49 protein-coding genes, 2 tRNA genes and 3 pseudogenes (1 of these 54 cut by a window edge) are annotated in these 55,591 nt (G+C 70.7%); 36 read left to right on the forward strand and 18 right to left on the reverse strand.

Annotated features, from left to right (window positions below; all coding sequences use genetic code 11):
• Positions 1-476: 476 nt before the first annotated feature.
• Positions 477-2,212 (reverse strand): annotated as a pseudogene (locus tag ACIHCQ_RS40345) (thiamine pyrophosphate-binding protein); the annotation flags it as partial.
• Positions 2,209-3,177, reverse strand: a complete 969-nt coding sequence (gene speB, locus ACIHCQ_RS40350) for an agmatinase (RefSeq protein ID WP_399673897.1) — start codon at positions 3,175-3,177, stop codon at positions 2,209-2,211. The pseudogene ACIHCQ_RS40345 and the gene speB, both read right to left, overlap by 4 nt.
• A gap of 273 nt (positions 3,178-3,450) precedes the next feature.
• On the opposite strand from speB, the pseudogene ACIHCQ_RS40355 reads away from it, so the two are divergent.
• Positions 3,451-3,603 (forward strand): annotated as a pseudogene (locus ACIHCQ_RS40355) (DUF397 domain-containing protein); the annotation flags it as partial.
• Positions 3,604-3,659: 56 nt separating this feature from the next.
• On the opposite strand, the gene ACIHCQ_RS40360 reads toward ACIHCQ_RS40355, so the two are convergent.
• On the reverse strand, positions 3,660-4,616 hold the full coding sequence (locus tag ACIHCQ_RS40360) for a lytic polysaccharide monooxygenase (protein ID WP_399673899.1): 957 nt from the start codon (positions 4,614-4,616) through the stop codon (positions 3,660-3,662).
• Between the two features lie 521 nt (positions 4,617-5,137).
• On the opposite strand from ACIHCQ_RS40360, the gene ACIHCQ_RS40365 reads away from it, so the two are divergent.
• Both ACIHCQ_RS40365 and tesB read left to right on the forward strand, forming a co-directional pair.
• The gene (locus tag ACIHCQ_RS40365) at positions 5,138-6,295 is read left to right on the forward strand and encodes an acyl-CoA dehydrogenase family protein (RefSeq protein ID WP_399673901.1); all 1,158 of its coding nucleotides are present in this window, start codon (positions 5,138-5,140) and stop codon (positions 6,293-6,295) included.
• 30 nt (positions 6,296-6,325) lie between these two features.
• Positions 6,326-7,201 (forward strand): acyl-CoA thioesterase II, encoded by an 876-nt coding sequence (gene tesB, locus ACIHCQ_RS40370; RefSeq protein ID WP_399673903.1) that lies wholly within the window; start codon positions 6,326-6,328, stop codon positions 7,199-7,201.
• Positions 7,202-7,234: 33 nt separating this feature from the next.
• Here the strand turns inward: tesB and ACIHCQ_RS40375 are convergent, their stop codons facing one another.
• On the reverse strand, positions 7,235-8,023 hold the full coding sequence (locus ACIHCQ_RS40375; protein WP_399673905.1) for a phosphatase: 789 nt from the start codon (positions 8,021-8,023) through the stop codon (positions 7,235-7,237).
• A gap of 125 nt (positions 8,024-8,148) precedes the next feature.
• The gene (locus ACIHCQ_RS40380; RefSeq protein WP_399673907.1) at positions 8,149-8,799 is read right to left on the reverse strand and encodes a TetR/AcrR family transcriptional regulator; all 651 of its coding nucleotides are present in this window, start codon (positions 8,797-8,799) and stop codon (positions 8,149-8,151) included.
• A 99-nt stretch (positions 8,800-8,898) separates the two neighbouring features.
• Between ACIHCQ_RS40380 and ACIHCQ_RS40385 the strand changes: the two genes are divergently transcribed.
• The 9 genes from ACIHCQ_RS40385 (at position 8,899) to glmS (ending at position 19,912) form a co-directional block, all read left to right on the forward strand.
• Entirely contained in the window at positions 8,899-10,515 is a 1,617-nt protein-coding gene (locus ACIHCQ_RS40385; RefSeq protein WP_399673909.1) for a carboxyl transferase domain-containing protein, read from the forward strand.
• 26 nt (positions 10,516-10,541) lie between these two features.
• Positions 10,542-12,491, forward strand: a complete 1,950-nt coding sequence (locus tag ACIHCQ_RS40390; RefSeq protein ID WP_399674008.1) for an acetyl/propionyl/methylcrotonyl-CoA carboxylase subunit alpha — start codon at positions 10,542-10,544, stop codon at positions 12,489-12,491.
• Positions 12,488-13,459: a hydroxymethylglutaryl-CoA lyase gene (locus tag ACIHCQ_RS40395; protein WP_399673911.1), complete on the forward strand. Its 972-nt coding sequence runs from the start codon at positions 12,488-12,490 to the stop codon at positions 13,457-13,459. The genes ACIHCQ_RS40390 and ACIHCQ_RS40395 overlap by 4 nt, the downstream gene beginning before the upstream one ends.
• 6 nt (positions 13,460-13,465) lie before the next feature.
• A complete protein-coding gene (locus ACIHCQ_RS40400) occupies positions 13,466-14,626 on the forward strand; it encodes an acyl-CoA dehydrogenase family protein (protein ID WP_399673913.1) in 1,161 nt (386 codons plus the stop codon).
• 113 nt (positions 14,627-14,739) lie between these two features.
• Complete coding sequence (locus ACIHCQ_RS40405) at positions 14,740-15,771, forward strand: ABC transporter substrate-binding protein (protein WP_399673915.1); 1,032 nt, start codon at positions 14,740-14,742, stop codon at positions 15,769-15,771.
• A gap of 2 nt (positions 15,772-15,773) precedes the next feature.
• Entirely contained in the window at positions 15,774-16,619 is an 846-nt protein-coding gene (locus ACIHCQ_RS40410) for a siderophore-interacting protein (protein WP_399673917.1), read from the forward strand.
• A 181-nt stretch (positions 16,620-16,800) separates the two neighbouring features.
• Positions 16,801-17,682, forward strand: coding sequence for a DUF4429 domain-containing protein (locus ACIHCQ_RS40415; RefSeq protein ID WP_399673919.1), 882 nt, complete (start codon positions 16,801-16,803; stop codon positions 17,680-17,682).
• Between the two features lie 36 nt (positions 17,683-17,718).
• A complete protein-coding gene (locus ACIHCQ_RS40420) occupies positions 17,719-18,039 on the forward strand; it encodes a hypothetical protein (RefSeq protein ID WP_399673921.1) in 321 nt (106 codons plus the stop codon).
• 55 nt (positions 18,040-18,094) lie between these two features.
• On the forward strand, positions 18,095-19,912 hold the full coding sequence (gene glmS, locus ACIHCQ_RS40425; protein WP_399673923.1) for a glutamine--fructose-6-phosphate transaminase (isomerizing): 1,818 nt from the start codon (positions 18,095-18,097) through the stop codon (positions 19,910-19,912).
• Between the two features lie 112 nt (positions 19,913-20,024).
• Here glmS and ACIHCQ_RS40430 read toward each other — a convergent pair whose 3' ends face one another.
• On the reverse strand, positions 20,025-20,549 hold the full coding sequence (locus ACIHCQ_RS40430; protein WP_399674010.1) for a universal stress protein: 525 nt from the start codon (positions 20,547-20,549) through the stop codon (positions 20,025-20,027).
• A 351-nt stretch (positions 20,550-20,900) separates the two neighbouring features.
• Between ACIHCQ_RS40430 and ACIHCQ_RS40435 the strand changes: the two genes are divergently transcribed.
• From ACIHCQ_RS40435 to ACIHCQ_RS40450, 4 genes are all read left to right on the forward strand, one after another.
• Positions 20,901-21,239: a hypothetical protein gene (locus ACIHCQ_RS40435; RefSeq protein WP_399673925.1), complete on the forward strand. Its 339-nt coding sequence runs from the start codon at positions 20,901-20,903 to the stop codon at positions 21,237-21,239.
• A 388-nt stretch (positions 21,240-21,627) separates the two neighbouring features.
• Positions 21,628-22,833 carry a helix-turn-helix domain-containing protein gene (locus ACIHCQ_RS40440; RefSeq protein ID WP_399673927.1) on the forward strand — a complete coding sequence of 402 codons (1,206 nt, stop codon included), beginning with the start codon at positions 21,628-21,630 and terminating at the stop codon, positions 22,831-22,833.
• 54 nt (positions 22,834-22,887) lie between these two features.
• Positions 22,888-23,490: an oligoribonuclease gene (gene orn, locus ACIHCQ_RS40445; protein WP_399673929.1), complete on the forward strand. Its 603-nt coding sequence runs from the start codon at positions 22,888-22,890 to the stop codon at positions 23,488-23,490.
• Between the two features lie 107 nt (positions 23,491-23,597).
• A tRNA-His gene (locus ACIHCQ_RS40450) sits at positions 23,598-23,670 on the forward strand.
• Between the two features lie 160 nt (positions 23,671-23,830).
• On the opposite strand, the gene ACIHCQ_RS40455 is transcribed toward ACIHCQ_RS40450, so the two are convergent.
• Complete coding sequence (locus ACIHCQ_RS40455; protein WP_399673931.1) at positions 23,831-24,880, reverse strand: LacI family DNA-binding transcriptional regulator; 1,050 nt, start codon at positions 24,878-24,880, stop codon at positions 23,831-23,833.
• 243 nt (positions 24,881-25,123) lie between these two features.
• Between ACIHCQ_RS40455 and ACIHCQ_RS40460 the strand changes: the two genes are divergently transcribed.
• The 6 genes from ACIHCQ_RS40460 (at position 25,124) to ACIHCQ_RS40485 (ending at position 30,412) form a co-directional block, all read left to right on the forward strand.
• Positions 25,124-26,440, forward strand: a complete 1,317-nt coding sequence (locus ACIHCQ_RS40460) for an ABC transporter substrate-binding protein (RefSeq protein ID WP_399673933.1) — start codon at positions 25,124-25,126, stop codon at positions 26,438-26,440.
• Positions 26,441-26,445: 5 nt separating this feature from the next.
• A complete protein-coding gene (locus tag ACIHCQ_RS40465; RefSeq protein ID WP_399673935.1) occupies positions 26,446-27,456 on the forward strand; it encodes a carbohydrate ABC transporter permease in 1,011 nt (336 codons plus the stop codon).
• A 9-nt stretch (positions 27,457-27,465) separates the two neighbouring features.
• Positions 27,466-28,410, forward strand: a complete 945-nt coding sequence (locus ACIHCQ_RS40470; RefSeq protein WP_399673937.1) for a carbohydrate ABC transporter permease — start codon at positions 27,466-27,468, stop codon at positions 28,408-28,410.
• A 49-nt stretch (positions 28,411-28,459) separates the two neighbouring features.
• Positions 28,460-29,869: a GH1 family beta-glucosidase gene (locus tag ACIHCQ_RS40475; RefSeq protein ID WP_399673939.1), complete on the forward strand. Its 1,410-nt coding sequence runs from the start codon at positions 28,460-28,462 to the stop codon at positions 29,867-29,869.
• Positions 29,870-29,981: 112 nt separating this feature from the next.
• On the forward strand, positions 29,982-30,197 hold the full coding sequence (locus ACIHCQ_RS40480) for a Scr1 family TA system antitoxin-like transcriptional regulator (protein WP_399674012.1): 216 nt from the start codon (positions 29,982-29,984) through the stop codon (positions 30,195-30,197).
• Positions 30,198-30,211: 14 nt separating this feature from the next.
• Entirely contained in the window at positions 30,212-30,412 is a 201-nt protein-coding gene (locus tag ACIHCQ_RS40485) for a DUF397 domain-containing protein (RefSeq protein ID WP_399673941.1), read from the forward strand.
• Here ACIHCQ_RS40485 and ACIHCQ_RS40490 read toward each other — a convergent pair.
• From ACIHCQ_RS40490 to ACIHCQ_RS40500, 3 genes are all read right to left on the reverse strand, one after another.
• Complete coding sequence (locus ACIHCQ_RS40490) at positions 30,378-30,995, reverse strand: hypothetical protein (protein ID WP_399673943.1); 618 nt, start codon at positions 30,993-30,995, stop codon at positions 30,378-30,380. The two genes, ACIHCQ_RS40485 and ACIHCQ_RS40490, sit on opposite strands and share 35 nt — an antisense overlap.
• 75 nt (positions 30,996-31,070) lie before the next feature.
• On the reverse strand, positions 31,071-32,480 hold the full coding sequence (locus tag ACIHCQ_RS40495) for a sensor histidine kinase (protein WP_399673945.1): 1,410 nt from the start codon (positions 32,478-32,480) through the stop codon (positions 31,071-31,073).
• Entirely contained in the window at positions 32,477-33,190 is a 714-nt protein-coding gene (locus tag ACIHCQ_RS40500) for a response regulator transcription factor (RefSeq protein ID WP_399673947.1), read from the reverse strand. Before ACIHCQ_RS40500 ends, ACIHCQ_RS40495 begins: the two co-directional genes overlap by 4 nt.
• Positions 33,191-33,266: 76 nt before the next feature.
• Between ACIHCQ_RS40500 and ACIHCQ_RS40505 the strand changes: the two genes are divergently transcribed.
• A complete protein-coding gene (locus tag ACIHCQ_RS40505) occupies positions 33,267-33,803 on the forward strand; it encodes a hypothetical protein (protein ID WP_399673949.1) in 537 nt (178 codons plus the stop codon).
• On the opposite strand, the gene ACIHCQ_RS40510 is transcribed toward ACIHCQ_RS40505, so the two are convergent.
• A complete protein-coding gene (locus tag ACIHCQ_RS40510) occupies positions 33,800-34,690 on the reverse strand; it encodes a spermidine synthase (protein ID WP_399673951.1) in 891 nt (296 codons plus the stop codon). The genes ACIHCQ_RS40505 and ACIHCQ_RS40510 overlap by 4 nt on opposite strands.
• Before the next feature lie 85 nt (positions 34,691-34,775).
• Positions 34,776-35,219: a hypothetical protein gene (locus ACIHCQ_RS40515; RefSeq protein ID WP_399673953.1), complete on the reverse strand. Its 444-nt coding sequence runs from the start codon at positions 35,217-35,219 to the stop codon at positions 34,776-34,778.
• Positions 35,220-35,520: 301 nt separating this feature from the next.
• Between ACIHCQ_RS40515 and ACIHCQ_RS40520 the strand changes: the two genes are divergently transcribed.
• Positions 35,521-36,906, forward strand: coding sequence for a tetratricopeptide repeat protein (locus ACIHCQ_RS40520; protein WP_399673955.1), 1,386 nt, complete (start codon positions 35,521-35,523; stop codon positions 36,904-36,906).
• A gap of 268 nt (positions 36,907-37,174) precedes the next feature.
• Here the strand turns inward: ACIHCQ_RS40520 and ACIHCQ_RS40525 are convergent, their stop codons facing one another.
• Positions 37,175-37,774, reverse strand: a complete 600-nt coding sequence (locus tag ACIHCQ_RS40525; protein WP_399673957.1) for a histidine phosphatase family protein — start codon at positions 37,772-37,774, stop codon at positions 37,175-37,177.
• Between the two features lie 216 nt (positions 37,775-37,990).
• Here ACIHCQ_RS40525 and ACIHCQ_RS40530 point away from each other — a divergent pair, with 216 nt between their 5' ends.
• The 6 genes from ACIHCQ_RS40530 (at position 37,991) to ACIHCQ_RS40555 (ending at position 44,072) form a co-directional block, all read left to right on the forward strand.
• Entirely contained in the window at positions 37,991-38,914 is a 924-nt protein-coding gene (locus tag ACIHCQ_RS40530; RefSeq protein WP_399673959.1) for a phosphatase PAP2 family protein, read from the forward strand.
• Positions 38,829-39,980, forward strand: a complete 1,152-nt coding sequence (locus ACIHCQ_RS40535; RefSeq protein WP_399673961.1) for a hypothetical protein — start codon at positions 38,829-38,831, stop codon at positions 39,978-39,980. The genes ACIHCQ_RS40530 and ACIHCQ_RS40535 overlap by 86 nt, the downstream gene beginning before the upstream one ends.
• Positions 39,971-41,557, forward strand: coding sequence for a hypothetical protein (locus ACIHCQ_RS40540; RefSeq protein WP_399673963.1), 1,587 nt, complete (start codon positions 39,971-39,973; stop codon positions 41,555-41,557). The genes ACIHCQ_RS40535 and ACIHCQ_RS40540 overlap by 10 nt, the downstream gene beginning before the upstream one ends.
• Positions 41,554-42,906, forward strand: a complete 1,353-nt coding sequence (locus ACIHCQ_RS40545) for an AAA domain-containing protein (protein WP_399673965.1) — start codon at positions 41,554-41,556, stop codon at positions 42,904-42,906. The genes ACIHCQ_RS40540 and ACIHCQ_RS40545 overlap by 4 nt, the downstream gene beginning before the upstream one ends.
• 636 nt (positions 42,907-43,542) lie before the next feature.
• A complete protein-coding gene (locus tag ACIHCQ_RS40550; protein WP_399673967.1) occupies positions 43,543-43,881 on the forward strand; it encodes a hypothetical protein in 339 nt (112 codons plus the stop codon).
• Between the two features lie 117 nt (positions 43,882-43,998).
• Positions 43,999-44,072 (forward strand) — tRNA-Lys (locus ACIHCQ_RS40555).
• Positions 44,073-44,135: 63 nt separating this feature from the next.
• Here the strand turns inward: ACIHCQ_RS40555 and ACIHCQ_RS40560 are convergent.
• On the reverse strand, positions 44,136-45,497 hold the full coding sequence (locus tag ACIHCQ_RS40560; protein WP_399673969.1) for a M6 family metalloprotease domain-containing protein: 1,362 nt from the start codon (positions 45,495-45,497) through the stop codon (positions 44,136-44,138).
• Positions 45,498-45,900: 403 nt separating this feature from the next.
• On the opposite strand from ACIHCQ_RS40560, the gene ACIHCQ_RS40565 reads away from it, so the two are divergent.
• Positions 45,901-47,736: a putative bifunctional diguanylate cyclase/phosphodiesterase gene (locus tag ACIHCQ_RS40565; protein WP_399673971.1), complete on the forward strand. Its 1,836-nt coding sequence runs from the start codon at positions 45,901-45,903 to the stop codon at positions 47,734-47,736.
• A 22-nt stretch (positions 47,737-47,758) separates the two neighbouring features.
• Here ACIHCQ_RS40565 and ACIHCQ_RS40570 read toward each other — a convergent pair whose 3' ends face one another.
• From ACIHCQ_RS40570 to ACIHCQ_RS40580, 3 genes and pseudogenes are all read right to left on the reverse strand, one after another.
• Positions 47,759-48,820 (reverse strand): LLM class flavin-dependent oxidoreductase, encoded by a 1,062-nt coding sequence (locus ACIHCQ_RS40570; RefSeq protein ID WP_399673973.1) that lies wholly within the window; start codon positions 48,818-48,820, stop codon positions 47,759-47,761.
• Between the two features lie 90 nt (positions 48,821-48,910).
• On the reverse strand, positions 48,911-49,630 hold the full coding sequence (locus ACIHCQ_RS40575) for a decarboxylase (protein WP_399673975.1): 720 nt from the start codon (positions 49,628-49,630) through the stop codon (positions 48,911-48,913).
• Positions 49,627-50,492, reverse strand: a pseudogene (locus ACIHCQ_RS40580) (decarboxylase). Before ACIHCQ_RS40580 ends, ACIHCQ_RS40575 begins: the two are co-directional and overlap by 4 nt.
• 130 nt (positions 50,493-50,622) lie before the next feature.
• On the opposite strand from ACIHCQ_RS40580, the gene ACIHCQ_RS40585 reads away from it, so the two are divergent.
• Both ACIHCQ_RS40585 and ACIHCQ_RS40590 read left to right on the forward strand, forming a co-directional pair.
• A complete protein-coding gene (locus ACIHCQ_RS40585) occupies positions 50,623-51,585 on the forward strand; it encodes a D-2-hydroxyacid dehydrogenase (protein WP_399673977.1) in 963 nt (320 codons plus the stop codon).
• Positions 51,566-52,975: an amidase gene (locus ACIHCQ_RS40590; protein WP_399673979.1), complete on the forward strand. Its 1,410-nt coding sequence runs from the start codon at positions 51,566-51,568 to the stop codon at positions 52,973-52,975. Before ACIHCQ_RS40585 ends, ACIHCQ_RS40590 begins: the two co-directional genes overlap by 20 nt.
• 30 nt (positions 52,976-53,005) lie before the next feature.
• On the opposite strand, the gene ACIHCQ_RS40595 is transcribed toward ACIHCQ_RS40590, so the two are convergent.
• Positions 53,006-53,506, reverse strand: a complete 501-nt coding sequence (locus ACIHCQ_RS40595; RefSeq protein ID WP_399673981.1) for a DUF3830 family protein — start codon at positions 53,504-53,506, stop codon at positions 53,006-53,008.
• Between the two features lie 42 nt (positions 53,507-53,548).
• On the opposite strand from ACIHCQ_RS40595, the gene ehuB reads away from it, so the two are divergent.
• The 3 genes in view from ehuB to ehuD are tightly spaced (each overlapping or abutting the next) and all read left to right on the forward strand, a layout consistent with a single transcriptional unit that may run on beyond the window.
• A complete protein-coding gene (ehuB, locus tag ACIHCQ_RS40600) occupies positions 53,549-54,448 on the forward strand; it encodes an ectoine/hydroxyectoine ABC transporter substrate-binding protein EhuB (RefSeq protein WP_399673983.1) in 900 nt (299 codons plus the stop codon).
• A complete protein-coding gene (ehuC, locus tag ACIHCQ_RS40605; RefSeq protein ID WP_399673985.1) occupies positions 54,445-55,197 on the forward strand; it encodes an ectoine/hydroxyectoine ABC transporter permease subunit EhuC in 753 nt (250 codons plus the stop codon). The genes ehuB and ehuC overlap by 4 nt, the downstream gene beginning before the upstream one ends.
• Positions 55,194-55,591: the 5' portion of an ectoine/hydroxyectoine ABC transporter permease subunit EhuD gene (gene ehuD / locus ACIHCQ_RS40610; protein ID WP_399673987.1), read on the forward strand. 253 nt of this gene lie beyond the right edge of the window; the window shows 398 of its 651 coding nt (coding positions 1-398); the start codon lies at positions 55,194-55,196; its stop codon lies off the right edge, out of view. The genes ehuC and ehuD overlap by 4 nt, the downstream gene beginning before the upstream one ends.

The following is a 55,591-nucleotide window of genomic DNA, read 5'->3' on the forward strand; positions in this document are numbered from 1 at the left end:
GCTCCGGTATCGGTGGGTTTATATCCGGCGTTATTGGGGGCGGGTGGCGCGCGGGGCCTTGGGGGGGTGTGTCTTGGCGGCTCCCCGCCCCGTGGGGTGGGGGGGGCGCGCTCATGGGCGCCCCCGCCACACATGACTCACGACGGACAGAAAGGTTGTAGAAGTTCGGCGAATTCAGGTCTCAGTTGCGCGGCAGTCGCACGGTCAACCGGTACAGGCGCGCTGTTGGGCGGCGGGTGCGCCGAGGGGTACGGGACGGAGCTGACGTCCACGGAACGGCACGGCACGGCACGGCGAGGTAGAGCCGCACGGTGTTGCCGACCCCCGGCGTGAAGCCGCGCTCAAGGACGAGGAGCCTGCCGTCCCCGGCGGCGGTCGTTGCTCCCGTCCAGCAGGACGTCGAAGTCGCCGCCCTCCCCCATCGCCGCCAGTTCCCCCAGCGCGGTCATCCGCCGCTGCCGCTCTTCCTCCCCCGGCAGATGCGTCGGCGCGAACATGCGCAGCACCGCCGGGAGCACCACGACCGACGGGCCCGGTGCCGCCAGCGCCTTCGCCAGGTCTGCGCGCAGCGCCCCCGCGCTCGTACGCACCGCGGGTACCCCGAACGACTCCGCCAGCGCCACGAAGTCCGGGCGCGCCAGCTCCGTCGCCGTCCCCGTCCCCGTCGCCGTCGCCGTCGCCGTCGCCGTCGCCTCGCCGAAAGCGTCGTTCATGTACTCGCGCAGGATGCCGTAGCCCCCGTCGTCCACGATCAGCCAGGTCACCGGCAGGTTGTACTGGCGGGCCGTGGCCAGCTCCGCGATCGAGTACATCGCGCCGCCGTCGCCCGAGACCGCGAGCACCGGACGCGTACGGTCGGCCGCCGCCGCGCCCAGTGCCGCCGGGAAGCCGTAGCCGAGGCCGCCCGCGCCCTGGGCCGAGTGCATGGTGTTCGGCCGGCGCGCGTCGAAGGCGGACCAGGCCCAGTAGGCCAGGATCGTCATGTCCCAGAAGCTGGGCAAGTCGTCGGGCAGGGCCTGGCGTACGGACGCCAGGATCTCCTGCTCCAGGGTCAGGTCCTGGGCCTCGATCCGCGCCCGGACCCGGCCCAGGACCGTACGTACGGACTCATGTACGGACTCCGCCGCGTCCGCATCCGCGCGCTTCTCCACCGTCTCCACCGTCTCCAGCAGCGCCGACAGCGCCAGCCGCGCGTCCGCGTGGATGCCAAGACCCGCGTGGTTGGACTCCAGCTTGCCCGCGTCGGCCTCGATCTGGATGACCTGCCCGCGCGGCGTGAACGTGTGGTAGTTCGAGGACAGTTCGCCCAGCCCGGAGCCGACCACCAGCAGCACGTCCGCCGCTTCGAGGAAGTCCGTGGTGTGCCGGTCCTCCAGCCAGGACTGGAGCGACAGCGGATGCGTCCACGGAAACGCGCCCTTCCCGCCGAAGGTGGTGACGACCGGCGCGTTGATCCGCTCCGCGAGGGCGCGCAGCTTGCCGGACGCGTCGGCGCGTACGACTCCGCCGCCCGCGATGATCACGGGCCGCTCGGCGGTCGACAGCAGGTGCGCCGCCACAGCCGTCAGCTCGGGTCGCGGCACGACCTCGCGCGGGGTCGCGTCCATGCCGTGACGACCGGCAGCACCGTGGCGGCAAGCAGTACGTCCTGCGGGATCTCGACCCAGACCGGGCCGTGCGGCGCGGTCAGCGCGGACTCCCACGCCGCCGCGATCGCCGACGGGATCTGCGAGGCCGTACGGACGGTGTGCACCGACTTCACGATGTCGCGGAACGAGGCGCGCTGGTCGCGCAGCTCATGCAGATAGCCGTGGCGTCCGCCGCCGAGACCGGCGGTCGGTACCTGGCTGCCGATCGCGAGCACGGGCGCGGACGCCGCAGCCGACTCCTGGAGCGCGGCCAGCGACATGAGCGCGCCGGGCCCGGTGGACAGCAGCAGCGGGGCGACCTCGCCGGTGATCCGGCCGTACGCGTCGGCGGCGAAGCCCGCGTTGTTCTCGACGCGCAGTCCGACGTACGAGAGCGAGGAGCGGCGCAGCGCGTCGAACATGCCCAGCGCGTGCTGGCCGGGCAGGCCGAAGACCGTCGTCGCGCCGAGGCCGTGGAGCGTCTCGACGACAAGGTCGCCGCCATTGCGGCCGGGCGGCGGGTTCAGCGCGGCCTCGGTCTGGGCGGCGGTGGGCCGCAGCTCCACGTCGTGGTCGTGCGTCACTTCGAACGTCCCGCGGCGATCTGGCGGGACATGATCGTGGTGAGCTCGTACGCCGTGTGGGAGGCCGCCACAGAGGTGATCTCGGCGTGGTCGTACGCGGGCGCGACCTCGACCACGTCCGCCGAGACGAGGTGGCAGGAGGCCAGTCCGCGCAGGATCTCCAGCAGCTCCCGGGAGGTCATGCCGCCCGCCTCGGGGGTGCCGGTGCCGGGCGCGTGCGCCGGGTCGAGGCAGTCGATGTCGATGGAGATGTAGAGCGGCCGGTCGCCGATCCGCTGCCGGAGCTGGTCGGCGATCTCGTCGGCGCCGCGCCGGTACACATCGCCCGAGGTGACGATGCCGAAGCCGAGCTTCTCGTCGTCGGTCAGGTCCTGGCGTCCGTAGAGCGGACCGCGGATACCGACGTGCGAGAGCGCCTCGGTGTCGAGGATGCCCTCCTCGACGGCCCGGCGGAACGGCGTGCCGTGCGTGTACTCCGCGCCGAAGTACGTGTCCCAGGTGTCCAGGTGCGCGTCGAAGTGCAGCAGCGCCACCGGGCCGTGCCGCTTGGCGACGGACCGCAGCAGCGGCAGCGCGATGGTGTGGTCGCCGCCGAGGGTCATCAGCCGCGCGCCGGTGGAGAGGAGGTCGTCGGCCGCGGCCTCGATCGTGTCGACGGCCTCGTTGATGTTGAACGGGTTCGCGGCGATGTCGCCCGCGTCCGCGACCTGCGCGAGGGCGAAGGGTGAGGCGTCCTGCGCCGGGTTGTACGGACGCAGGAGCCTCGACGCCTCACGGATGGCATTGCCGCCGAAGCGCGCGCCGGGCCGGTAGGAGACCCCGGAGTCGAAGGGAACGCCGACGACGGCGACATCGGCCCTGCCGACCTCGTCGAGCCGGGGCAGCCGGGCGAACGTCGCGGGTCCGGCGTACCGCGGGATACGGGAGGAGTCGACCGGACCGCGCGGCTGCTCGTTGCTGCTCATCTGCATTTTCCTTCTTCCGGCGCTTCTTCTTTCGTGCGTCTTCGAAGGTAACCGTTGTCCGGCCGTTCCCGTCGTGCACGGTGGCGGCGGCGGCGGCGGCGGCGGCGGCGGCAGGCTCAGCCGGCTGGACGACGCGGACGTACGGATGGGTGCGCTGGTTCGCACTGCGCTTGCTGCGACGCGGCGCGAACCCCTGCCCGCCGAGTACCGACCCGCCTACATTGTGTAGCGGTCGCGTGTGCGACCCCAGCCGAGTGGGTCGAGAAGCCGCACGAAGGGGGCAGCTGCGTCGAGATCCTGAACGGCCACCCAACCGGCGTCCCGGTCCGCGACTCCAAGACCCCGCGCAGCCCCGCCCTGGCCTTCCCGGCGGCCGGTTGGTCATCGTTCATCACGGCTCTCAAGAACGGGGACTTCCCCGTCTGAGCCTTGCCGTCGACCGCCGGGTGACCCGCCCCTCCAGGAGAGAGGAAACGCCGAGGTCAGCCGTGCTGCTTGGCCGAGCGGCGCCGGTTGAAGACCATCGCGCCACTGGCGAAGACCAGCGCACCCAGCCCGCCCACCGCGGCGGGCACGGCGACACCCGACTCGTTGGTGGAGGCCACCAGCTCCTCACCGGCCGCGGCGTGGTTGGCGTGCCCGGCGTGGTGGTCGGCGTGGACCGGGTCGGCCTTCGTGTTCTTGACGTCCGCCCCGAGCGCCTCAACCTCGGCCGCCGACTGCTCGCCGCCCGCCAGACCGGTGACCTGACCGCTGCCGCCGTCGAAGACGACGTCAGCGCAGGAGAAGAAGTTCTCCTGGCTGTCCGAGCGGATCCAGTGGATGTAGAGCATGTGCTGACCGCTCCGCTGCGGTAACTGGAGGTTCCAGTAGTAGTGGCCACCCTCGGAGCCCGGACCACCCGACTGCGGCGGGTTGGCCACAGTCTGAAGGTGCGTCAGGTCGCTCCACGCCAGCGCCTTGGTCGGGCTCCACCCGCTCTTGGTGAGGTACACCTCGAACCTGCCCGGGTGAGCAGCCCAGTTGCTGTACTTGACCTGGATGTTCGCGCCCGAGGTCAGGCGCGTCTTCGGCCAGTCGGTGCGGGCCGCGTTGTACGGGGAGAAGTTGTACGGGCTCCGGTTGCCGGCGCTGCAGAGCGTCCCGTCCGGGACATAACCCGCGCCCCTTCCACCGGCGTTGGAGTCCAGAACGGCGAACCAGTTGTACAGCGGAGTGGTGCTGGCCTGCCGGACCGCCGCAGCGCAAGCCGGGTTGGACGGCATCTGGGTCGAGCTGTTCGCGAGCAGATCCTTGTAGCACAGGTAGGTCCGGGAGCCGGGCATGATGCTGACGCCGTGCGCCGATGCCGGGGACGGCACGGACAGCACTGCGGCGGCGACGCCCGCGGCACCGGTAAGGGCCAGCATGCGCCGGACCCGGATGGAGTTGATTGCCATGTGTTGATCTCCTTCGGGATTCCCTCGAGCGCTGACCGGACGGCCGGAACCTGCCACGGGTGCTGCCCTGTGCCGCTGGAGTCAGCCAGGAAACAGGAAAAAGGCAGGCTGAAGCAGCGAGCAGGGCCCGCAACGCGGGTGCGATTGCATGTCCTGGGCCGTCCCGGACCCAGCGATCGACCTGACAGAGAGTCTGGCGTGAGGGATGGTGGGGGGATTGATGGGGCGATTGATGGGAGCGCTCCCAGAGCAACGTAGCGCGCATGGGCCAAGTCGTAAACGCTCCTCGCAGCGTCTGCTGAAGCTTCGTCCTGATCCGCCACTTGCCCGGTGAATCCTTGTATGGATGGCCGTGGGCGTGGGGCACATCACCCTGGACACCCCAGATGACCACCAGGTAACTTGGGCCTGAGCAAGCGCTTAGTGCAGTACTTAATACAACAACCATCAATTGAGCAACCCCCACCAAGAGCAACCACGTCCGCGAGAGCGGCGGCGGTTCAGCCGCGAAGGAGTGCCCCGTGCGACGTACCGTGTACAACGAGGACCACGAGGCGTTCCGCGAGACCATTCGCGCCTTCATCGAGGCCGAGATCGTCCCCGTCTACGACAAGTGGTACGAGGCCGGTCAGGTCCCCCGCGACTTCTACTACACCCTCGGTGAGCTCGGCATCTTCGGCATAGAGGTCCCCGAGGAGTACGGCGGCGCGGGCGAGGAGTCCTTCAAGTTCCAGGCGATCATCTCCGAGGAGACCGCCCGCGCCGGGGTTTCCTTCGGCGGCTCCAGCGTGCATGTCGCGCTCTGCCTCCCCTACCTCAAGGCGTACGCCACCGACGAGCAGAAGACGCGCTGGCTGCCCGACTTCGTCTCCGGCGCCGCCATGTACGCGATCGCCATGACCGAGCCCGGCACCGGCTCCGACCTGGCCGGGATGAAGACCACCGCCAAGCTCTCCGAGGACGGCACGCACTACGTCCTCAACGGCTCCAAGACGTTCATCACCGGCGGTGTGCACGCCGACCGCGTCATCGTCTGCGCCCGTACCGCCGCCCCCACCGCCGAGGACCGCCGCCACGGCATCTCCCTCCTCGTCGTGGACACCAAGGCCCCCGGCTACGCGGTCGGCCGCAAGCTCGACAAGCTCGGCCTGAAGACCTCCGACACCGCCGAGCTCTCCTTCTCCGACGTCAAGGTCCCGGTCGAGGACCTCCTCGGCGAGGAGAACAAGGGCTTCTACTACCTCGGCCAGAACCTCCCGCAGGAGCGTCTCGGCATCGCCGTCGGTGCGTACGCACAGGCCTCCGCCGCCGTCCGGTTCGCCCAGCAGTACGTCCAGGAGCGCGCCGTCTTCGGCAAGACCGTCGCCTCCTTCCAGAACACCAAGTTCGAACTGGCCGCCTGCAAGGCGGAGGTCGACGCCGCCGAGGCCGTGGTCGACCGGGCGCTGGAGGCGCACGACGCGGGCGAGCTGTCCGCCGCCGAGGCCGCGTCCGCGAAGCTGTTCACGACTGAGGTCGCGCACCGCGTCATCGACAAGTGCCTCCAGCTGCACGGCGGCTACGGCTACATGAACGAGTACCCGATCGCCCGTCTCTACGCCGACAACCGCGTCAACCGCATCTACGGCGGCACCAGCGAGGTCATGAAGATGATCATCGCCAAGTCCATGGGCCTTTAGACGCCGTAGGCCGGCCGTAGAACTTCTCCCGTGACCACAGCACTTGACGACCTGCTCGATCTGCTCGACCTCGAGCGGATCGAGCAGGACATCTTCCGGGGCGTATCCCGCTCCGCCCTCGTACCGCGCGTCTTCGGCGGCCAGGTCGCCGCCCAGGCCCTGGTCGCCGCGGGCCGGACCGTCCCCGAGGACCGTACGGCCCACTCGCTGCACGCGTACTTCCTGCGCCCGGGTGATCCGGACGCGCCGATCATCTACACCGTCGACCGCATCCGCGACGGCCGCTCCTTCACCACGCGCCGGGTCGTCGCCGTCCAGCACGGGCAGCCGATCTTCCATCTCTCGGCGTCCTTCCAGACGTACGAGGACGGGCTGGAGCACCAGTCCGCGATGCCGTCCGCGCCCGCGCCGGAGACGCTGCCGACGGCGGCCGAGATCCTGCCGCGGTACGCGGAGCACTTCCGCGACCCCGGCACAGTGGACCGCCTGCTGGATACGCGGGCCGCGGTCGATCTGCGCTACGTCGACGCCCCGCCGTACGGCACGGTGGGGCAGCCGCGCGAGCCGCGCTCACAGGTGTGGTTCCGGACGAACGGCAAGCTCGCCGACGATTCCCTGCTGCATGTCTGCCTGGCCACGTATGTCTCCGACATGACGCTGCTCGACTCGGTGCTGCTGGCACACGGCCGCGGCGGCTGGGCGGTCGGGGACGTGGTGGGCGCGTCGCTCGACCACGCGATGTGGTTCCACCGGCCCTTCCGGGCGGACGAGTGGCTGCTGTACGACCAGGAGTCCCCGTCGGCGTCCGGCGGCCGGGGTCTGGGCCAGGCCAGGATCTATACGCAGGACGGCCGGCTGGCGGTCTCGGTGATCCAGGAGGGTGTGGTCCGGGTGCCCCGCGCCTGAAGCGACTCGCGCGTACTGGGCGGCCCGAGCGGCTCAGGCCTCGCCCGTCAGCCCCGCCGCCTCCAGCAGATACGCCGTCATCGGGTCGTAGTAGCGCGGGTCCATCACATGGTCGTCCAGCGGCACCGTCACCTGAAGCGTGCCCTCCGCCTCGGCGATGAAGAGCGCCGGGTCGTTGCTGTCCGCGTAGCCGACCGAGTCCAGGCCGCGCTGGCCCGCGCAGCCCGCCCAGCCGTGGTCGGCCACCACCAGGTCGGGCTGGGCGCGGCCGTCGCGCTCCAGGCCGTCCAGGATCGCCGCCATCGGCGCCGGGGAGTGCGTGTGCCACAAGGTCGCGCCCCGCTCCAGCATCGCCACGTCCGCGAACTGGAAGACCATGCCCTCGTCCGCCGTCAGCCCGCCCGGGATCCGTACGATCTCGCAGCCCGCTCCCCGCAGCGCGTCGGCCGTCTGCCGGTGCACGTCCAGCAGCCCACCCGGGTGCCCGGTCGCGAACAGCACGCTCTCCCGCCCGGCCGCTGCCTTGCGCAGGCGGGCCGCCAGCCGGTCCAGCGCGTCGATCGTCAGTTCCGGGTCGATCGTGTCCTGGCCGAGTCGGTGCTCGGGGTCGTCGCTGACTCCGCACCGCTCGGCCATCACAGCCAGCACATCCTGCTCGTCCGTCCACCGGTCACCGAGCTCAAGGCCGAGCCAGTAGTGGCGGTCGCCGTTGGCGAGCTTGCGGTAGTGGGAGAGGTTGTTGTCGCGAGGGGTGGCGACGTTTCCCGCGATGCGTGAGCGGACGAGGTGATCGACGAGCGCGGCACGGCTTGGTATCGGCATGACCCCCATTGTGCCGCCAGCCGCTCGGCCGGCAGCCCCCGTCCCGCACGTTGGACGCACCCGGCCGATGACCTCGGCCCGCGAACTCGGCCCGTGAACTCGGCCCGTGAACTCGGCCCGCGAGCTCAGCCCGCCAGTGAACCGAACGCCCCGTGCGCCAGCCGCCGCAGCAGCGACTCCGTCGCCGCCCGGCCCGGCAGGCCGCTCCCGTACGAGCCCAGGTGCGGCGTCGAGTTGAGCAGGCCGAACACAGCGTGGACCGCCGCCCTCGCCTCCGCCTCGGGAAGCTGCGGGTGCACATCCCGTACCACCGCCACCCACAGCTCCACGTACTGCCGCTGCAGCTGCCGCACCCGCTTGCGGTCACTGTCGCGCAGGCGGTCCAGCTCGCGGTCGTGGAGCGTGATCAGCGGGCGGTCGTCCAGCGCGAAGTCGATATGGCCGTCGATCAGCGAGGCCAGCAGCGCCCCAGGACCGGCCACCGAATCCGCCGCCGTCTGCGAATCCGTCTCCGAATCCGCCGCCGCTTCTGCCGCCTCCGCCTCCGCGACCCGCAGCCGTCCGCCGCTCAGCAGCCGCTCGCTGATACCCACCAGCAGCTCGGCGAGCATCGCGTCCTTCCCCGGGAAGTGGCGGTACAGGCCGGGGCCGCTGATGCCGACCGCCGCGCCTATCTCGTCCACGCCCACGCCGTGGAAACCGCGCTCGGCGAAGAGGCGGGCAGCCTCTTTGAGGATCTGCTCACGGCGCGTCGGGGCATCCGTCCTGGTGCTCATGTCATTGATTCTAGACAAGCGGGTTAGCGATCGTTAACCTGTTTGCCATACGTTAACGCTCATTAACCTCATTCTCGTACGGGCAAGGGGCTCACAACGATGCAGCAGGCACCCGTGCTGACGAGCGCGGCCGACCCCGCCTCCCCGGCCTGGCAGGCCAACGAGGCGGCGCACCAGGAGCTCGCCGAAGGGCTGCGCGCCCGGCTCGCGGCGGCCCGGCTCGGCGGTGGCGAGCGGGCCCGCGCCCGCCACACCGCGCGCGGGAAGCTGCTGCCGCGCGACCGCGTGGACGCCCTCCTCGATCCGGGCTCGCCCTTCCTGGAGCTCGCGCCGCTCGCGGCGGAGGGCCTGTACGGCGGGGCCGCCCCGGCCGCCGGGCTGATCGCGGGGATCGGCCGGGTCAGCGGCCGTGAGGTGGTCGTGCTCGCCAATGACGCGACCGTCAAGGGCGGCACGTACTACCCGATGACGGTGAAGAAGCACCTCCGCGCCCAGGAGGTCGCCCTGGAGAACCGCCTCCCCTGCGTGTACCTCGTGGACTCGGGAGGCGCCTTCCTGCCCCTCCAGGACGAGGTCTTCCCCGACCGCGACCACTTCGGGCGGATCTTCTACAACCAGGCCCGGATGTCGGCCGCGGGCATCCCCCAGATCGCGGCCGTCCTCGGCTCCTGCACCGCCGGCGGGGCGTACGTCCCGGCGATGAGCGACGAGGCCGTGATCGTACGGAACCAGGGCACGATCTTCCTCGGCGGCCCGCCCCTGGTGAAGGCCGCCACCGGCGAGGTCGTCACCGCCGAGGAGCTCGGCGGCGGCGAGGTCCACTCCCGTACGTCGGGCGTCACCGACCACCTCGCCGAGGACGACGCGCACGCGCTGCGGATCGTCCGCACCATCGTCTCGACGCTGCCCGCGCGCGCCCCGCTCCCCTGGCCGGTCGAGCCGGTCGAGGAGCCCAAGGCGGACCCCGCCGGGCTGTACGGCGCGGTCCCGGTGGATTCCCGTACGCCCTACGACGTACGGGAAGTGATCGCCCGGCTCGTCGACGGCTCCCGCTTCGCCGAGTTCAAGGCGGAGTTCGGGACGACGCTGGTCACCGGCTTCGCCCGAATCCACGGCCACCCCGTCGGCATCGTCGCCAACAACGGCATCCTGTTCTCCGAATCCGCCCAGAAGGGCGCGCATTTCATCGAGCTGTGCGACCAGCGCGCCATCCCCCTGCTCTTCCTCCAGAACATCTCGGGCTTCATGGTCGGCCGGGACTACGAGGCGGGCGGCATCGCCAAGCACGGCGCGAAAATGGTGATGGCCGTGGCCTGCGCGCGCGTGCCGAAGCTGACCGTCGTCATCGGCGGTTCGTACGGCGCGGGGAACTACTCGATGTGCGGCCGGGCGTACTCCCCGCGCTTCCTGTGGATGTGGCCGAACGCCAAGATCTCGGTGATGGGCGGCGAGCAGGCGGCGTCGGTGCTGGCGACGGTCAAGCGCGATCAGCTGGAGGCGCGCGGTGAGGAGTGGCCGGCCGCCGATGAGGAAGCTTTCAAGGAGCCGGTCCGCGCGCAGTACGAGCAGCAGGGCAACGCCTACTACGCCACGGCGCGGCTGTGGGACGACGGCGTGATCGACCCGCTGGAGACCCGGCAGGTGCTGGGTCTGGCCCTGACCGCCTGCGCCAACGCCCCCCTGGCTGAACCGCGCTTCGGCGTCTTCCGGATGTGAGGACCTCCATGACCTCCATGAACTCCATGTTCAGCACTGTTCTGGTCGCCAACCGAGGCGAGATCGCGGTCCGCGTCATCCGTACGCTGCGCGCGCTCGGCGTCCGTTCCGTCGCCGTGTTCAGCGACGCCGACGCCGATGCCCGGCATGTACGGGAGGCGGACACCGCGGTCCGCATCGGCCCCGCGTCCGCCGCCGAGAGCTATCTGTCCATCGACCGCCTGCTGGACGCGGCGGCCCGCACCGGCGCGCAGGCCGTCCACCCGGGCTACGGCTTCCTCGCCGAGAACGCGGGCTTCGCGCAGGCATGCGCGGACGCGGGCCTGGTCTTCATCGGCCCGCCCGCCTCCGCGATCTCGCTGATGGGCGACAAGATCCGCGCGAAGGAGACGGTGCAGGCGGCGGGCGTCCCGGTCGTGCCGGGGTCGTCCGGCTCCGGCCTGACCGACGCCGAGCTCGCCGACGCCGCCCGCGAGATCGGCATGCCGGTGCTGCTGAAGCCCTCGGCGGGCGGCGGCGGCAAGGGCATGCGGCTCACCCGGGTCGAGTCCGCGCTCCTCGACGAGATCGCGGCGGCGCGGCGCGAGGCCCGTGCCTCCTTCGGCGACGACACGCTGCTGGTGGAGCGGTGGATCGACCGCCCCCGGCATATCGAGATCCAGGTCCTGGCCGACGGCCACGGCCATGTCGTCCACCTCGGCGAGCGCGAATGCTCGCTCCAGCGCCGCCACCAGAAGATCATCGAGGAGGCGCCGAGCGTCCTGCTGGACGAGAAGACCAGGGCGGCGATGGGCGAGGCGGCCGTCCAGGCGGCCAAGTCCTGCGGCTACCGGGGCGCGGGCACGGTGGAGTTCATCGTCCCGGGCGCCGATCCGTCCGCGTACTTCTTCATGGAGATGAACACCCGCCTCCAGGTCGAGCACCCGGTCACCGAGCTGATCACCGGCGTGGACCTGGTGGAGTGGCAGCTGCGGATCGCGGCGGGCGAGCCACTGCCGTTCACCCAGGACGACATCACCTTCACCGGCCACGCGGTCGAGGCGCGCATCTGCGCGGAGGACCCGTCGCGCGGCTTCCTCCCCTCCGGCGGCACGGTCCTTGCCCTGCGCGAGCCGCAGGGCGACGGCGTACGCACCGACTCCGGCCTGTCGCACGGCACGGAGGTCGGCAGCCTGTACGACCCGATGCTGTCCAAGGTCATCGCGTACGGCCCCGACCGCGCGACCGCCCTGCGCAAGCTGCGCGCGGCCCTCGCGGACACGGTCACCCTGGGCGTGCCGACGAACGCGGGCTTCCTGCGGCGGCTGCTGGCCCATCCCTCGGTGGTCGCGGGCGACCTGGACACGGGGCTGGTGGAGCGGGAGGCGGACGGGCTGATCCCGGAGGGAGTGCCGCCGGAGGTGTACGAGGCCGCCGCCGCGGTACGTCTGGACGCGCTGGCTCCCGAACAGGGACCGGGCGTGGGCAGCTGGACCGACCCGTTCTCCGTGCCGAGCGGCTGGCGCATGGGCGGCCGGCCCGCTCCCCTGATCCACTGGCTGCGAGTAACGGGACTCGAACCCGCGACATTCGTGGCACAGCACCGGAGCAGCCACCGGGTGGCACCCGACCGAGTATCGGTCACCGTCGACGGGGTCGTCCACACCTTCTGGCGCGCGGGCGACTGGCTCGGCCGGGACGGGGACTCCTGGCACGTCCAGGACTACGACCCGGTCGCCGCCGCCCTCACCGGCCGCGCGCACGCCGGGGTCGACGCCCTGGCCGCGCCGATGCCGGGCACCGTCACCGTCGTCAAGGTCGCGGTGGGCGACCGGGTCTCGGCAGGTCAGAGCCTGCTGGTGGTCGAGGCGATGAAGATGGAGCACGTCATCTCCGCGCCGCACGCCGGGACCGTCACCGAGCTCGATGTGACGGCGGGCTCGACCGTCGCCATGGACCAGGTACTGGCCGTAGTCGTACCGGAACAGGAGGAATGATGCCCGAGGGACTGCCCATGGCCGTGCCCATGGAGAATCTGCCGTCCCGCGTCCGGATCCACGAGGTCGGCGCGCGCGACGGGCTCCAGAACGAGAAGACGGTCGTGCCGACCGAGGTCAAGGCGGAGTTCATCCACCGTCTCGCCGACGCCGGCCTGACCACCATCGAGGCGACCAGCTTCGTCCGCCCCGAGTGGGTGCCTCAACTCTCCGATGCCGAGCGGCTGTTCCCGCTGCTGAGTGATTTGGAGGGCGTAGCCCTGCCCGTCCTCGTACCGAACGAGTGCGGCCTGGAGCGGGCGCTGGCGCACGGCGCGCGCGGGATCGCCGTCTTCGGGAGCGCGACAGAAACGTTTGCGCGCCGCAACCTCAACCGGAGCGTCGACGAGTCGCTCGCCATGTTCGAGCCGGTCGTCGCCAGGGCCCGCGCCGACAAGATCGCGGTCCGCGGCTATCTGTCGATGTGCTTCGGCGACCCGTGGGAGGGCCGCGTCCCGGTCCCGCAGGTGGTCGGGGTCGCCCGGCGGCTGATGGACCTCGGCTGCGACGAGCTGAGCCTCGGCGACACGATCGGCGTGGCCACGCCGGGGCATGTGCGCGCCCTGCTCGCCGCGCTCAACGAAGAGGGCGTGCCCACGTCCGCGATCGGCGTGCACTTCCACGACACCTACGGCCAGGCCCTCGCCAACACCCTCGCCGCGCTCCAGCACGGCGTGACCGTCGTGGACGCCTCCGCGGGCGGCCTCGGCGGCTGCCCGTACGCGAAGAGCGCGACCGGGAACCTCGCCACCGAAGACCTCGTGTGGATGCTCGACGGCCTCGGCATCGAAACCGGGGTGGATCTCGGCCTGCTCACCGCCACCAGCGTGTGGCTGGCCGGGCACCTGGGCCGCCCCAGCCCTTCTCGCACGGTAAGCGCCCTCTCCCCCAACGCCGTCTCTCCCAGCACTGTCTCCCACAAGGAGTGACTGACCATGTCCCTGGACCACCGGCTCACCGCCGAACACGAAGAGCTCCGCCGTACGGTCGAGCAGTTCGCCCACGACGTGGTCGCGCCGAAGATCGGCGACTACTACGAACGCCATGAGTTCCCGTACGAGATCGTCCGCGAGATGGGCCGCATGGGCCTGTTCGGCCTGCCCTTCCCCGAGGAGTACGGCGGCATGGGCGGCGACTATCTCGCGCTGGGCATCGCCCTTGAGGAGCTGGCGCGCGTCGACTCGTCCGTCGCGATCACGCTGGAGGCCGGTGTCTCGCTGGGCGCGATGCCGGTCTACCGCTTCGGCACGGAGGAGCAGAAGCGGGAGTGGCTGCCGCGCCTGTGCTCGGGGGAGAACCTCGGTGCGTTCGGGCTGACGGAGCCGGAGGGCGGCTCGGACGCGGGCGGCACGAAAACCACGGCCGTGCGGGACGGCGACGAGTGGGTGATCAACGGCTCGAAGTGCTTCATCACCAACTCCGGTACGGACATCACGGCCCTGGTCACGGTCACGGCGGTCACCGGCCGCACTCCGGAGGGCAAGCCCCTGATCTCCGCGATCATCATCCCCTCGGGCACCCCCGGCTTCACGGTCGCCGCGCCGTACTCCAAGGTCGGATGGAACGCCTCGGACACCCGCGAACTGTCCTTCTCCGACGTCCGCGTGCCGGTGGCGAACCTGCTGGGCGAGGAGGGCCGCGGCTACGCGCAGTTCCTGCGGATCCTGGACGAGGGCCGGATCGCCATCTCGGCGCTGGCGACGGGCCTGGCCCAGGGCTGCGTGGACGAGTCCCTGTCGTACGCGAAGACGCGCCACGCCTTCGGCCGCCCGATCGGCGACCACCAGGCGATCCAATTCAAGCTGGCGGACATGGAGATGCGGGCGCACATGGCCCGGGTGGGCTGGCGCGACGCGGCGTCGCGGCTGGTGCGGGGAGAGCCGTTCAAGAAGGAGGCGGCGGTCGCGAAGCTGTACTCGTCGACGATCGCGGTGGACAACGCCCGCGAGGCGACGCAGATTCACGGCGGCTACGGCTTTATGAACGAGTATCCGGTGGCGCGGATGTGGCGGGACTCGAAGATCCTGGAAATCGGCGAGGGCACGAGCGAGATCCAGCGCGTGCTGATCGCGAGGGAGTTGGGCCTGTCCGGCTGACGCCTGGGGAGGGCTGGCCACCACCTGCGGACCTGAGTTGAGGTTAGGCTAGGCTAACCTACTCTGAAAACCAGCCAGTGGCCGAACAGGCACGTACGAAAGCGGACTCCCTCATGCCCAACGCCCGAGCTTCCCATCTCTCCCGTCGCGGCCTGCTCGCCGCCGGCAGCGCCCTCGGGCTCGGCGCCGCGCTCTCCGCCTGCGGGAGCGACGACAAGAACACCGGCTCGGGCACGGCCGACAAGACCGCCGACGCCGGGCCCTGGTCCTTCAAGGACGACCGCGGTACCACCGTGGAGTTGAAGTCCACTCCGAAGAACATCGTCGCCTTCACCGGCACCGCCGCCGCGCTCCACGACTACGGCGTCGAGGTCAAGGGGGTCTTCGGGCCGACCAAGACCGCGGACGACAAGCCCGACGTCCAGGCCGGTGACCTCGACATCAACAAGGTCGAGATCATCGGCAACGTCTACGGCGAGTTCAAGATCGAGCAGTACGCCGCCCTGGCCCCCGATCTCCTGATCACCAACATGTGGTCCATGAACGAGCCGTGGTACGTGCCGCCGCAGTCCAAGGACAAGATCATGAAGATGGCCCCCAGTGTTCTGCTGTGGGCCGCCGAGACCACCATGGCCAAGGCCCTGGCGCGCCACGCCGAGCTCGCCGAGTCCCTCGGCGGCGACGTCAAGGGCACCGAGGCCGCCGCCGCAAAGGTCCGTTTCGAGAAGGCCGCGGCCCGGCTGCGCGCCGCCGCCAAGGCCAAGCCGAACATCACGATCCTGATCGGCTCCGCCAGCCAGGACCTCTTCTACATCTCCGTCCCGAAGACCTCCGCCGACACCCTGTACTTCCAGGAGCTCGGCGTGAAGTTCGTCGAGCCGAAAGCGAACGCCCAGGGCTTCTTCGAGGAGCTGAGCTGGGAAAACGTCGGCAAGTACGGCGCGGACATCATCATGATGGACAACCGCTCCTCCGCCCTCCAGCCCGCCGCGCTCACCTCCAAGCCGACCTGGGCCAAGCTCCCCGCCGTCAAAGCCGGCCAGGTCATTCCGCGCGTCACCGAGCCCATCTACTCGTACGACAAGTGCGCGCCGATCCTCGAAGACCTCGCCAAGGCCATCGAGAACGCGAAGAAGGCCGCCTGACCATGACACCGACGGCCGAGCCCGACCCGTTCCGCTTCTTCGACCTCAGCGTTGTACGGACCAGGCGGCTCGGCCCGTCCATGGTCCGCGTCACCTTCGGCGGCGAGGCACTGAAGGACTTCGCCGCCGGAGGCCGCGACCAGTCCCTCTCGCTGTTCCTGCCACAGCCCGGCCAGGACGCCCCCGTCGTGCCCGTCGACGCGGGCGACAGCAGCGCCGTATTCGCGGCCTGGCGGGCACTCCCCGACGACGTACGCGCCGTCATGCGCTCGTACACGGTGCGCGAGCAGCGCCAGGACCCGAACGAGGTCGACATCGACTTCGCGCTCCACGAGGACGGCGGCCCGGCCTGCCGCTGGGCCGCCCAGGCCGCCCCCGGCCATCGCGTGATGGTCCTCGGCCCCGCGGTCGCCGACAACACCGCCGTACGCTGCCGGCCGCCCGAGGACACCGACTGGGTGCTGATCTGGGCCGACGAGACGGCCCTGCCCGCCGCCGCCGCGATCCTGGAGTGGCTGCCCGCCGGAATGCGGGCCCGGGTCTGGCTGGAGGTCCCGCACGCCGGGGACCGCCTGGACCTGCGGACCGTGGCGGACTGCCACATCACCTGGCTCGTACGCGAGGAGGGCGCGCCGTCCGCCCTGGAGGCCGTCAGCGCCGCGGAGTTGCCCGAGGGCACCGCGTACGCCTGGATCGCGGGCGAGTCGGGCAGCGTGAAGGCGCTGCGCCGCCACCTGGTGCGCGAGCGCGAACTCGACCGCCGCCGCGTCACGTTCGTCGGCTACTGGAAGCGGGGCGTGAGCGAGGACGGCCTCCGCGAGGAAGCCGCCTCAAGCCCCGCCGCGTGAAACCAAGCCCCGCCGGCGATTGAGGCGCGGGGTTCGGGGGCGGAGCCCCGACGAGTGCCCGACCTTTCCAGCCCCGCCGGCGATTGAGGCGCGGGGGGTCCCCCACGCCCGCAGGGCGTAGGGGGACGGTTCGGGGCAGCGCCCCGACAAGGACCCGCACCCACGGTGCAACAATCCCCGCATGGCGGAAATCATCCAGAAGGACGGCACCTGGACCTTCGACGGGGACACCGTGCGCATCGTGCCCGGCCGGGACAAGAGCGTGAGTCTGCTGCGCAAGACCCTCGGCGAGGTCGCCGTACCGCTGGAGGCGCTGGCCGGGATCGCCTACGAGTCGGGCAGGAAATCCGGACGGCTGCGGCTGCGCCTGCGCAACGGCGCGGACCCGCTCCTCCAGATCACCGGCGGCAAGCTGGAGGACAGCTCCGACCCGTACCAGCTCGCCGTCGAGAACGACCGCAGCGGCGTCGCCGAGTACTTCACCGACGAGGTGCGCAACGCCCTGCTGCTGGACCAGGTGGGAACCACCCCCGTCCACCGCTATCTGCTGCCCGGGCCCGCCGTGCCCATCACCGTCGGCGCCGGTGACGCCACGGTCACCTTCGACGGGGAGAACATCCGTCTGGAGTGGAACTGGAAGACCGAGGAAGCCAAGTCCTCCGGCGGCCCGCGCACTCTCGCGCTGAGCGATGTGGAGTCGGTGGAGTGGCTGCCCAACATCGGCCTGGAGAACGGCTATCTCCGCTTCAATGTGACAAAGGCCCCAGCCAAGCCCGCGCCGAAGTACGACCCGCACGCCGTGCAGCTGTGGGGATTCCGCAAGGACCCGCTGATGGCGCTGGTCGCGGCGGCCGTGGTGGCGCGCCTGCCGCATCCGTACGCCCCGACCCCCCTCGACACCGCGCCCGCCGACGCCCGCCCACCGGAGACCGGCATCAGCAGCGGCGACGATCAGGACGCCATGCTGCGGCGACTGCGCGAACTGGGCGAACTGCATCTGTCCGGGATACTGACGGACGAGGAGTTCACCACCGCCAAACGGGCCATCTTGAAGCGCCTCTGAGCTCCTGCTGCCCTAAACCGGGCAGGATTCTTGCAAATGCCCGCGGTAACCCCTCAATATCTACGGGTGCTCGAATATCGCCCGCCGGGTCGCCCGTCCTCACACGACGAACTCATCGATCATCTGGTGCGCAGCACCGCGCTCCAGCGCGGTGAGGCGACCCGGGTGGTCCTCGACGTCCTGGCGTACTTCGACGAGAAGACCGAGGAGTTCGTCCGCCGCCGCCACCGTGAGCTTCAGTCCGGTGGCGCCGTGAACTCGGTGATCTTCGAGCGGATCGCGGCCGAACTGCCGCACCGCGCCGTGGCGCCGCCGGAGCTCTCGCTCCGCCAGCTGCGCCGCATCGTCTACGGCTGATCAACCGCTCAGCGGTGCCGAGCACACACGGGAACTATGGAGGGGCAGACACTTTATGTGCGGAATCGTCGGATATATCGGCAAGCGTGATGTGGCACCGCTGCTGCTGGAAGGCCTGCAGCGGCTGGAGTACCGGGGTTACGACTCCGCGGGCATCGTGATCACCAGCCCCAAGGCCACCGGCCTCAAGGTCGTCAAGGCCAAGGGCCGCGTCCGCGACCTGGAGGCCCGCGTCCCCAAGCGCTTCGCGGGCACCACCGGCATCGCCCACACCCGCTGGGCCACCCACGGCGCGCCGAGCGACGAGAACGCCCACCCGCACCTGGACGCCGACCACAAGGTCGCCGTCGTCCACAACGGCATCATCGACAACGCCTCCGAGCTGCGCGCCAAGCTCATCGCCGACGGCATCGTCTTCCTCTCCGAGACGGACACGGAGGTGCTTGTCCACCTCATCGCCCGCTCCCAGGCCGAGACCCTGGAGGAGAAGGTCCGCCAGTCGCTGAAGCTGGTCGAGGGCACGTACGGCATCGCCGTCATGCACGCCGACTTCAACGACCGCATCGTCGTCGCCCGCAACGGCTCCCCGGTCGTCCTCGGCATCGGCGAGAAGGAGATGTTCGTCGCCTCCGACGTGGCCGCGCTGGTCACCCACACCCGCCAGATCGTCACCCTGGACGACGGCGAGATGGCCACCCTCAAGGCCGACGAGTTCCGTACGTACACCACCGAGGGCTCCCTCACGACGGCCACGCCGACCACCGTGGAGTGGGAGGCCGAGTCGTACGACATGGGCGGCCACGACACGTACATGCACAAGGAGATCTCCGAGCAGGCCGACGCCGTGGACCGCGTCCTGCGCGGCCGTATCGACGACCGGTTCTCCACCGTGCACCTGGGCGGGCTCAACCTCGACGCCCGCGAGGCGCGCGGGGTGCGCCGGATCAAGATCCTGGGCTGCGGCACCTCGTACCACGCGGGGCTCATCGGCGCCGGGCTGATCGAGGGCCTCGCGCGGATCCCCGCGGACGCCGAGCCCGCGTCGGAGTTCCGCTACCGCAACCCGGTCGTGGACCCCGACACCCTCTACATCGCCGTCTCGCAGTCGGGTGAGACGTACGACGTACTGGCCGCCGTCCAGGAGCTCAAGCGCAAGGGCGCGCGCGTCCTGGGCGTGGTGAACGTCGTCGGCTCGGCGATCGCCCGCGAGGCCGACGGCGGGGTGTACGTGCACGCAGGACCCGAGGTCTGCGTCGTCTCCACCAAGTGCTTCACCAACACGGTCGTCGCCTTCGCGCTGCTCGCCCTGCACCTGGGCCGTATCCGCGACCTGTCCGTCACCGACGGCAAGCGGATCATCGCGGGCCTGCGCAAGCTGCCCGCGCAGATCAGCGAGATCCTGGAGTCCGAGGCCGACATCCAGAAGCTGGCCGAGGAGTACGCGGGCGCCAAGTCGATGATGTTCATCGGCCGGGTGCGCGGTTACCCGGTGGCGCTGGAGGCCTCCCTGAAGCTCAAGGAGATCTCCTACATCCACGCCGAGGCGTACCCGGCCTCGGAGCTCAAGCACGGCCCGCTGGCGCTGATCGAGCCCGCGCTGCCGACGGTCGCGATCGTCCCGGACGACGACCTGCTGGAGAAGAACCGCGCGGCCCTGGAGGAGATCAAGGCCCGCAGCGGCAAGATCCTCGCCGTCGCGCACCGCGAGCAGGAGAAGGCCGACCACACCATCGTCGTACCGAAGAACGAGCACGAGCTGGACCCGATCCTGATGGGCATCCCGCTCCAGCTCTTCGCGTACCACACGGCGCTGGCCATGGGCCGGGACATCGACAAGCCGCGCAACCTGGCGAAGTCGGTCACGGTCGAGTAGCCGAGCACGAAGACAGGCGGTCCCTCACGTGCTGAGGGGCCGCCTGTCTTTGTTTTACGGGATCACGGGAGGACACAGGGTTCCGGGGTCACGAGATCACGGGATCACAGGGTCACGGGATCACCACGACCGGGCGCTGCGCGCGCCGCGCCAGCCGCCCCGCCACCGAGCCGAAGATGCGCCCGACGATGCCGTGCGTGGAGCCGACCACGATCGCGTCGGCCGAGTACTCCCGGCCCACCTCTTCGAGCTCGTGGCAGATGTCGCCGCCGCGCTCGACCAGGATCCACGGCACCTCGGCGAGATAGTCCGCACAGGCCAGCTCCAGGCCCAGCACTTCGGTACGGTGATCGGGCACATCCACGAAGACCGGGGGCTCGCAGCCCGCCCAGACCGTGGTCGGCAGCCGATTGGCCACATGGACGATGATCAGACCGGAGCCGGACCGCCGCGCCATGCCAATGGCGTACGCGAGCGCCCGCTCACTGGAGGTCGATCCGTCGAAGCCGACGACCACTCCGTGCTGGAAGGCAGGATCGACGGAGTGACATGTTTCTTCCGCCGCTTGCAGGTCCGCCGGGGGATCGGCTACTGACTGCTCGCGGTCCGCTGGTTCAGGGATTTCGTGACCGGCCATCGGTGTCTCGGCGAAGAAGGTCCTCGTGGGACGAATCATCAGGATCGTCAAGGAAAGGTGCGTCGGGTGCGTCGGTGGGTCGTGGGCTGTGTCCGGGAATCATCTTCCCCAGCCCATACCCTCAGGGTACGGCGACACTCCTCCTCATGCCCAGAGTCGCCCGCCCTGTACGCGGCGTTCCAGGGAGCATGCCCGAGCCCGCCCGTTATGGCAATGCCGCTTGGTGTCTACAGCCGTCTACGGGCTAAGGTCGCCCCGCCGCGCCCCGCAGTGACCGGAGGGTTCCGTCCCTCGTTCGCACCCCAGTCACCCCGGTCGCCCCGGTCTCCCCGCCGCCGTCAAGGAGCCACCGTGCCCGCACGACCGTCCGCCCCGGCCTCCGCCCCTTCCCCCTCCCGGCCCGCCTCCGCCGAGTCGGCGAGCGAGGTGGTCCGTTGGGCGGCGTTCTGCTGCGTACTCGTCCCCGTCGTACTGGTGGTCTACGGAACGTCCGCCGGCGGCGCGGCGGCTGCGGCCCTGGGTCTCGCCGCCGTGACGACCGCCTGCCGGATGCTGTTGCGTCAGTCCGAGCGTCAGTCCGAGCGACAGTCCGCACATCAGTCCGACGGGCTCCCAGGCCGGCGCTCCAGGACCACCCAGGGGGCGCACCGGGGCGGTCGCCGCGAGGCAGGGAGTGCACCGGTCGACTGACCCGTTCGCACACTCACGCCCGTATGTTTTCAGCCAACTTCACGCTACTGGCCCTTCCTTGTCGAAATGGCCTGCAAACCCCCTTGCCACCAGGCAAGAAAGGGCCATTCACGACGCTTGCACCCTACGCGGACGGGCCATGCATGCCACGCGCACTTCCCTGCACGGCCCCCAAGTGGAACGCTTCGTGATCGAATGCTTCGCGCCAAGTTGCCAAGTCGACATAGCGGGGCATGCAGAACTTGTCACGCCGGCGCCATGGGACGCAGTAGATTCGATCATGAGTATCGAAGGTCCGGGGGACTCGTGCAAAACCGAGGGGAAACGTGCAGGAGCGAAAGGCCCGAAACGAACGGGGAGACGCGAACACCGAGGGGGGCTTAGCGTCATGAGTCAGGACTCCGCCGCACCGGAGGCAGCACGGAAGCTCTCTGGGCGCCGGCGCCGGGAAGTCGTCGCAGTGCTGCTGTTCAGCGGCGGCCCCATTTTTGAAAGTTCCATCCCGCTCTCGGTGTTCGGAATTGACCGTCAGGACGCCGGAGTTCCCCGCTATCGACTGCTCGTGTGCGGTGGTGAGGAGGGACCGCTACGGACCACGGGCGGGCTCGAACTGACCGCGCCCTACGGCCTGGACGCCATCGGCCGCGCGGGCACCGTCGTCGTACCGGCCTGGCGGTCGATCACCTCGCCGCCGCCGGTCGAGGCACTCGACGCGCTGCGCCGCGCGCACGAGGAGGGGGCCAGGATCGTCGGGCTGTGCACGGGCGCGTTCGTGCTTGCCGCGGCCGGTCTGCTCGACGGCCGCCCGGCGACCACCCATTGGATGTACGCGCCGACGCTGGCCAAGCGTTATCCGTCCGTCCATGTGGATCCGCGCGAGCTCTTCGTCGACGACGGCGATGTGCTCACCTCCGCGGGCACAGCGGCCGGAATCGACCTCTGCCTCCACATCGTGCGTACGGATCACGGCACCGAGGCAGCGGGGGCGCTGGCTCGCAGGCTGGTCGTACCGCCGCGGCGAAGTGGCGGGCAGGAGCGCTATCTGGACAGGTCTTTACCAGAGGAAATCGGGTCGGATCCGCTGGCGGAGGTCGTCTCGTGGGCGCTGGAGCATCTCCATGAGCAGTTCGACGTGGAGACCCTGGCAGCGCGTGCGTACATGAGCCGGCGCACCTTTGACCGGCGATTCCGTTCCCTCACCGGCAGCGCGCCGCTCCAATGGCTGATCACCCAGCGGGTGCTCCAGGCGCAGCGGCTGCTGGAGACCTCCGACTACTCGGTGGACGAGGTCGCGGGCCGCTGCGGCTTCCGCTCGCCGGTGGCACTGCGCGGCCATTTCCGGCGGCAGCTGGGCTCGTCCCCGGCCGCGTACCGGGCCGCGTACCGGGTGCGCAGACCCCAGAGCGACTCGTCCCCCGGGGTGGTGGTCGAGGCGCTGGGGCCGCAGGCGAGGCGGGCGGCTGCGGCGACGGGACCCACCGGTCCTGCCGCCACGTCGGCGGCGCCGCCGGAGCTCGGCAGGGGCAGTTCTGATGCGTACGCGACAGGTGGGCACGGCCGTCCCAGCCTGCCGGGCCAGCGGAGTGCGCCTTAGGCCGACCGGCGACCGGGGCGTGCCACGACCGCCGGTCGGCCTAAGGTAGGACGCATGAACGACCGTATGGTGTGGATCGACTGTGAGATGACCGGGCTCTCGTTGACGGACGACGCACTCATCGAGGTGGCCGCACTGGTCACCGACTCGGAACTGAACGTGCTCGGCGACGGGGTGGATCTTGTGATCCGGCCGCCGGACACGTCGCTGGAAACGATGCCCGAGGTGGTGCGGCAGATGCACACCGCCTCGGGCCTCCTCGATGTGCTGGCGGAAGGCATCACGCTCGCCGACGCCGAGGAGCAGGTTCTCGCGTACGTACGCAAGCACGTCAAGGAACAGGGCAGGGCGCCGCTGTGCGGGAACTCGGTCTCCACGGACCGCGGGTTCCTGCTGCGTGACATGCCGACCCTGGAGGCGTACATGCACTACCGGATCGTCGACGTCTCCTCGATCAAGGAACTGTCCCGCCGCTGGTACCCGAGGGCGTACTTCAACAGTCCGGCCAAGAGCGGGAATCACCGGGCGCTGGCGGACATCCGCGAATCCATCGCGGAGCTGCGCTACTACCGCGAGGCGGTCTTCGTGCCGCAGCCCGGTCCGGACTCGGAGACGGCGAAGAAGATCGCGGCGAAGCACGTGCTGCCCGCGGAGTAGGGGGACAGGCCGGGAGCCTCGTGTCAGGGCCTCAACAACCCGGGCGCGAGCACCCTCCCTGACCCTGTACACTTTTTCTCGGCCGGTCAGTAAGTGGACCGGTCATGGTGGGTATAGCTCAGACGGTAGAGCACCTGGTTGTGGTCCAGGATGTCGCGGGTTCGAGTCCCGTTACTCACCCTTGCAGGATGTGAACGATGAAGGGCCCCGGTCGCAAGACCGGGGCCCTTCATCGTTCAGCATCCGCCCGGCACCTTCGGGCACCTTCCGGTGCCCTCCGGAACGCCCCCTCGGCCCGGAGGGCCTGGGGGGACCCCCTGTTCCCGGCACGCCGCGACTCCTACGATGACTCGCGTACGACCAGCTCTGTCGGGAGCACGATCTGCGGCGGTTCCGTCGAACGGCCCGCTATTTCCTGAAGCAATACCTGGGCCATCGTTCGGCCCATTTCCTCGATCGGCTGGCGCACGCTGGTAAGGGGCGGGTCCATATGACGGGCGACGGCCGAGTCGTCGAAGCCGACGAGCGCGACGTCGTCCGGGGTCCGGCGGCCCGCCTCGCGCAGCACGTTGCGCGCGCCCGCCGCCATCACGTCGGAGGCCACGAAGACCGCGTCCAGGTCCGGGCAGCGCTCCAGAAGTTCGCGCATCGCCCGGCGCCCGCCCTCCTCGGTGAAGTCGCCGTTGGCCGTCAGGCGGGCGTCAGGGGCCTTCCCCGCCGCCACCAGGCCCGCGCGGTAGCCGTCGAGGCGGCGCTGGGCTCCGTAGACGTCAAGGCGGCCGGTAATCGTGGCGATGGTGCGGCGACCTCGCCCGAGCAGGTGTTCGACGGCGCTGCGCGCGCCGTCGAAGTTGTCGGAGTCGACCGCGGCGAGCGTCTCCTGCTCGGATCTCCGGCCACTGATCACGGTCGGGATGGAGAGCTGTTCCAGCATGTCAGGGATGGGATCGTCGGCGTGTACGGAGACCAGCAGGACGCCGTCGACGCGGTGGGCGGCCAGATACTGGGCCAGCCGCAGGCGCTCACGGTCGCTGTCGGCGAGGGTGAGCAGGAGCTGCATCTCCGTATCGGCGAGGGCCGCGCCGACACCGCGGACGATGTCGGAAAAGTACGGCTCCGCGAAGAACCGCGCCTCCGGTTCCGGGACGACGAGCGCGATCGCGTCGGTGCGGTTGGCGGCGAGCGCGCGGGCGGCCCGGTTGGGTACGTAGCCCAGCTCGGCGACGGCCGCCTCGACAGCGGCCCGGGTGCGCTCGCTGACCCGGGGCGATCCGTTGATCACGCGGGAGACCGTGCCGCGTCCCACTCCGGCGTGGGCGGCCACCTCTTCGAGTGTGGGCCGGCCCGTACCGCGCCCCCCGTTCCGCGTACGGATCGTCCGAGACACCATCGCCGCCTCCCCAACCTTATGCATTCATATCCGTTCGAGAACATCCAGAACATAACGTGTCCGGAAGCTTGACACCCTCTCGGAGAGCCGCGACCCTTCAACACATCACGCATGGGAGCGCTCCCACCGTATCTGACCCATACACATCCCGCACGTTTCCGCCCGAGCCGCAGAACGCCAACACAGGGACAGCGCGCCCAGTTTGGCCGGGGGGGTAGTACGTCGGTGCACAAGGAGGACGTAATGCGCAGGGCAGTAATCCTCGCGGTAGTCGCAACACTTGGAGTCGGCCTGCTGGCCGGCTGTTCCGAGGACAGCGATGAGCCGACAGCCAGCACATCGAGCGCCGGCGGCGGCGACGCCAAGGGCAAGACCAAGCTCACCGTCGGGGTCTTCGGGGCCTTCGGCCTCAAGGAGGCCGGCCTCTACGACGAGTACATGCAGCTCAACAAGAACATCGTGATTGAGCAGACCTCGATCGAGCGGAACGAGAACTACTACCCGCCGCTCCTGCAGCACCTGGCCACCGGCACCGGACTCGCGGACATTCAGGCCGTCGAGGTCGACAATATCTCCGAGATCACCTCCACCCAGTCGGCCAAGCTGGCCGACCTGGGCAAGGTGGAGGGTGTCCAGAAGGACGCGTTCCTGGACTGGAAGTGGTCGCAGGCCACCACCAAGGACGGCAAGACCGTCGGGCTCGGCACCGACATCGGGCCGCAGGGCATCTGCTACCGCAAGGACCTCTTCGCCGCGGCGGGCCTGCCCACCGACCGTGAGAAGGTCGGCGCGCTGTGGGCTGGCGACTGGAACAAGTACCTGGCCGTCGGCAAGCAGTACAAGGCCAAGAACAAGTCGAAGGCGGCGTTCGTCGACTCGGCGGGCGGCGTGCTGCGGTCGGCCACCGGCTCCAACGCGGCCCGCTACTACGACAAGGACGGCAAGGTCATCTACAAGACCAACCCGGCCCTGAAGGAAGCGTGGGAGCTCGGCGCATCGTTCGCGAAGGAGGGTCTGACCAGCAAGCTCCAGCAGTTCACGCCGGGCTGGAACTCGGGCTTCGCGAACAGCGCCTTCGCCACCATCTCCTGCCCGTCCTGGATGCTCGGCTATATCCAGGAGAAGGCCGGCCCCGCGGGCAAGGACAAGTGGGACATCGCTCCCGCGCCCAAGCCCAGCGCCTGGGGCGGCGCGTTCCTGACCGTGCCCGAGGCGGGCAAGAACGTGGAAGAGGCCAAGAAGCTGGTGGCGTGGCTGACCGCGCCCGAGCAGCAGGCGAAGTTCTTCGCCAAGCGCGGCAGCTTCCCGAGCGCCAAGTCCACGTACTCCCTGCCCGAAGTCTCCGGCGCCAAGCACGAGTACTTCGCCAACGCGCCCATCGGCCAAATCTTCTCGAAGGCCGCCCAGGGCATCCCGGTCCAGGTCATCGGACCCAAGGACCTGATCATCGCGCAGACCCTGTCTGACATCGGCATGCTCCAGGTCGACCAGAAGGGCAAGACATCCAAGCAGGGCTGGGACGCGGCGGTGAAGGCCATCGACAACGCGTTGGATCAGTGACCCGAATGACGAGTAACGCACCAGCAGCCGCGCCCTCCAAGGAGGGCGCGGCCCCGCGCACGCCCGGCCACTCACCCGGCGACCCAGCTCGCGAGGACCGCCGCCGCAAGCGGCGCAGCTTCCGTTACCGGCTGGATATGAAGTGGAGCCCGTACGCCTTCGTCGCGCCCTTCTTCATCTTCTTCCTGGCCTTCGGGCTCTTCCCGCTGATCTACACCGGCTGGGCCTCGCTGCACCGGGTGGAGCTGACGGCGCCCAACGACATGGAGTGGGTGGGGCTGCGGAACTTCACCAAGCTGCTCGAGGACGAGTTCTTCTGGAACGCGCTGAGAAACACCGTCACCATCGGCATCCTCTCCACAGTGCCTCAGCTGATGATGGCGCTGGCCATCGCGCACATGCTGAACTACAAACTGCGCGGCTCGATGTTCTTCCGCGTGGCCGCGCTGACGCCGTACGCCACTTCGGTGGCCGCGGCGACGCTCGTCTTCGTGCTCCTCTTCGGGCGCGACTACGGGATGATCAACTGGGCGCTGGGGACCGTCGGCATCGACGGCGTCGACTGGCAGAACGGCAAATGGACCTCCCAGCTGGCCGTCTCCACCATCGTGATCTGGCGGTGGACGGGATACAACGCGCTGATCTATCTGGCGGCGATGCAGGCCATCCCGAGCGATCTGTACGAGTCGGCCGCGCTGGACGGGGCCTCGCGCTGGCAGCAGTTCCGCCATGTGACGATCCCCGCGCTCCGGCCGACGATCCTGTTCACCGTTGTGGTCTCGACGATCGGCGCGACGCAACTGTTCGGCGAGCCGCTGCTGTTCAACGGCAGCGCGGGCGCCACGGGCGGCTCCGAGAATCAGTTCCAGACGCTCGGGCTCTATCTGTACGAACAGGGCTGGGTGAATCTCCACCTCGGCCGTGCTTCGGCGATCGCCTGGGCGATGTTCCTGATTCTGCTGGTGGTGGGCGCGGTGAACTGGCTGATCGCCCGTCGTCTGAGCAAGAGCTCGTAGGGGGCTGAAATGTTGAGCACCAAACCCGCCGAAAGCACCGACGGTACCGAAGATGTCACTAGCACCTCCAGTGCTGGTGGCAGCAGTGGCCCGAAGGCCAAGAAGGCCTCCCGCGGCAAGAGCGGCGCCGGACGCCACATGTACGCAGGCCGGATCACCTATGCCGTACTGACCATTTTCACCATCGGTTCGCTCTTTCCGCTGGTGTGGACGGCCATCGCGGCCTCCCGCAACTCCGCCCGGCTCTCCCAGACTCCCCCGCCCTTCTGGTTCGGCGGAAACCTCTTCAAGAACCTTGAGATCGCCTGGACCGACGCCAATATGGGCCAGGCGCTGCTCAATACGACGATCGTCGCGGGGTCGGTCACGGCCGGGACCGTGATCTTCTCGACGCTCGCCGGCTTCGCCTTCGCCAAGCTCCGTTTCCGCTTCAAGAACCTCCTGATGGTGCTGATCATCGGCACGATGATGGTGCCGCCGCAGCTCAGCGTCGTACCGCTGTACATGCTGATAGCCGAGCTGTCCTGGACCGACCAGTTGCAGGCGGTCATCCTGCCCACCCTGGTCAGCGCGTTCGGTGTGTTCTTCATGCGGCAGTACCTCACCGGGGCGCTGCCGAGCGAGCTGATCGAGGCGGCACGCGTGGACGGCGCGAACAGCATGCGCATCATCTGGCACATCGTCTTTCCCGCCGCGCGTCCCGCAATGGCCGTGCTCGGGATGCTCACCTTCGTGATGTCCTGGAACGACTTCTTCTGGCCGATCATCGCGCTGACCCAGAATGGCAACCCCACCGTCCAGGTGGCGCTGACCGGGCTCGGCCGCGGCTATATCCCCGACCAGTCGGTGATCATGGCCGGCGCGCTGTTGGGCACCCTGCCGCTGCTGATCGCTTTCGTGCTCTTCGGCAAGCACATCGTCGGCGGCATCATGCAGGGCGCCGTCAAGGGCTGACGCACCCTCACCTTCCCAAACCCTCACACATACAGTTGGGAGCTCACCCATGCCTGTCAGTTTTCCCCCCACGTTCCTCTGGGGTACCGCGACCGCCTCGTACCAGATCGAAGGCGGGGCGCAGGAGGGCGGTCGCACGCCCTCCATCTGGGACACGTTCAGCCACACTCCGGGCAAGGTGGAGGGCGGCCACACCGGGGACGTCGCGGTCGACCACTTCCACCGCCGCGCCGCGGACGTAGAGATGATGGCCGGCCTCGGCGTCGGCGCGTACCGCTTCTCCGTCTCCTGGCCGCGTGTGCAGCCCACCGGCCGGGGCCCGGCCGTCCAGCAGGGCCTCGACTTCTACCGCGGGCTCGTCGACGACCTGCTCGCCAAGGGCATCAAGCCCGTACTCACCCTGTACCACTGGGACCTGCCCCAGGAGCTGGAGTCGGCGGGCGGCTGGCCGGAGCGGGACACCGCGCACCGGTTCGCCGACTACGCCCGTATCGTCGCGGACGCGCTCGGCGACCGGGTGGATATGTGGACGACGCTCAATGAGCCCTGGTGCAGCGCCTTCCTGGGGTACGGCTCCGGGGTCCACGCCCCCGGCCGCACCGACCCGGTCGCGGCCCTGCGCGCGGCGCACCACCTCAACCTGGGCCACGGCCTGGCCGCGCAGGCGCTGCGCTCGACACTGCCCGCCCGCGCCCAGGTCTCCATCAGCCTCAACCCCGCCGCGGTCAGAGCGAAGACCCAGAGCCCGGCGGACCTGGACGCCCAGCGCCGCATCGACGCGCTGGCGAACCGGATCTTCGCGGATCCGCTGCTGAACGGCACGTATCCGCAGGATCTGCTCGCGGACACCGCGCGCCTGACTGACTGGTCGTTCGTCGAAAGCAACGACCTGGCCATCATCAAGCACCCCCTCGACTCGCTCGGGATCAATTACTACTCACCCACAGTTGTATCGTCTGCCACTGACAGTCACGTCGTGCGCAACGACAACCACGGCGTGAGCGACCACTCGCCGTGGCCGGCCGCGGACGCGGTCTCGTTCCACCAGGCGCCGGGTGACCGGACCGAAATGGGCTGGGCGATCGACCCGACGGGGATGCACGAGGTGCTCATGCACTACAGCCGCATGGCGCCGGGCCTGCCGCTGATGATCACCGAGAACGGCGCGGCGTACGACGACAAGCCGTCGGCCGACGGCCGGGTCCACGACCCGGAGCGCATGCGCTATCTGCACGGCCACCTCGCGGCGGTCCACCAGGCGATCGAGGACGGCGCGGACGTACGCGGCTACTTCCTGTGGTCGCTGATGGACAACTTCGAGTGGTCCTACGGCTACACGAAGCGCTTCGGCGCGGTGTACATCGACTACGAGACCCAGACGCGTACGCCCAAGTCGAGCGCGTACTGGTACTCGGAACTGGCCCGCACGGGGGTGCTGCCGGACGTACCCGTGGAGTGAACACCACCCAGTGATCACCATCCGCGGAAGCGATTCGACTGCCTGATCGCGCCCCGTACGGCCGCCTAGGGCGGGGCCGTACGGGGCGTCAGCGTAGGACGCCGAAGCCGTCATCACGACGGTCGGGAGCGATGGTGACCCTATCGATCGGATGGCCGCGTTCCGGCTGGCCCGTCAGCGCATCCTGACCAGCCCTGATGCGATTCCGTATCACGCAGTCGGCCACGAGGCTGCTCTTCGCGTCCACACAGGCGGCACCCACACCATGCGCAGGCAGCTCCTACGGCTGATCAAGCGCCCGACTGACCAATGTGACGCCACACTGTAAGAAGAGAAAGTCAGATGTCCCACCTCACCTGGCAGAAGTCGTCGTACAGCACCGGTGGTCAGGGTGAATGCACCGAGTTGGCGTCCGGACCCACCGGACTCGTCCACCTCCGGGAAAGCGACCGGCCCACCCAGATCGCCACCGCCACCCCCGCCGCTCTCGCCGCCCTCCTCGACTCCGTCAAGAGCTGTGGGGGCGGGACCTGGGCGCCATAGCCGCCAGCAGGGCGAAGCCGAGCGCGAAGCCCAGCATGGCGAACACGCCTTCGGGCCAGAAGATATGGCCGTCCGTGAAGAACCAGCAGGCGGCGAGAAGCACCACCGTGCCGGGCATGACGCGTGCCCCGTGGCGCGGGAACAGCGCGACCGCCGTCGCGAGCACGGCGACTGCCAGCGCGTAGACGCCCGCCTCCCCCAGGGCATCCCCCCTTCGGAACAGGTCGCCCACGCCGGAGGCCGGCTGCGCACCGGCGTGGTGGCGGACGGTACCGGCGGCAATGCCGGCCACCGCGTCCAGCCCCGTGTAGTAGGCCGCGTAGCCGAAGGCGGCGACCCAGGCGACGACGGTGGCGACACCGGCGACATCCCGGCCGGGCCGCCCCCACAGCGGTACCACCAGCCCCAGCGTCAGCAAGGGGAACACCGGCAGCAGCCAAATGTGCAGACCGGCCCACTGCTCGGCGGTTGCCGCCGTGAGGCTGTGAGGGTGCACCAGGCCGATCCCGGCCAGCAGGAGGGGCGTGGCGCTGACAAGGACGATGTCGCGCAGGACAACGGGGGACGTTTCGCGGGTGGCCATGTCCGCACCCTAGGAGGCGAGGACACGGCAGGTGCCGCATAAGCCGCCACGTAAGAGATCGGTAAGACGCGGCAGTCAGGACGCCGAAGCGCGCCTGCGGCGTCCGGCCCGTCCCGCCGTCCCGCGGTGGCCCCTGCGGCGCACTCCCGGCCCCGCCTCGCGCGGATCGAGGCCGATCCAGATCCTTATCTCCGCGCCACCGAGCACCGAGCTGCCGATCCGTACGTCCCCGCCCGTCGACTCCGCCATCCTGCGCACAATGTCCAGGCCAAGCCCCGTCGACCCGTCCCTGCCCCCGCTGTTGCCGCGCGCCATCGCAGCCTTCGGGTCGGTGATGCCGGGGCCCGCGTCCGAGACCAGGATGATGACCGCGTCGTCGCCGTTGTGCACGTCGACCGAGAAGGCCGCGCCCTCTGCCGTATGGCGGAAGACGTTGCCGAGCAGCGCGTCGAGCACGGCGGCCAGTTCGGGGCGGGCGACCGGAATGCGTACGGGACGGTCGACTCCCGCGACCCGTACCTTGCGGCCCTCGTCCTCAGCGAGCGCCGACCAGAACTCCATCCGTTCGCGCACGACCTCGGCGGCGTCGCAGCCCGCGCCCGGACCGGCCGCCGCGGTCTGCGGCTTGGCGTCCCGGGCCGTACGGATGATCGTGTCGACCTCGCGCTCCAGCTGGGCAACGGCCGCCCTGGTCTGGTCGGCGGCCGGGCCCTCGCCCAGTGACGCGGCGTTGAGACGCAGCACCGTGAGGGGCGTACGCAGCCGGTGCGAGAGGTCGGCGGCGAGCTCGCGCTCATTGGCCAGGAGCTGGACCACCTGGTCGGCCATGGAGTTGAAGGCGATCGCGGCGGAGCGCAGTTCGGTCGGGCCCTCCTCCGGGACGCGCGCCCCGAGTTTTCCCTCCCCCAGGTCGTGCGCGGCGCCCGCGAGCCGCTGGGCGGGCTCCACCATCCGTACGCCCAGCCGGTCGGCGACCGCGACCGAGCCGACGATCAGCGCGAGGGCTACGCCCGCGAGGACCAGCCAGGCCGTGTCCACGCCGTTGGAGACGTCGCCCTCGGGGACGAAAACCTCGATGACGGCGATCTGGCCGGTGCTGATCGCGGTGGGCTGGAGCAGCGCGAAGCCGCCCGCGACCTCGGTGATGGAGGCGCGGCCGAGGCGCTGCGTGGTCGCCAGGTCCTGGGGCGTGGCGCGGCGGGTGCCGATCTCCACGGCCGTGCCGCCGCCCGGCTCGTCGGAGGCGGGGATGTGGACCGCCATCCGCCCGGCCAGACCGGACGGGGTGGACAGGACGGCCCGCTGCAGCGGATCGCGGTCGGCGGTGATCGAGAGGGTGGGGCCGAGGGCGGCGGCCTGCCGTTCGGCGTTGGAGAAGGCCCGGTCCTTGGCCAGCTCCTTGACGACGAGCGCCAGCGGCACGGCGAAGGCCAGTACGACCATCGCCGTCACCGCTATGGACACCTTGACCAGCGCCCATCTCATGGCCGGTGCCCGTTCGGTTGTCCGTTCGGGGGTTCGAGTTTTACGCCCACGCCTCGGAGCGTGTGCAGATAGCGGGGGCGCGCCGCGGTCTCGCCGAGCTTGCGCCGGAGCCAGCTCAGGTGCACGTCGATGGTCTGGTCGTCGCCGTAACTCTGCTGCCACACCTCGGCGAGCAGCTCCCTGCGCGCCACGACGACGCCGGGCCGCCCGGCCAGGAAGGCCAGCAGATCGAACTCGCGGCGGGTGAGGTCGAGGCTCACCCCGTCCAGCTCGGCCTGGCGGCGCAGCGGGTCGATCGAGAGCCCGCCGACCTGGAGTACGCGGGAGGGCGGCGGGGCGTCCCCGGCGGCGCGCGAGCGGCGCAGCACAGCGGCCATCCGCGCCGACAGGTGCTCCACCGAGAAGGGTTTGATGAGGTAGTCGTCGGCGCCGTCGTTGAGCAGGCGGACGATCTCCGTCTCGTCGTCCCGCGCGGTGGCGATGATCACAGGTACGTCGGTGATGCCGCGCAGCATCTTCAGCGCCTCGGCGCCGTCGAGATCGGGCAGGCCGAGGTCGAGGATGACCAGGTCGAAACGGAAATGGGCCACCTCGCGCAGCGCCTCAAGGGCCGTGCCGACGCTCCGTACGGTGTGGGAGGCCTCGGTCAAGTGCCTGATGAGAGCGGAGCGCACACACTGGTCGTCCTCGACCACGAGCACACTGGGCATGGGCGGCACCGTACGCCATACGGGTGAGGCGGGCCCTCTCGGGACGCGTGCGGGGGCGTGGTGCACTATGGCCCGGATGCGAAGAGGGCTCGTACATGCGCTGGCGTGGACGCTGTCCACCGGAGCGGCGATGACGCTGTCGTGGTGGGGCGTCGACAGTGTCATGTCCGGGACGGCGTACGACCGGCCGCGCGCGCTGCCGATCGGCTCTGACGAGGCGAAGGCAGTGAAGCCGCAGGTGTCCTCGACGCGGCGGGCACCGAGCCCGTCGGTCTCACCGACACCGACACCGTCGGCGTCCCCGACGCCGAAACAGACGCCGAACCCGAAACCGGCGCCCACACCGCCGAAGTCGAGTACGCCTCCCGCGAAGCAGTCGGCCGCCAGGACGGGGACCGTGAAGGGCTACACCGTCTCGGGCGGCCGGGCCGTCTTCGACGTCGGCGAGACGTCGGCGGAGCTCGTCTCGGCGACCCCGGACGCGGGCTGGCAGATGCAGGTGTGGAAGCAGCCTGAGTGGATCCGGGTGACCTTCACCAAGGACGGCCGCGAGAGCTCGGTGTTCTACACCTGGAACGGCCACCCGCCGACAGTCGAGTTCGACGAGCGCTAGCGCTGGCGCTTGTCGAACGTCGCCGGCGGCGGTGCGGGCGAGGGCTTCGCGCTCGCGTCGGTGACCGCGACCGCGCCGCCCGTGAAGTCGGCGAGCCCCCTTCCGTGCTCGACCCGTCCCGGGTGCGGGTCACTCGCGATCCGCCGCGTGAATTCGGCGACGGGCAGTGGCACGTCCGACGCGAGCAGCACGGCGTTGCCGAAGCGGCGACCGCGCAGCACCGTCGGGTCCGCGGCCAGCGCGAGTTCGGGGAAGACGGTCGCGGCGGTGGCGATCTGGGCGCGCAGATGCGCGAGCGGCGGCCCGTCGGCGAGGTTGCCCGCGTAGAACCCGCCCGGCTTGAGTACGCGGCGTACCTCGGCGAGGAACTCCGTACTGGTGAGGTGCGCGGGGGTGCGGGCGCCGCCGAACACATCGGCGATCACCAGGTCCGCCCAGCCGTCCTGGATCTTGCCGAGCCCGTCGCGGGCGTCGGCGGACCGGACTCGTATACGCGCGTTGGGGTCCAACGGGAGTTGCTTGCGGACCAGTTGGATGAGGGCGGCGTCCAGCTCGACTATCTGCTGGGTGGAGCGGGGTCGGGTGGCGGCGATGTAGCGGGCGAGGGTGAAGGCGCCGCCGCCGAGGTGGACGGCCTGGAGGGGGCGGCCGGGCGGGGCGGCGAGGTCGGCGACATGGCCGAGGCGGCGCTGGTACTCGAAGGAGAGATACGCGGGGTCGTCCAGGTCGACGTGGGACTGCGGGGCGCCGTCGAGCAGCAGCGTCCAGCCGCGCGGGCGTTCACGGTCGGGTATGAGCTCGGCGACGGCGCCGTCGACCTGCTCCACGACGGGTTCGGGGCCGCCGCTCCCGCCGCCCGTACGGCCGCGCCGCTTGCTCTTCGCCATGGGCCCATTATCGGGGTGTGAGCTCAGCGGGTGAGCTCAGGGTGCGGGCTCAGGGCGTGAGCTCAGCGCGTGGGCTCAGCCCCGGTCAGCGGCAGTTGTCGGCGGCCTCGATGAGGCGGGCGGCCTCGCCGAGCGCCTCGCGCAGCACCGCCGGGTCGGTGACCGGGTCCCCGTCGTGCGGCGGCAGCAGCCAGCCGGTGCCGCTGACCGGCGGTTCCTCCGGGATCCGCAGACCCCGGCCCGAGGTCTGCGTACACGCGCTGCCCGGCATGTCCCAGCCGTCGGCGGTGCCGGGCGGCACGAGGAAGCCGAGGGTGTCGCAGGCGCCGTCATGAAGGACGGGGCCCATGGCCGGATCCGCGCCCCGGCGCAGGATGTCCACCGCCTCAAGGCCCTGCCGGGCGGGGACGGTCACCAGGTCGCAGGGTTCGCCGGCGTCGCCCCTTGGGGCTGCGCTGCTGTCCTGGGTGGGCCTGTGCCGAGCAGTTGTCGCAGTCGTTCGTGAGCCGCCATTGACGCTGGTCTCCATGCCGACCTCCAACAAGGGGATCCCCCTACCTCGCTCGAGTGGAGACACGTACCGCGCCTCCAAGAGGTTCAACGTGCGTTTCGCGTCAATGGCTACGGCGACATGCCGCCGCAAAGGATGGCAGTTCATGGCAGATCGCGGGGGAGATATCCCTTTTGTAGCCAAACTCTGTGTGCGCGACCCGTCACAGCAGGTACGTTCTTGCTCCGCCGGAACACGGCGGTCGGTCTGCAACCGGCCGAAATTGGCCGGAAACGCGGCTTCACCGGCCGCACCGGCTGCACCAAGAGAGGGCTCGGCCATGGCGTCGTCGCCGCAGACACCACGACAGGCTTCACGGGCGGTTCCCAACCTGGCCTTCCGCGGGCTGCGCGGACAGCGCTCGGCGGCGGAGTTCGCGGCGGCGGTACGCAAGGCCGCTCGGGAGATCGGCGAGCAGGTCTCGTGCGACGCCCGTTATATCGGGCGCGTCGAGGCGGGTGAGATCCGCTGCCCGAACTACGCGTACGAGCGGGTATTTCTGCACATGTTTCCCGGTCTCACGCTGGCGGACCTGGGGTTCGCCGCGCGGGAGCGGGTGCGGGGCGGCGGTCGGGGCCGGGATATGGACCGGCTGCCCGAGTCCGTGCGCGTGCACCCCTGCTGCCCCTTCGGCAGCGACATTTATGACACGCACAGCGACGAGGAGAGCGACGTGCTGCGTCGCGCATTCATGATCAGCGGCTCCGGGGCAGGGCTCGGGGTCGGACTCGGGCTCGGCTCCGTGCCCACGCAGCGGCAGGTCGGCGATGCGGAGGTGAGCGCCGTCGAGGAGGCGGTACGGCGGATCCGCCTGCTGGACGACCGGCACGGCGCGGACGGCCTCTACCGGCGGGCGGCGCAGCCGCTGCGGGCCGCGTACGCGCTGCTCGACGCGGGGACGACGGTCCGCAGGTCGACCGCGGACCGGCTGCACACGGGCGCGGGCGAGCTCGCCATCTCGGTGGGCTGGCTCGCCCACGACTCGGGCCGCTTCGACGACGCGCGCTCGCACTATGCGGAGGCGCTGGCGACGGCGCGGATGGCGGGTGACGCGGGGCTGGAGGCGCACGCGTTCTGCAATACGTCGTTCCTGGCGCGGGACGCGGGGCGCTACCGGGAGGCAGTGCGGGCGGCACAGGCGGGCCAGCGGGCGGCGGGGCAGCTGGCCTCGCCGCGGCTGCTGTCGTTGCTCTCGCTGCGGGAGGCGGGGGGGTGGGCGGGGCTGGGGGACCGTGCGGCCTGCCAGTGGTCGCTGACGCGGGCGCTCTCGCACTTCGACCAGGGGCCGGCGGGCGCGGACCCGGAGTGGATGTCGTTCTTCGGGGAGCCGGAGCTGGAAGCCCTGCACGCGCAGTGCTGGGCGGCGCTGGGCGAATGGCCGCGGGCGGCCCGCCATGCCCGGCGGGCCACGACGCTCCAGGACCACCGGTTCACCAGGAACCTGGCGCTGTACCGGGCGGAACTGGCCGCGGACCTGGCACGCGCGGGCGCCCCTGACGAGGCGGCGGAGGCGGGCCACCGGGTGCTGGACCTGCTGGACAGGGTCCAGTCGTCGCGGGTCCACCTGCTGCTGTCGACGACGGCGCGGACGCTGCTGCCGCAGCGGAGGACGGGAGGGGTGGCGTTCTTCCTGGACCGGCACGCGGGGGCGGTCCGCAGGGCGTGAGCCTCGGGCCCTTGTCGGGGCGCCGCCCCGAACCCCGCGCCTCAATCGCCGGCGGGGCTGATTTTGCCCTCGGGCCCTTGTCGGGGGCGCTGCCCCGGAACCCTCCCCCTACTCCCCCTACGCCTAGCGGCGTGGGGGGACCCCCAGCGCCTCAAACGCCGGCGGGGCTGGAAATCCAGCCGTCCGGCGATTGAGGACACCGCCCGAAGGGCGGTACGGGTCTGGGGGCGCAGCCCCCAGTTAAGGGAACGGGCGGGGTGGGGAACCCTCACCCCTCCAAGTGGCCCGTGTCGTTCCACCGCTCCACCGCCGGCTCCCCGTACGCCCACCCCAGCACCGACAGGCTCGTCGGGTCCAGCCGCAGCCGTGCCGCGAACGACGCGTCCAGGTTCAGCCAGCGCGCGCCCAGTACCCGCAGCACATGCCCGTGGGCGAAGACCAGGACGTCGCGGTCCGCCGAGCGCGCCCACTCCACCACCTCGTCCGCCCGGGCCGAGAGCTCCGTGAGCGTCTCGCCGCTGGGGACGCCGTCACGCCAGATGAACCAGTCCGGGCGGGTCGACCGGATGTCGGCCGGGGTCAGGCCCTCGTACAACCCGTAGTCCCACTCCATCAGCGCGTCCCACTCGGACGCCCGCGCCCCGAACCCCGCGAGCTCGCACGTCTCGCTCGCCCGCACCAGCGGGCTGGTGCGGACCTCGACCGACTCCAGTTCCGCCACCCACGGCCCCCGGTGCAGCCGCTCCCCCAGAAGTTTCGCCCCGCGCCGGCCCTCTTCGAGCAGGGGTATGTCGGTCCTGCCGGTGTGTCTGCCGAGCAGCGACCACTCGGTCTGGCCGTGCCGGGCGAGCAGGATGCGCGGTGCCATGAAGGGCTCTCCTGAGGTTCACGTGCGATGACGTCTCATCATCGCTCACCTGAACGAGAGGCAACCTCCGGGATGGTCTCAGCGTCCTCGTACAGGCCGGAGCAGTGATCCGGACAAGGACCCGGACCCTGTGCGGAACGCCTGCGTCATACACCGTACGGTTACGAGGGCCTATAGCCGCCCGAACAAGCCTGAATCAAATGGAGAAACGTTCGGATGACGTCGCGATCGTCGCCGTACACCGCGCCCCGCCACCACCCGCACCGCTGGTGGAGCGAATTGCCCTTGCTGGCCGTGGTCTATGCCGTGTACTCGGCAGGCCGGCTGCTCGTGCGGGGTGATGTGACGACCGCGGTCGATCACGGACTGGCGATCCTCCGCGTCGAGCAGGCGCTCTCCCTCAACGCCGAGCACCCGCTCAACCGGCTCTTCACCAGCACTCCCGCCCTCGGCATACCCGCCGACTTCGCGTACGCCTCCCTGCACTATCTCGTCACCCCGGCCATCCTCATCTGGCTCTACCGGCGCCGCCCTGCCCGCTACCGGGCCGCCCGCACCTGGCTGATGCTCTCCACGCTGCTCGGCCTGGTCGGCTTCACACTGCTGCCGACCGCCCCGCCGCGGCTCCTGGACGCCGCGCACGGCTTCGTGGACACGATGGCGCAGTACAGCTCGTACGGCTGGTGGGGCGCCGAGGCGAGCGCGCCGCGCGGTCTTGGCGGGATGACCAACCAGTACGCGGCCATGCCGAGCCTGCATGTGGGCTGGGCGCTGTGGTGCGGCGTACTGCTGTGGCGGCACGGGCGTACGCCGCTGATGAAGGCCATCGGCGTCGCCTACCCGCTGCTGACCGTCTTCGTGGTGATGGGCACCGCGAACCACTACTTCCTGGACGCGGTCGCGGGTGGAGCGGTGATGGGCCTCGGCGCGCTGCTGACGCGTCCCGCGATGCGCCTCGCCGACCGGCTGCGGGCGCACCTCTCGCCCTTGGTTTCCGGACTGGTTTCCGGCTGGAAATCCTCGATTGTCAGTGCCGGATGCGAGACTTCCGCGGGTGAGCGAATCCCTGGACAGCGGACCTCCTCCGCAGGCGCCGAATCCGCCGACGCCGACGACTCCACTCCGGCAGCGGCTCGCTGAGCTGCGCGGCCCCGCCGCGCAGCCGCATCCGCTCGACGCCCGCGCGCTGGCCGCCCTCGCCGCCAACCCCGGCTGCAAGCGGCGCGCGCTGCTGGACGGCGCGGGCGTGGACAAGACGGCGCTCGCCTCCGCCCTGGGGTCCCCGGCGGCGTACGGGCAATCGCAGTTCGCGTTCATGCGGGGCAACGCCTTCGAGGCGAAGGTGAAGGCCGACGGCGGCAAGGAGCTGGTGCGGCTGCTGGGTCTCGACTCGCCCGCCGAGGTCGCCTCCGTCCGGGTCCCCGATCTGAGCGCGGCAGGGCCCGAGGGCCGGGCGGCGCGCACCGCGCTGGCCCTGCGCGAGGCGACCGCCACCGGCGGCTGGACCCTGCTCGACCATCCGATGCTGGCGCTGGAGGTCGCGGGCTCCCCCGCGTATCTGGAGCCCGACGTGGTGGTCGTACGCCCCGACGGCCGGTGGACCGTGGTCGAGATCAAGTCCTTCCCGATGATCGACGGCTCGGCGGACGCGGCGAAGGTGGGCGCCGCCGCGCGCCAGGCCGCGGTGTACGTACTGGCGCTGGAGCGGGTCGCCGCGCTGACCGGCGGCGCGAGCGTGGCGCACACCGTCCTGCTGGTCTGCCCGAAGGACTTCTCGAACCTGCCGACCGCGTCGGTCGTGGACGTACGCAAGCAGCTGTCGGTCACCCGCCGCCAGCTGGCCCGGCTGACCCGGATCGAGGACCTGGCCGCCGCGCTGCCCGAGGGGGCCACCTTCGATCTGGAGCGCCCGGCCGAGGAGCTGACGGCGGCGGTCGAGTCGGTGTCCGCGGCGTACGCCCCCGAGTGCCTGGCCGCCTGCGAACTGGCCTTCCACTGCCGCGACCGGGCCCGCGAGTCGGGCGCCGTCGAGGCGCTGGGGCGGGCGGTGCGCGGCGAGCTGGGCGGCCTGACGACCGTCGGCGCGGTCCTGGCGGCGGCCCGCGGCGGGACGGATCATCCCGCGGACGATCCGGCGGTCACCGCGCTGCGCCGGGCCGCCGCACTGCGCGCCGACGCCCTGAAGGAGGCGGCCGGATGTCGCTGATCTCCACTCTCGCCCGGCTGGAGGCCGTCGAGTCGGGCCGGGCCACCCCCCTGGCGACCGTGCGCCACCGGCACCTGACCGACCGGCCGCTGGTCTTCGTACCGCTCACCACCGCCGGTGAGGCGGGCGCGCCGCTGGGCGCGCTCGTCGGGACCGATCCCCACGAGCCCCGGCTGCTGATCGTGCCGCAGCCGCGCGACCGCGACCTGCGGTTCGCCTTCCTCGCGCAGCTCGCCGACGCCGTACTGCCCCACCTGGACGCGTACGCCGACGACGTCGAGCCCGCCGAGCGCAGCGAAACCGACCCGGCGACCGGCAAGCGCGTCAAGGTCGAGGTGGAGCTGTGCGCGGACGCGCCGCAGCTGATCGTTCCGGGGCGGGCCGCCATCGACTTCGTACGGCTGCTCGGCCGGTCGATGCGGTTCCGGCGTACGGCGGAGCAGGACCCGGACGTGCCCTACCCCGCGCCCCCGCGCGTACCGCTGCTCGGCCGCTGGCTGACGCACTACGGCGAGCGGGCCCGGGTGCCCGGCTCCTCGCTGCTGCTCGCGGCGACGGACCTGCTCGGCAAGCACTGGGCGACCGGCCAGTCCAGCCTGGAGGACCAGCACCTGGGCGCGCTGCTGGCCTGGATCGCCGCTCCCGAGGGTGAATCGGGCGCGGAGGCGGCGCTGCGCGCCGAGCTGGCGCGGGACCGGGCCGGGCAGCTGCTCTGCCCGCCCGCCGGACCGGCCACCGACCCGGCCTTCGACAACAGGCTGCTCGCCCCCGCCGTGGAGCGCTACGACCGGGCGCGCCAGGCCCTGGCGGCGGCCGAGGACGGGCCGACGGCGGACGCGCGGCTCGGCGAGCTGACCGGCGCGGAGCGGGAGATCCGCCGGCTCCTGGCCAGTCAGCTGCACCCCACGTGGACGGCGGTGTGGCGCAGCCTGGAGCTGCTGCGGGAGCTGCCGGAGGGAGCCAGAGCGGCGGACCGCTGGACGCGCGACCGCTGGTCGTTCACGGCCCACCGCGATCGCGTACGGGCGGGGGAGCCGCCCCAGCCACGCCGCGACGACGCCGTGACGGCCGCGCAGAAGCTCGCCTCCCGCGAGACGGCCCAGGCGCAGCTGGAGGCGCAGGAGGCGCTGGACGACCCGTTGGTGCTGGCGGGGCGCAGACTCGCGGGCGAGGCGTTCGTGAGCGAGGTCGTCGAGGTTGTGATGGCGTGGTCGGAGTCGAAGCGGCCGAGCCCGCGCCCCCTGATCACCGTTCGTACGGACGACCGGCCGCAGCTGGGCGAGCGGACGAAGGTGTACCGCTCGCTGGAGGGCAAACCGCAGACGGCCGAATTCGTACGGTGTGAAGCGGACGGCGTCCTGGTGGTGCGGCTGACCGACCGCATGGGCCGCGCCAAGGACCCGGCGGAAGGCTCCGTCCCGCAGGTGGGCGACCGCATCGCCTGGACCCTGTTCGAACACGACCAGCGGGGTGGCCCGAAACTGCCGGACCCGGAGGACACCCCGTGGACCCACGGCGGCCCGCCGCGCACGGACGCGGAGAGCCCGGACCCCGTGACCCCGGAGGACATTCTGTGACCCGACCGCACACTGGTGGCTCCGGGCCCTTCGACCCGGCCGCCGCGGCCGCCCGCGCCACCGCCGCGATCCTCGCCGACACGCTGGAGGGGACCGCGCGCGGCGTCGTCGTGGACTCGCCGCCCGGTGCGGGCAAGTCGACGCTCGTCGTCCACGCCGCCCGTGAGCTGGCCGCCGCCGGACGGCCCCTGATGGTCATCGCCCAGACCAACGCGCAGGTGGACGACCTGGTGCTGCGGCTCGCCGAGAAGGATCCGGACCTTCCCGTCGGCCGCCTGCACAGCAATGAATCCGATCCGTACGACAAGGCCCTCGACCAGCTGGACAACGTCCGCAAGTCGGCGAAGGCGAGTGACCTCGCGGGCCTGGACGTCGTCATCTCGACGGCCGCGAAGTGGGCGCATGTGCAGGGGGTGGAGCCCTGGCGCCACGCCATCGTGGACGAGGCGTACCAGATGCGCTCCGACGCGCTGCTCGCCGTCGCGGGGCTCTTCGAACGTGCGCTGTTCGTGGGTGATCCGGGCCAGCTGGACCCGTTCTCGATCGTGGGCGCGGACCAGTGGGCGGGTCTTTCGTACGACCCGTCCGCGAGCGCGGTCTCGACGCTGCTGGCGCACAATCCGGAGCTGCCGCAGCACCGGCTGCCCGTCTCCTGGCGGCTCCCGGCGTCGGCCGCGCCGCTCGTGTCGGACGCGTTCTACCCGTACACCCCTTTCCGCAGCGGTACGGGGCCGGGCGACCGGACGCTCGCGTTCGGGGTGAAGTCGGACGGCTCGGCGGTGGACCGCGTGGTGGACGAGGCGGCGGAGTCGGGCTGGGGCCTGCTGGAACTGCCCGCCCGCCATACGCCGCGTACGGACCCGGAGGCGGTACGGGCGGTGGCCCGGGTCGTCCGGCGGCTGCTGGACCGCGGGGGCGCCGCGACGAGCGAGCGCTCGCCGGACCCCGTCCCGCTCACCGCGGACCGGATCGCCGTCGGCACGGCCCACCGCGACCAGGCGGCGGCGGTACGGGCGGCGCTGGCCGAGACGGGCGTCACGGAGGTCACGGTGGACACGGCGAACCGCCTCCAGGGCCGGGAGTACGACGTCACGGTCGTCCTGCACCCGCTGTCCGGCCGCCCGGACGCGACGGCGTTCCACCTGGAGACGGGCCGCCTGTGCGTGCTGGCTTCGCGCCACCGGCACGCGTGCGTCGTGGTGTGCCGGGCGGGCGTGACGGACCTGCTGGACGAGCACCCGTCGACGGAGCCGGTCCAGCTGGGGGTCACGGTCAAATTCCCGGATGGATGGGAGGCGAACCACGCGGTGCTGGCGCACTTGGCGGAGCACCGGGTGAGCTTTCTATAACCAAGGGCCTTCGCCCCTTGCCCCGTACGGCCTTCGGCCGTGTCCTCAATCGCCGGACGGGCTTGAATTGCCGGGCCATCGGCAACTTAAGCCCCTCCGGCAAATCCCAGCCTCGCTGGGGGTACCTCCCACGCCGCTAGGGCGTGTTTGAGAAGTAGCGCCGTCCGCCCGGTAGGGCGGGCCCTGCGGCGTCTGGTGCGTGCAATCGCAAGGCGATGGGGGGCACCCCCAGGCGAAGCTCTGGGGGAGTACTTGGGCGACTCCGACAACACCGCGAGTGCGCGTGCAACACCGCGAGTGCGCGTGCCAGGCGTCGCGGGCTGGGGGTCCTCCCCCTGGCTTCTCCCCCGTGGCTTCGCACGGGGGAGAAGCCAGGGGACCCCCACCGGACGAAGTCCAGGGGGAGGGACTTCTCAAACACGCCCTAGGCCGTAGGGGGAGTTTGAGGCGCGGGGTTCGGGGCGGAGCCCCGACAAGGGCCCGAGGCGCTCCGGTCGCCCTCTTGCGCGCAACGGGACAATGGACGGTGGCCCCAGACACCGGGCGGAGTCCAAGGCCACCCGCACGACGCACGACAGCACGAGCCAGCAAAGCGCGGCCAGGACGAGGCCGCACCTGTGCGAGGAGGAGAACCACATGGCGGAACCCGAGCAGAGCGAGCGGAGGCTGCGACCAGCACCGTTGCTCTTCGAACCGTCGGAAGCCGCAGCCGACCCCGAGCACTTCTTCGATCTGGAGTCGATCGAGGATCCCCGGTATCTGCTGAGCCGCGCCACCGAGCTGACCCTGGCGTTCCGCGCCGCGACCGACCGGGCGGTGGAGTTCCAGGCGATGGCGGCGGCCCAGCTGGCGGATCCGCGGCGGTTCGACCGGCTCACGCCTGCGGAAATCGCCGAGCGGGCGGAGTGGACCGAGGACTACGCGCGGAAGATGATCGAATTCGGCCGCGACCTCCTCCGCGGCATCACCCCATAGGCATCCCGCAGGCATCCCGCAGCCGCCCGGCAAACCGTCCCCGGCCTGGCGTCCCGGCGTTCGCATATCGATTTTTCGTCCTCCCGATCCGGGTGCTAGGGTCTACGACGTCAGCACGCGCCGCTAGCTCAGTTGGTTAGAGCAGCTGACTCTTAATCAGCGGGTCCGGGGTTCGAGTCCCTGGCGGCGCACAGACGGAAAAGGCCCCTCGCGACAGCGGGGGGCCTTTTCGTGCCGCGTCACGGCGTCAGGGCTCAGGTCGCGGTCGTGATCTTGACCATCCACGCGCCCGTACTCGTCCGGTCCGCCACCTCCACCCGCGTCCGCTCCCCCGTCTCCCCCGGCATCGTGAACGTCTCCCCCACCCCCAGCGGCGCGTCCGCCAGCGGCGGGTAGACCGACTCGTCCCAGCACGCCCCGGTGTCCGGATGCGTGTCCACCACCTCGACCGGCCCGCCGCCCGATGCCTTCTCGGCCCGTACGCGGTACAGCAGCACGCCCTCCGTGCAGGTCGCCGCGTCGTTGCCGGTCGCGCCGCGCGCCTCGATCGCGAGCGCCGTGTCCGCGCCGGTCCTGACGACCGCGAGCCGCGTGCCCAGGCTGCCACCGCGCGCCGGCGCGGCGGCCAGCGGCTCCAGGGCGAGTACCTCCGCCGCCTGCTGTACGCAGCGCACCGCCCGCCCGCTCAGCCAGCCCAGCTTCCACTTGTGCCAGGCGAACAGATCCGGCGCGAGCCCGAACTGCGAGCCCATGACGTCCCAGTCCCCGACATGTGTGTCCCAGTCGCCCTTGCCGTCCGTCGGCCGGTGGTAGAGGTCCGGCAGGTCGAAGACGTGCCCGGTCTCGTGGGCCAGCACATTGCGGTCGGGCGGACGGCGTTCGAAGACGGTGACGACCCGGGTGACGTCCGCGCCGTCGGCGCTCACCGGCTGTTCGAGGTTGATGACTTTCGTCGCGTCGGAGTCGACGCCGGGCGCGTCCGGGTCGGCGACCAGGTAGACGATGTCGTAGCGGGAGAAGTCGACCGTGGGGTCCGCCGCGGAGATGGCGTCGCGCAGATACGCCGAACGCCGCCGGGCATCCCAGTCCCGCTTTATCCCGTACGCGGTCGACGCCTTCTTCATCCGCACCCACCGGCGCTGCGGATGCGGGCGCAGCGCGAACTTCCCGTACGAGGCGCGCTCGAAGTACCGGCTGGTGGCCGGGAAGTGGTCGGACACAAGTTCGTCGGGCGAATTCATCGGTACGGAGTCGGGGAACGACAGGAAGATCATGACCGCGTCCAGGGTCCGGGCAGGGCGCGGATAGGCGGTGTTCCAGGTGTCCACGCCCAGGGAGTGGTGGGCGGGGCTGCGGCGCAGCGCACAGGGGCCCGCCGCCGAATCGGCCACGGCGGGTCCGGCCACCAGGCCGGTGGCGGCGAGCGCCACGAGGGAAGTGAGGGCCGCCGCGGCACTGCGCAGCCGCGAGCGCTCCACCGCCTCGACCACCCCCTCCGCCGGCCCCCGGGCACCCCCGGCCGCGCAACCGCCCGCCCCCCCGGCCACTCCCCCGGGTGTTCCCTCGGCTGACTGCTGACCCTCCACGTGGACCTCCGGCTCCGGAATGCGGGACACCTCATCCACCTTGAGCCGGTTTGTCGCACTACGCCCTGTTGCCCTGCCCCAGCCGGGTGACCGACCCGACACCAGGCCGTCACCGACCCGAGACCCACCGACACTCCGATGGATCACGGAACGTCACAATCGGTCAGTGCGGAATCCGGCAGGGCTTAGACCTGTGCAGAAACGATCGTCCGTCGCCAGTGGGTAGACCACCGATGTACGGAGAAGCTGGAAGGGTCGCCGGGGCAGCCTCTATGATCGGCGCACTTTCCCTAACTTCTCCCTACTTCTGCCCTACTCCTTCCGGGACTTCGGCCCGGATTCCATCGCCGACACGACAGCCGACACGACAAGGCGGCCAACTCGATCACATCTGTTCGACCCTGTACGAAACAACTGCACTGCGGGAGTGAGCGTGAGCGGAACCTCCGAAGGAACAGGGCAGGCGGGAGTCGCGGTCCCTGGTAACGCCCCCCTGTCGGTCACAGAGCGTCATGGCATTGCCAGGGCTGCCGCCGAACAGCGCGATTACCGGGCCGCGTTCAATGCCGCACACCTCGCGATGGCCGTCGTCAATGACGACGGCGTCATCGCCACCGCCAATGAGGCCTTCGCGGCGCTGCTCGGCACCGAGCCCGCCGTTCTGCTGGACCAGCCGGCGTCCGATCTGATCGACCTCGCGTCGGACGGCCGAACCTGGCAGGCATACCGCGACGTACTGCGCGGACGCCGTACCCGGTTCCGCTGCACACGACGTCTTAAACACAGCGACGGGCGCACGCTGTGGGCAGAGGTCACGGTCGCGCCCGTCTCCGGCAACGGCGATGTGCTGCTCTCCCTCGCGGACATCAGCGACCGCCGCGAACTGCACGCCCGGCTGCGCCATCTCCAGATGCACGACCCCGTGACCCGGCTGCCCAACCGGACGCTGTTCTTCGAGCGCCTGTCGACGGCGCTGGAGTCCTCGGTGTACGACCACGGCTCCACCGGCCGAATCGGCCTGTGCTACCTGGATCTCGACGGCTTCAAGGCCGTCAACGACACCCTGGGCCACCGGGTCGGCGACCGGCTGCTGGCCGCGGTCGCCGCGCGCCTGGCCGAGTGCGCCAACAGCGACGGCCACCCGCGCGACGACGACGGCTTGCCGCGCAGCGGCGGCCATCTGGTCGCCCGGCTCGGCGGCGACGAGTTCGCGATCCTGGTCGAGGACTCCACCGGTACGGAACAGCTCGCCGAGCTCGCCGGGTCCGTGCTGGCCGCGCTCCAGCAGCCGTTCGACCTGGCCGGGCAGCGGCTGTCGCTGTCGGCGTCGATCGGGGTGGTGGAGCGGTCCGTGAACGGGACGAGCGCGACCTGTCTGATGCAGGCCGCCGACACCACGCTGTACTGGGCGAAGGCGGACGGCAAGGCCCGCTGGACCCTCTTCGACCCCGAGCGCAACGCGCACCGGATGACGCGGCAGGCGCTCTCCTCCATGCTCCGCCCGGCCGTGGAGCGCGGGGAGTTCGCGCTGGAGTACCAGCCGCTGGTGGGGATGGCGGACGGGGTGACGCGGGGCGTGGAGGCGCTGGTGCGCTGGAACCACCCGCAGTTCGGCACGCTGACGCCGAATCGGTTCATCGGAATCGCGGAGGAGGACGGCTCGATCGTCCAGCTGGGCCAGTGGGTGCTGCGCACGGCGTGCCGCCAGGCCCGCCAGTGGCAGAAGGACCACCCCAAGGACCCGCCGCTGTTTGTGAGCGTCAATGTCGCCGTACGACAGGTCTGGGACTCGGACCTGGTCGCGGACGTGGCGGAGATCCTGGCGGAGACGGGGCTGGCGCCGCAGCTGCTGCAACTGGAGCTCACCGAGTCCGCGGTGATGGGCTCGGCGGGCCGCCCGCTCCAGGCGCTGCAGGCGCTGAGCGACATGGGTGTGCAGATCGCCATCGACGACTTCGGGACGGGTTACTCGAACCTGGCGTATCTGAGCCGGCTGCCGGTGTCCGTCCTGAAACTCGACGGAACGTTCGTCCGCGGCTTCCAGGAGGGGGCGCCCCCCAACCCGGCAGACGAGACAATTGTCGAGGCGATGGTGCAGCTGGCGCACCGGCTGGGCCTGACGGTCACGGCGGAGGGCGTGGAGACGGCAGGCCAGGCGTCACGGCTGCGGCGGATCGGGTGCGACACGGGTCAGGGGTGGCTGTATTCGAGAGCGGTGGCCCCGGACCGCATCGCGGCGATGATCGGGACCAGTCCGCTCCCTGTCTGACCACGAGTTCCGGCAGGCGCGTTCAGCTCGGCAGCTCGTAGGCGTCCGCTATCAGGTCGTAGCTGCGCAGCCGCGCGTCGCCGCCGTGCGCGGTGGCGGTGATCATCAGCTCGTCCGCGCCCGTGCGCTTCTGGAGTTCGTCCAGGCCCGTACGTACGTCGTCCGCCGTCCCGTGGATGACGTTCGCGAGCCAGCCGGACACGAACTCCTGCTCCATCGCGGTGAATTCGTACGCCGCCGCCTCCTCCGGAGTCGGAATCAGCCCCGGGCGTCCGGTGCGCAGCCGGACCATGGACAGCGCGCCCGTCAGTACCTGGCGGCGCGCCTCCTTCTCGTCGTCCGAGGCGAGCGCGGAGACGCCGATCGCCGCGTACGGGGCGTCGAGCACCGCCGAGGGGCGGAAGCTCTCGCGGTAGAGGTCGAGGGCCGGGACGGTGTTCTGTGCCGAGAAGTGGTGCGCGAAGGCGAACGGCAGCCCCAGCGTGCCCGCCAGCCGGGCGCTGAAGCCCGACGAGCCGAGGAGCCAGATCGGCGGGCGGGCCGACGGGCCCTGGACCGGGCCCGGGACCGCGTGGATACGGGCGTACGGGTGCCCGTCGGGGAAGTCGTCGTCCAGGAAGCGGGTCAGCTCGGCGAGCTGCTGCGGGAAGTCGTCAGCGCCCTCGGGGAGCCGGTCGGTGCGCCGCAGCGCGGCGGCGGTCGCGCCGTCGGTGCCCGGTGCGCGGCCGAGGCCCAGGTCCACCCGGCCGGGGGCGAGCGCCTCCAGCGTGCCGAATTGCTCGGCGATCACGAGCGGCGCGTGGTTCGGCAGCATCACACCGCCGGAGCCGAGGCGGATGCGCTCGGTGTGCGCGGCGAGGTGGGCGAGGATCACGGCGGGGGACGACGAGGCGACGCCCGGCATGGAGTGGTGCTCGGCGACCCAGTGGCGGTGGAAGCCGCGGCGTTCGGCGAGGCGCGCGATGTCCACGCTGGTGCGCAGTGCGTCGGTCGCGGTACGGCCGCTGCCGACCGTGACCAGGTCCAGTACGGACAGGGGCACGGTTGCCGTGCCGCCCGCCGTGCCTCTTATCGCGTCGTCCACCGTTCAGCCTCTCGCGCCGACAAATACGTTCACGTACGTTCAGCACAGGCCAACCGCCGGGACCCTCCTGGTTATTCCGGGTCCCGGGTGTCACCACCGCTTGGCGAACAGCGTTCCCAGCTTCGCCTCCCACGTCCGCCGGTCCGCCAGCCGCAGCCCCTCCCACACCGTCACCTGGTTCGCCGTGAGGACCGGCTTGCCGAGCATCTCTTCCAGTTCGGGGAGGTACGCCACGGTGTGCAGGGCCGTGTCCGGCAGCAGCACCACCTCCGCGTCCGGATGGTCCCCGGCGCGCGCCAGCTCCAGCACCTCCGCCCGGCCCCAAGTCCCCACCTCCGCCGCAGTGACGATTCCGCTCGCCCGGTCCGCGACCACTTCCGCGCCGGACGCCTTGAGGAACGCGGTGAAGAGCTCCGTGATGTCCTGCGGATAGGTCGCGGCGACCGCGACCCGTGCCGCGCCCAGTTCCCGTACCGCGTGCACGAAGCCGAACGACGTACTCGACGCGGGCATCCCGGCGGCCAGCGCGAGGGCGCGGACCTGTTCGTGCGCCCCCTCCCAGCCGTAGACGAAGCTGCCGCTGGTGCACGCCCACACCACGGACTCCGCCCCTTCGAGCCCCAGCGTGCCCACGCCCGCCGCGAGCCGGTCCGCCGCGCCCATCCGCAGCAGCGCGTCGACGCGGTGCGCGTCCTCGCCGATGTCGGTGTGGACGACGGCCAGCCTGATGTCGCTGTCGAGCAGCACCTCCATACGCGGGTAGTCCTCCTCGGCGGCGTGCCCGGGGTAGAGGAGTCCGACCGTCGTCATGTCCACCCATCCTGTTCTTCGGACTGGATCTGCGGGAGCTGCTGGATCGGCTGGGCCTGCTGAATCGGCTGGACCGGCGGTAGCCGCTCGATGTGCCGCGCCTGCTCCTCATGGAGCAGCAGCCCCTGGTAGGGGCCTACCGCGCGCACGCCCATCCCACGCAGCGCCGCCCACATCGTCACCTGGTTCGCGGAGAGCACCGGCATCCTCAGTTCGGCCTCCAGCTGCGGAATCGCGTCGTACGTCGGCAGATTGGTACAGCTGATGAAGAGCGCGTCCGCCGCGCCCACCACCGCCTGCCGCGCCATGTCCACGACCGAGCGGTACGGCACCTTCCAGATGTGCCGGGTCAGCCCGAGAAAGGCGCGGCCTGTCACCGTTACCCCGGCTTCCGCCAGATAGTCCTCCAGCGACCGCGTCACGGATTCCGTATAGGGCGTGACCAGGGCGATTAGGGCGTGACCAGGGCGATGCGGCGGGCTCCCAGCTCGTCGAGGGCCGCGAGCAGGGCGCCGGACGTGGTCAGCGAGGGCACAGCCCCCGCCGCGGTCATCGCCGCGCACATGGCCCGCTCCCCGGCGAGGCCGCCGACGAAACTGCCCGAGGTGCAGGCGTACGCGACGACCTCGGGTTCGGACACGCCCAGCGCCCGTACCGCCTCGCCCAGCGTCTCGTGCTCGCTGACCAGGCGGGCGAGGTCGAGGGAGACCTCGACGGGCACGTACGGCGTACGGGTCAGGCGCAGCGATATCTCGTCGGGGACCCAGCGCCACAGCTCCCGGTCCAGCGCGAAATCGAAGGGGGCGACCACACCGACACCACGTTGCGGCTGTGGTCCTCCGAGAAAGGAGACGACATCCATCGCGAGCCCCCTTGAACGTATGTTGACGACGTTAGGTTCGGGTGCGAGCGTGGGTCAATCCGTACATGCCAGACTCCCCCGTATGCCCTCCGGGCACGGGAGGTTCCCCCATCGAAACGGCTTCCGCTCGATGTCCGAACGCACTCTTCTCGTACTGGCCGCCGATCCCCCGCCGCGTCTGGGCAGGCTCACCGGCCGGGTCACCGTCCGGTACGCCGACGAACGGACGCTCGCCGGTCAACTGCCCGACGCGGACGTGCTGTTGGTGTGGGACTTCACTTCCGACGCGGTACGTGACGCCTGGCCCGGCGAGGGTCCGCGCCCGCGCTGGGTGCACACGGCGAGCGCGGGGGTCGACCGGCTGCTCTGCCCCGAGCTGATCGCCTCGGACACGGTGGTCACCAACGCCCGCGGCGTCTTCGAGGAGCCGATCGCCGAGTACGTGGCCGGGCTGGTCCTCGCCATGGCCAAGGACCTCCCCGGCACCCTGGAGCTCCAGCGGCAGCGGCGCTGGCACCACCGCGAGGGCCTGCGCGTGGCGGGCAGCCGGGCGACCGTGGTGGGCGCGGGGCCGATCGGCCGGGCCGTGGCCGGGCTGCTGGAGCGGCTCGGCGTCACCGTGGCGGTGGTGGGCCGTACCGAGCGGCCCGGGATCCATGGCGCGCGGGATCTCGATCCGCTGCTCGCGCGCGCCGACTGGGTCATCTGCGCGGCCCCGCTCACCGACGCGACGCGCGGCATGTTCGACGCGCGGCGGTTCGGCGTGATGCAGCCGTCGGCGCGCTTCATCAATGTGGGGCGCGGCCCGCTGGTGGTCGAGGACGATCTTGTCGCCGCGCTGCGGAAGCGGTGGATCGCGGGGGCGGCGCTGGATGTGTTCGCCTCCGAGCCGCTGGCCCCCGAGAGCCCGCTCTGGGACGTTCCCGGGCTGATCGTCTCGCCGCACATGAGCGGCGACACGGTCGGCTGGCGCGACCGTCTGGGTGAGCAGTTCGTGGAGTTGTACGAGCTGTGGGAGGCCGGGAGGCCGTTCCCGTACGTGGTCGACAAGAAACGTGGGTACGTCCCCATGCATGACGTCTCCGCTGACTGACCTCACTGCTCACCAGTTGCTCGCCGGGTACGAGAGAGGCGACTTCTCGCCCGTCGACGCGACCCGCGAGGCCCTGGACCGGATCGAGGTCGTCCAGCCCCTGGTCAACGCCTTCGTCCGGGTCGACGCCGAACAGGCGCTGGACCAGGCGCGGGCGTCCGCCGAGCGGTGGCGCCGGAAGGAGCCGCAGGGCCTGCTCGACGGCGTGCCGGTGACGGTGAAGGACCTGTTCCTCCAGCGCGGCTCCCCGACCCTGCGCGGCTCCCGCACCATTCGCCCGGAAGGCGGCTGGGACGCGGACGCGCCGTCCGTGGCCCGGATGCGCGAGCACGGCGCGGTCTTCCTCGGCAAGACGACGACGCCCGAGTTCGGCTGGAAGGGCGTCACCGACTCCCCGCTGACCGGGGTGACCTGCAATCCGTACGACCCCGGCCGCACCTCGGGCGGGTCCAGCGGCGGCAGCGCCGCGGCCGTGGCGCTCGGCGCTGGTGCGATGTCCATCGGCACGGACGGCGGCGGCTCGGTCCGTATCCCGGCGTCCTTCTGCGGGATTTTCGGCTTCAAACCCACGTACGGGCGCGTGCCGCTGTATCCCTCCAGCCCCTTCGGGACGCTCGCGCACGCGGGCCCGATGACGCGTGACGCGGCGGACGCGGCGCTGCTGCTCGATGTGATCAGCGGCGAGGACTGGCGTGACTGGTCGCAGCTGGGCAGCCCGGCGGGCAGCTTCCGCGAGGGGCTCGCGGACGGGGTGAAGGGGCTGCGGATCGCCTACTCGCCGTCGTTCGGCGGCCAGGTCGCGGTGCGCCCGGCGGTCGCGTCGGCGGTACGGGGGGCGGTGGGGGCGCTGGCGGGCCTCGGCGCGTACATCGAGGAGGCCGACCCCGATTTCGCCGAGCCGGTGGAGGCGTTCCACACCCTGTGGTTCAGCGGCGCGGCCCGGGTGGTGCAGCAGCTGCGCGCGGAGCAGCGGGAGCTGCTCGATCCGGGGCTGCGCGAGATCTGCCGGATCGGCGCGCAGTACAGCGCGCTGGATTACCTGGCGGCCGTGGACGTCCGGATGGAGCTGGGGCGGCGCATGGGTCGGTTCCACACCTCGTACGACCTGCTGGTCACGCCGACTCTGCCGATCACGGCCTTCGAGGCGGGCGCCGAGACGCCGGCCCACTCCGGGCACCGCCGGTGGACGGGGTGGACGCCCTTCACGTACCCCTTCAACCTGACGCAGCAGCCCGCCGCGACGGTGCCGTGCGGGGTGGACAAGGACGGGCTGCCGATCGGGGTGCAGCTGGTGGGGGCGCGCCACGCGGACGCGCTGGTGCTGCGGGCGGCGCACGCGCTGTACGAGTCGGGGGCGGCCACGATCCCCGGCCCGCCGGCAGCCCTTTAAGCCTTTAAGCCCCTTTAGCCTTTAAGCCCTTTAAGCGCGGCGGAAGCTGAGGGTCTCTCCCAGCGCCCCCGCCCGCCACAGGTCCTGACAAGCCTCGGCCATCCGGTCGAGGCCCTCGACCACCGTGCCCCAGACGATGCCGGGGACCCACCCCGTATCGCCGTTGAGCAGCAGATTGTTGCGTTCGTAGAAGAGCGCGAGGTCGACGACGGTGGGCCGTCCCGCGTGGGCGGCCTGCTCCCCGTATCCGTACGACGTCGTGCCCAACTGCACATCGGAGAAGGTGAAATAGCACAGATCGCCCGGAATCGGGGTCACGGTGGGGTTCTCCAGCGGCGGTTCCCGCTCCGCGAAAGCCGGGAGCAGAGCGTAGATCTCATTACGGGCATACTTCGCGTGATAGACATCTCCGCCGAGCGGCAGCGCGTCCCAGACCGCCGCACACGTCAGCGGGGCCTTGTCGGTCAGGAGCCGCGCGGTGCAGCGTACGCCGCGCTTGTCCAGGGCTACGGTCAGGTATCGGTCGGCCATCCCGTACGCATACCCCGCGTGGTCGCGGGTAGCCGCGCGCCCATGGCTCGCACACAAAAGGCTCCTCCACGACAGACAGGATCGCTCCGCAGACGCACTCTGCTGCTCGGCTCCGCGGCTCTCGGCGCGCTCGGCGCCACGGGCGGCGCGGCCGGATGCAGCCGGGTGCCGTCCGGAGACGCCCTCGCCCGGCTGAAATCCCAGGGCACGGTGCGGCTCGGCATCGCGGGCGAGGCCCCCTACGGCTACGTAGACGACCAGGGGGATTTCACCGGAGAGGCCCCTGAACTGGCCCGGGTCATCTTCAAGCGGCTGGGCGTCGACAGCGTCCAGCCCGTCGCCACCGACTTCGCCTCGCTCATTCCCGGGCTGAACTCGCAGCAGTTCGACGTGGTCTCGGCCGGGATGTACATCAACCCCGAGCGCTGCCAGCAGGTCATCTTCGCCGACCCCGAGTACCAGATGCTCGACTCGTTCATCGTGCGCAAGGGCAATCCGAAGGATCTGCACAGCTACGAGGACGTGGTGCGGGCCAAAGCACGGCTCGCCACCGGCACCGGCTACGCGGAGATCGGATACGCGGTCGCCGCCGGCATCCCCGAGAAGGACATCGTCATCCTCCAGGACCCGGTGGCAGGGCTCAACGCGGTCGAGTCCGGCCGTATCGACGTCTTCGCCGGTACGGCGCTGACCGCCCGCCAGGTCGTCGCGAAGAGCCGCAAGGCGGAAGCGACCGAGCCGTTCGCGGCCGTGGTCGACGGCGAGAAGCAGATCGACGGCGGCGGCTTCGCCTTCCGCCCCACCGACACCGAGCTGCGTGACGCCTTCAATGTCGAGATCCACAAGATGAAGAAGAGCGGCGAACTCTTCCGCATCCTCAAGCCGTTCGGCTTCACCCAGAACGAGATGACCACACTCACTGCCAAGGAGCTGTGCCGATGACAGCCGGACTATGGCAGAACTGGGTACTCCCGGGCATCTGGATCACCATCCAGCTGCTGGTCTACAGCGCGGCGCTGGCCGCGGTCGTCGCCTTCACGGTCGGCATCGCCCGCACCCACCGCTCGCGCGTGGTCCGCTTCCTCGCGGGCTTCTACACCGAGATATTCCGGGGCACGTCGGCGCTGGTGCTGATGTTCTGGCTGTTCTTCGTGGTGCCGCCGCTGCTGGGCTGGCAGCTGGTGCCGATGTGGGCGGCGGTGGTCGCGCTGGGTCTGTCGTACGGGGCGTACGGCGCCGAGATCGTGCGGGGCGCGCTGCTGGCGGTGTCTCCGGCGCAGCGTGAGGCGGGGGTGGCGCTCAGCTTCACCCCCGCGCAGCGAATGCGGCTGATCATGCTGCCGCAGGCGGTGCCCGAGATGATCCCGTCCTTCTGCAATCTGCTCATCGAGCTGCTCAAGGGCACGGCGCTGGTGTCGCTGCTGGGCGTCGGGGACGTCTCCTTCGCCGCGTATCTGGTGCGGCTGGCGACGCAGGAGAGCGCGCAGATCTACACCATCTCCCTGGTGATCTACTTCGTGATCGCCTTCGTCGTGACGCGCTCCATGAAGGCGCTGGAGCGGATGACGAAGCGGAACATCGGCATCGAGCCCGAGGGCGGCGGCATCGCCGGGCTGGTCGGCGGGATGTTCGGCGGGCGGGGAACGGACAAGATCGCGGGCACCACCGTGATCGGAGGTGGCACCAAGTGACCTGGGACTGGTCCGCGGTCGCGGACTTCATGCCACGCTTCTGGGACGGCGTGCTCATCACGCTGCAGGTCCTGGCGCTGGGCTCGCTGATCTCCTTCTCGCTCGGCCTGGTCTGGGCGATCGGATTCCGCGCGCCGACCCGCTTCATCCGGTGGCCGGTGAGCCTGGTCACCGAGTTCATCCGCACCACACCACTGCTGGTGCAGCTCTTCTTCCTGTACTTCGTGCTGCCGGAGTGGGGCGTTCAGTTCTCGGCCCTGACCACCGGCACGGTCGCGATCGGGGTGCACTACTCGACGTACACCGCGCAGGTCTACCGGGCGGGGATCGAAGCCGTACCGGCGGGTCAGTGGGAAGCGGCGACGGCGCTGAGCCTGCCCGCACACCGCACCTG

Source organism: Streptomyces sp. NPDC052236 (genome assembly GCF_044548015.1).
Taxonomy (GTDB): domain Bacteria; phylum Actinomycetota; class Actinomycetes; order Streptomycetales; family Streptomycetaceae; genus Streptomyces.

Coding starts and splice junctions, on each gene's coding strand:
- ACIHCQ_RS40475 (WP_399673939.1), top strand. CDS start 28,460: ATGCCTGTCAGTTTTCCCCCCACGTTCCTCTGGGGTACCGCGACCGCC.
- ACIHCQ_RS40395 (WP_399673911.1), top strand. CDS start 12,488: ATGATGCCCGAGGGACTGCCCATGGCCGTGCCCATGGAGAATCTGCCG.
- ACIHCQ_RS40405 (WP_399673915.1), top strand. CDS start 14,740: ATGCCCAACGCCCGAGCTTCCCATCTCTCCCGTCGCGGCCTGCTCGCC.
- ACIHCQ_RS40575 (WP_399673975.1), bottom strand. CDS start 49,630: ATGACGACGGTCGGACTCCTCTACCCCGGGCACGCCGCCGAGGAGGAC.
- ACIHCQ_RS40380 (WP_399673907.1), bottom strand. CDS start 8,799: ATGAGCACCAGGACGGATGCCCCGACGCGCCGTGAGCAGATCCTCAAA.
- glmS (WP_399673923.1), top strand. CDS start 18,095: ATGTGCGGAATCGTCGGATATATCGGCAAGCGTGATGTGGCACCGCTG.
- ACIHCQ_RS40505 (WP_399673949.1), top strand. CDS start 33,267: ATGCGAAGAGGGCTCGTACATGCGCTGGCGTGGACGCTGTCCACCGGA.
- ACIHCQ_RS40525 (WP_399673957.1), bottom strand. CDS start 37,774: ATGGCACCGCGCATCCTGCTCGCCCGGCACGGCCAGACCGAGTGGTCG.
- ACIHCQ_RS40590 (WP_399673979.1), top strand. CDS start 51,566: ATGACGTCTCCGCTGACTGACCTCACTGCTCACCAGTTGCTCGCCGGG.
- ACIHCQ_RS40585 (WP_399673977.1), top strand. CDS start 50,623: ATGTCCGAACGCACTCTTCTCGTACTGGCCGCCGATCCCCCGCCGCGT.
- ACIHCQ_RS40430 (WP_399674010.1), bottom strand. CDS start 20,549: ATGGCCGGTCACGAAATCCCTGAACCAGCGGACCGCGAGCAGTCAGTA.
- ACIHCQ_RS40385 (WP_399673909.1), top strand. CDS start 8,899: ATGCAGCAGGCACCCGTGCTGACGAGCGCGGCCGACCCCGCCTCCCCG.
- ACIHCQ_RS40440 (WP_399673927.1), top strand. CDS start 21,628: ATGAGTCAGGACTCCGCCGCACCGGAGGCAGCACGGAAGCTCTCTGGG.
- ACIHCQ_RS40490 (WP_399673943.1), bottom strand. CDS start 30,995: ATGGCCACCCGCGAAACGTCCCCCGTTGTCCTGCGCGACATCGTCCTT.
- ehuC (WP_399673985.1), top strand. CDS start 54,445: ATGACAGCCGGACTATGGCAGAACTGGGTACTCCCGGGCATCTGGATC.
- speB (WP_399673897.1), bottom strand. CDS start 3,177: ATGAGCAGCAACGAGCAGCCGCGCGGTCCGGTCGACTCCTCCCGTATC.
- ACIHCQ_RS40500 (WP_399673947.1), bottom strand. CDS start 33,190: ATGCCCAGTGTGCTCGTGGTCGAGGACGACCAGTGTGTGCGCTCCGCT.
- ACIHCQ_RS40415 (WP_399673919.1), top strand. CDS start 16,801: ATGGCGGAAATCATCCAGAAGGACGGCACCTGGACCTTCGACGGGGAC.
- ACIHCQ_RS40530 (WP_399673959.1), top strand. CDS start 37,991: ATGACGTCGCGATCGTCGCCGTACACCGCGCCCCGCCACCACCCGCAC.
- ACIHCQ_RS40455 (WP_399673931.1), bottom strand. CDS start 24,880: ATGGTGTCTCGGACGATCCGTACGCGGAACGGGGGGCGCGGTACGGGC.
- ACIHCQ_RS40465 (WP_399673935.1), top strand. CDS start 26,446: ATGACGAGTAACGCACCAGCAGCCGCGCCCTCCAAGGAGGGCGCGGCC.
- orn (WP_399673929.1), top strand. CDS start 22,888: ATGAACGACCGTATGGTGTGGATCGACTGTGAGATGACCGGGCTCTCG.
- ACIHCQ_RS40520 (WP_399673955.1), top strand. CDS start 35,521: ATGGCGTCGTCGCCGCAGACACCACGACAGGCTTCACGGGCGGTTCCC.
- ACIHCQ_RS40540 (WP_399673963.1), top strand. CDS start 39,971: ATGTCGCTGATCTCCACTCTCGCCCGGCTGGAGGCCGTCGAGTCGGGC.
- ACIHCQ_RS40595 (WP_399673981.1), bottom strand. CDS start 53,506: ATGGCCGACCGATACCTGACCGTAGCCCTGGACAAGCGCGGCGTACGC.
- ACIHCQ_RS40460 (WP_399673933.1), top strand. CDS start 25,124: ATGCGCAGGGCAGTAATCCTCGCGGTAGTCGCAACACTTGGAGTCGGC.
- ACIHCQ_RS40485 (WP_399673941.1), top strand. CDS start 30,212: ATGTCCCACCTCACCTGGCAGAAGTCGTCGTACAGCACCGGTGGTCAG.
- ehuB (WP_399673983.1), top strand. CDS start 53,549: ATGGCTCGCACACAAAAGGCTCCTCCACGACAGACAGGATCGCTCCGC.
- ACIHCQ_RS40410 (WP_399673917.1), top strand. CDS start 15,774: ATGACACCGACGGCCGAGCCCGACCCGTTCCGCTTCTTCGACCTCAGC.
- ACIHCQ_RS40400 (WP_399673913.1), top strand. CDS start 13,466: ATGTCCCTGGACCACCGGCTCACCGCCGAACACGAAGAGCTCCGCCGT.
- ACIHCQ_RS40495 (WP_399673945.1), bottom strand. CDS start 32,480: ATGAGATGGGCGCTGGTCAAGGTGTCCATAGCGGTGACGGCGATGGTC.
- ACIHCQ_RS40550 (WP_399673967.1), top strand. CDS start 43,543: ATGGCGGAACCCGAGCAGAGCGAGCGGAGGCTGCGACCAGCACCGTTG.
- ACIHCQ_RS40360 (WP_399673899.1), bottom strand. CDS start 4,616: ATGGCAATCAACTCCATCCGGGTCCGGCGCATGCTGGCCCTTACCGGT.
- ACIHCQ_RS40510 (WP_399673951.1), bottom strand. CDS start 34,690: ATGGCGAAGAGCAAGCGGCGCGGCCGTACGGGCGGCGGGAGCGGCGGC.
- ACIHCQ_RS40390 (WP_399674008.1), top strand. CDS start 10,542: ATGTTCAGCACTGTTCTGGTCGCCAACCGAGGCGAGATCGCGGTCCGC.
- ACIHCQ_RS40420 (WP_399673921.1), top strand. CDS start 17,719: ATGCCCGCGGTAACCCCTCAATATCTACGGGTGCTCGAATATCGCCCG.
- ACIHCQ_RS40375 (WP_399673905.1), bottom strand. CDS start 8,023: ATGCCGATACCAAGCCGTGCCGCGCTCGTCGATCACCTCGTCCGCTCA.
- ACIHCQ_RS40470 (WP_399673937.1), top strand. CDS start 27,466: ATGTTGAGCACCAAACCCGCCGAAAGCACCGACGGTACCGAAGATGTC.
- ACIHCQ_RS40515 (WP_399673953.1), bottom strand. CDS start 35,219: ATGGAGACCAGCGTCAATGGCGGCTCACGAACGACTGCGACAACTGCT.